The 57,251-nt window shown below is 66.6% G+C and carries 47 protein-coding genes (2 of these 47 running past the window's edge); 15 read left to right on the forward strand and 32 right to left on the reverse strand.

What is annotated here, in order from left to right; all coding sequences use genetic code 11:
* On the reverse strand, nt 1-235 hold the 5' end (the start) of the coding sequence (locus tag ACFSC3_RS01150; protein WP_380937892.1) for a catalase. 1,838 nt of this gene lie to the left of the window's left edge; only the first 235 of its 2,073 coding nucleotides appear in the window; it begins with the start codon at nt 233-235; its stop codon lies beyond the left edge, outside the window.
* A 197-nt stretch (nt 236-432) separates the two neighbouring features.
* Between ACFSC3_RS01150 and ACFSC3_RS01155 the strand changes: the two genes are divergently transcribed.
* From ACFSC3_RS01155 to ACFSC3_RS01170, 4 genes are all read left to right on the forward strand, one after another.
* On the forward strand, nt 433-1,527 hold the full coding sequence (locus tag ACFSC3_RS01155; protein WP_380937894.1) for an extracellular catalytic domain type 1 short-chain-length polyhydroxyalkanoate depolymerase: 1,095 nt from the start codon (nt 433-435) through the stop codon (nt 1,525-1,527).
* Nucleotides 1,528-1,630: 103 nt separating this feature from the next.
* Nucleotides 1,631-1,966, forward strand: a complete 336-nt coding sequence (locus ACFSC3_RS01160) for a DUF6481 family protein (RefSeq protein WP_380937896.1) — start codon at nt 1,631-1,633, stop codon at nt 1,964-1,966.
* Between the two features lie 197 nt (nt 1,967-2,163).
* Nucleotides 2,164-2,901 (forward strand): spermidine synthase, encoded by a 738-nt coding sequence (locus tag ACFSC3_RS01165; RefSeq protein WP_380937898.1) that lies wholly within the window; start codon nt 2,164-2,166, stop codon nt 2,899-2,901.
* 81 nt (nt 2,902-2,982) lie between these two features.
* Entirely contained in the window at nt 2,983-3,258 is a 276-nt protein-coding gene (locus ACFSC3_RS01170) for a hypothetical protein (protein ID WP_380937900.1), read from the forward strand.
* A 26-nt stretch (nt 3,259-3,284) separates the two neighbouring features.
* Here the strand turns inward: ACFSC3_RS01170 and ACFSC3_RS01175 are convergent, their stop codons facing one another.
* The 3 genes from ACFSC3_RS01175 to ACFSC3_RS01185 all read right to left on the reverse strand — a co-directional run bounded on the left by ACFSC3_RS01175 (nt 3,285) and on the right by ACFSC3_RS01185 (nt 7,443).
* Complete coding sequence (locus tag ACFSC3_RS01175; protein ID WP_380937902.1) at nt 3,285-5,270, reverse strand: hybrid sensor histidine kinase/response regulator; 1,986 nt, start codon at nt 5,268-5,270, stop codon at nt 3,285-3,287.
* Nucleotides 5,271-5,349: 79 nt separating this feature from the next.
* The gene (locus tag ACFSC3_RS01180; protein ID WP_380937904.1) at nt 5,350-6,837 is read right to left on the reverse strand and encodes an ATPase domain-containing protein; all 1,488 of its coding nucleotides are present in this window, start codon (nt 6,835-6,837) and stop codon (nt 5,350-5,352) included.
* Between the two features lie 342 nt (nt 6,838-7,179).
* Nucleotides 7,180-7,443, reverse strand: coding sequence for a DksA/TraR family C4-type zinc finger protein (locus ACFSC3_RS01185; protein ID WP_380937906.1), 264 nt, complete (start codon nt 7,441-7,443; stop codon nt 7,180-7,182).
* A 111-nt stretch (nt 7,444-7,554) separates the two neighbouring features.
* Between ACFSC3_RS01185 and ACFSC3_RS01190 the strand changes: the two genes are divergently transcribed.
* On the forward strand, nt 7,555-8,451 hold the full coding sequence (locus ACFSC3_RS01190; protein WP_380937908.1) for an exonuclease domain-containing protein: 897 nt from the start codon (nt 7,555-7,557) through the stop codon (nt 8,449-8,451).
* Nucleotides 8,452-8,563: 112 nt separating this feature from the next.
* Here ACFSC3_RS01190 and ACFSC3_RS01195 read toward each other — a convergent pair whose 3' ends face one another.
* Nucleotides 8,564-9,304, reverse strand: coding sequence for an ABC transporter permease (locus tag ACFSC3_RS01195; RefSeq protein WP_380937910.1), 741 nt, complete (start codon nt 9,302-9,304; stop codon nt 8,564-8,566).
* Complete coding sequence (locus ACFSC3_RS01200; protein WP_380937912.1) at nt 9,301-10,224, reverse strand: ABC transporter ATP-binding protein; 924 nt, start codon at nt 10,222-10,224, stop codon at nt 9,301-9,303. The genes ACFSC3_RS01195 and ACFSC3_RS01200 overlap by 4 nt, the downstream gene beginning before the upstream one ends.
* Before the next feature lie 83 nt (nt 10,225-10,307).
* On the opposite strand from ACFSC3_RS01200, the gene ACFSC3_RS01205 reads away from it, so the two are divergent.
* Together ACFSC3_RS01205 and ACFSC3_RS01210 are read left to right on the forward strand one after the other, a co-directional pair.
* On the forward strand, nt 10,308-10,796 hold the full coding sequence (locus tag ACFSC3_RS01205; RefSeq protein ID WP_380937914.1) for a hypothetical protein: 489 nt from the start codon (nt 10,308-10,310) through the stop codon (nt 10,794-10,796).
* Nucleotides 10,796-11,038 (forward strand): helix-turn-helix domain-containing protein, encoded by a 243-nt coding sequence (locus tag ACFSC3_RS01210; protein ID WP_380937916.1) that lies wholly within the window; start codon nt 10,796-10,798, stop codon nt 11,036-11,038. Before ACFSC3_RS01205 ends, ACFSC3_RS01210 begins: the two co-directional genes overlap by 1 nt.
* A gap of 76 nt (nt 11,039-11,114) precedes the next feature.
* On the opposite strand, the gene asd is transcribed toward ACFSC3_RS01210, so the two are convergent.
* From asd to ACFSC3_RS01280, 14 genes are all read right to left on the reverse strand, one after another.
* Nucleotides 11,115-11,969, reverse strand: coding sequence for an archaetidylserine decarboxylase (gene asd / locus ACFSC3_RS01215; RefSeq protein WP_380937918.1), 855 nt, complete (start codon nt 11,967-11,969; stop codon nt 11,115-11,117).
* Nucleotides 11,970-12,034: 65 nt separating this feature from the next.
* Entirely contained in the window at nt 12,035-13,330 is a 1,296-nt protein-coding gene (locus ACFSC3_RS01220; RefSeq protein WP_380937920.1) for a cation:proton antiporter, read from the reverse strand.
* Nucleotides 13,331-13,465: 135 nt separating this feature from the next.
* On the reverse strand, nt 13,466-14,377 hold the full coding sequence (locus ACFSC3_RS01225; protein WP_380937922.1) for a peptidyl-alpha-hydroxyglycine alpha-amidating lyase family protein: 912 nt from the start codon (nt 14,375-14,377) through the stop codon (nt 13,466-13,468).
* A gap of 15 nt (nt 14,378-14,392) precedes the next feature.
* Nucleotides 14,393-14,602, reverse strand: a complete 210-nt coding sequence (locus tag ACFSC3_RS01230; RefSeq protein ID WP_380937924.1) for a CstA-like transporter-associated (seleno)protein — start codon at nt 14,600-14,602, stop codon at nt 14,393-14,395.
* Nucleotides 14,599-16,653 carry a carbon starvation CstA family protein gene (locus ACFSC3_RS01235; protein ID WP_380937926.1) on the reverse strand — a complete coding sequence of 685 codons (2,055 nt, stop codon included), beginning with the start codon at nt 16,651-16,653 and terminating at the stop codon, nt 14,599-14,601. Before ACFSC3_RS01235 ends, ACFSC3_RS01230 begins: the two co-directional genes overlap by 4 nt.
* Before the next feature lie 46 nt (nt 16,654-16,699).
* Entirely contained in the window at nt 16,700-17,950 is a 1,251-nt protein-coding gene (locus tag ACFSC3_RS01240) for an NHL repeat-containing protein (RefSeq protein ID WP_380937928.1), read from the reverse strand.
* Between the two features lie 35 nt (nt 17,951-17,985).
* Nucleotides 17,986-20,853 (reverse strand): TonB-dependent receptor domain-containing protein, encoded by a 2,868-nt coding sequence (locus ACFSC3_RS01245; RefSeq protein ID WP_380937930.1) that lies wholly within the window; start codon nt 20,851-20,853, stop codon nt 17,986-17,988.
* A 47-nt stretch (nt 20,854-20,900) separates the two neighbouring features.
* Nucleotides 20,901-21,866 (reverse strand): peptidyl-alpha-hydroxyglycine alpha-amidating lyase family protein, encoded by a 966-nt coding sequence (locus tag ACFSC3_RS01250; RefSeq protein ID WP_380937932.1) that lies wholly within the window; start codon nt 21,864-21,866, stop codon nt 20,901-20,903.
* A gap of 412 nt (nt 21,867-22,278) precedes the next feature.
* Nucleotides 22,279-25,446, reverse strand: a complete 3,168-nt coding sequence (locus ACFSC3_RS01255) for a TonB-dependent receptor domain-containing protein (protein WP_380937934.1) — start codon at nt 25,444-25,446, stop codon at nt 22,279-22,281.
* 52 nt (nt 25,447-25,498) lie between these two features.
* Nucleotides 25,499-26,488 (reverse strand): FecR family protein, encoded by a 990-nt coding sequence (locus ACFSC3_RS01260; RefSeq protein ID WP_380937936.1) that lies wholly within the window; start codon nt 26,486-26,488, stop codon nt 25,499-25,501.
* Nucleotides 26,489-26,510: 22 nt separating this feature from the next.
* Nucleotides 26,511-27,041, reverse strand: a complete 531-nt coding sequence (locus ACFSC3_RS01265) for an RNA polymerase sigma factor (protein WP_380937938.1) — start codon at nt 27,039-27,041, stop codon at nt 26,511-26,513.
* A 457-nt stretch (nt 27,042-27,498) separates the two neighbouring features.
* Nucleotides 27,499-28,668 carry a mannonate dehydratase gene (gene uxuA, locus ACFSC3_RS01270; protein WP_380937940.1) on the reverse strand — a complete coding sequence of 390 codons (1,170 nt, stop codon included), beginning with the start codon at nt 28,666-28,668 and terminating at the stop codon, nt 27,499-27,501.
* Nucleotides 28,669-28,774: 106 nt separating this feature from the next.
* Entirely contained in the window at nt 28,775-29,575 is an 801-nt protein-coding gene (locus ACFSC3_RS01275) for a FadR/GntR family transcriptional regulator (protein WP_380937942.1), read from the reverse strand.
* Between the two features lie 77 nt (nt 29,576-29,652).
* Nucleotides 29,653-30,933, reverse strand: a complete 1,281-nt coding sequence (locus tag ACFSC3_RS01280; RefSeq protein WP_380937944.1) for an MFS transporter — start codon at nt 30,931-30,933, stop codon at nt 29,653-29,655.
* 227 nt (nt 30,934-31,160) lie between these two features.
* Between ACFSC3_RS01280 and ACFSC3_RS01285 the strand changes: the two genes are divergently transcribed.
* Nucleotides 31,161-33,851 carry a glycoside hydrolase family 2 TIM barrel-domain containing protein gene (locus ACFSC3_RS01285; protein WP_380937946.1) on the forward strand — a complete coding sequence of 897 codons (2,691 nt, stop codon included), beginning with the start codon at nt 31,161-31,163 and terminating at the stop codon, nt 33,849-33,851.
* Nucleotides 33,848-34,855, forward strand: coding sequence for a Gfo/Idh/MocA family protein (locus ACFSC3_RS01290; protein ID WP_380937948.1), 1,008 nt, complete (start codon nt 33,848-33,850; stop codon nt 34,853-34,855). The genes ACFSC3_RS01285 and ACFSC3_RS01290 overlap by 4 nt, the downstream gene beginning before the upstream one ends.
* On the opposite strand, the gene ACFSC3_RS01295 is transcribed toward ACFSC3_RS01290, so the two are convergent.
* Complete coding sequence (locus ACFSC3_RS01295) at nt 34,852-36,456, reverse strand: carboxylesterase/lipase family protein (RefSeq protein WP_380937950.1); 1,605 nt, start codon at nt 36,454-36,456, stop codon at nt 34,852-34,854. The genes ACFSC3_RS01290 and ACFSC3_RS01295 overlap by 4 nt on opposite strands.
* Before the next feature lie 265 nt (nt 36,457-36,721).
* Here ACFSC3_RS01295 and ACFSC3_RS01300 point away from each other — a divergent pair, with 265 nt between their 5' ends.
* Genes ACFSC3_RS01300 through ACFSC3_RS01315 form a run of 4 tightly spaced genes read left to right on the forward strand, consistent with a single transcriptional unit; the run spans nt 36,722 to nt 43,730 of the window.
* Nucleotides 36,722-39,685, forward strand: a complete 2,964-nt coding sequence (locus ACFSC3_RS01300; RefSeq protein ID WP_380937952.1) for a TonB-dependent receptor plug domain-containing protein — start codon at nt 36,722-36,724, stop codon at nt 39,683-39,685.
* Nucleotides 39,686-39,741: 56 nt separating this feature from the next.
* On the forward strand, nt 39,742-41,268 hold the full coding sequence (locus tag ACFSC3_RS01305; RefSeq protein WP_380937954.1) for a carboxylesterase/lipase family protein: 1,527 nt from the start codon (nt 39,742-39,744) through the stop codon (nt 41,266-41,268).
* Between the two features lie 24 nt (nt 41,269-41,292).
* Nucleotides 41,293-42,309: a creatininase family protein gene (locus ACFSC3_RS01310; protein WP_380937956.1), complete on the forward strand. Its 1,017-nt coding sequence runs from the start codon at nt 41,293-41,295 to the stop codon at nt 42,307-42,309.
* The gene (locus ACFSC3_RS01315; RefSeq protein WP_380937958.1) at nt 42,309-43,730 is read left to right on the forward strand and encodes a neutral/alkaline non-lysosomal ceramidase N-terminal domain-containing protein; all 1,422 of its coding nucleotides are present in this window, start codon (nt 42,309-42,311) and stop codon (nt 43,728-43,730) included. The genes ACFSC3_RS01310 and ACFSC3_RS01315 overlap by 1 nt, the downstream gene beginning before the upstream one ends.
* A 7-nt stretch (nt 43,731-43,737) precedes the next feature.
* On the opposite strand, the gene ACFSC3_RS01320 is transcribed toward ACFSC3_RS01315, so the two are convergent.
* The 8 genes from ACFSC3_RS01320 to ACFSC3_RS01355 form a co-directional block, all read right to left on the reverse strand.
* On the reverse strand, nt 43,738-45,618 hold the full coding sequence (locus ACFSC3_RS01320) for a sulfatase-like hydrolase/transferase (protein WP_380937960.1): 1,881 nt from the start codon (nt 45,616-45,618) through the stop codon (nt 43,738-43,740).
* A gap of 126 nt (nt 45,619-45,744) precedes the next feature.
* Nucleotides 45,745-46,680: a formylglycine-generating enzyme family protein gene (locus ACFSC3_RS01325; protein WP_380938534.1), complete on the reverse strand. Its 936-nt coding sequence runs from the start codon at nt 46,678-46,680 to the stop codon at nt 45,745-45,747.
* A 374-nt stretch (nt 46,681-47,054) separates the two neighbouring features.
* Nucleotides 47,055-49,226: a TonB-dependent receptor domain-containing protein gene (locus ACFSC3_RS01330; protein ID WP_380937962.1), complete on the reverse strand. Its 2,172-nt coding sequence runs from the start codon at nt 49,224-49,226 to the stop codon at nt 47,055-47,057.
* A 166-nt stretch (nt 49,227-49,392) separates the two neighbouring features.
* Entirely contained in the window at nt 49,393-51,153 is a 1,761-nt protein-coding gene (locus tag ACFSC3_RS01335; protein WP_380937964.1) for a hypothetical protein, read from the reverse strand.
* A gap of 11 nt (nt 51,154-51,164) precedes the next feature.
* Nucleotides 51,165-52,073 (reverse strand): ABC transporter ATP-binding protein, encoded by a 909-nt coding sequence (locus tag ACFSC3_RS01340; RefSeq protein WP_380937966.1) that lies wholly within the window; start codon nt 52,071-52,073, stop codon nt 51,165-51,167.
* Nucleotides 52,070-52,480, reverse strand: a complete 411-nt coding sequence (locus ACFSC3_RS01345; RefSeq protein WP_380937968.1) for a GntR family transcriptional regulator — start codon at nt 52,478-52,480, stop codon at nt 52,070-52,072. Before ACFSC3_RS01345 ends, ACFSC3_RS01340 begins: the two co-directional genes overlap by 4 nt.
* 142 nt (nt 52,481-52,622) lie before the next feature.
* Nucleotides 52,623-53,414: a DUF1206 domain-containing protein gene (locus ACFSC3_RS01350; RefSeq protein ID WP_380937970.1), complete on the reverse strand. Its 792-nt coding sequence runs from the start codon at nt 53,412-53,414 to the stop codon at nt 52,623-52,625.
* A 120-nt stretch (nt 53,415-53,534) separates the two neighbouring features.
* Entirely contained in the window at nt 53,535-53,747 is a 213-nt protein-coding gene (locus ACFSC3_RS01355) for a hypothetical protein (protein WP_380937972.1), read from the reverse strand.
* Nucleotides 53,748-53,800: 53 nt separating this feature from the next.
* On the opposite strand from ACFSC3_RS01355, the gene ACFSC3_RS01360 reads away from it, so the two are divergent.
* Complete coding sequence (locus ACFSC3_RS01360) at nt 53,801-54,166, forward strand: c-type cytochrome (RefSeq protein ID WP_380937974.1); 366 nt, start codon at nt 53,801-53,803, stop codon at nt 54,164-54,166.
* 25 nt (nt 54,167-54,191) lie between these two features.
* On the opposite strand, the gene ACFSC3_RS01365 is transcribed toward ACFSC3_RS01360, so the two are convergent.
* The 3 genes from ACFSC3_RS01365 to ACFSC3_RS01375 form a co-directional block, all read right to left on the reverse strand.
* The gene (locus ACFSC3_RS01365) at nt 54,192-55,073 is read right to left on the reverse strand and encodes an NAD(P)H-hydrate dehydratase (protein WP_380937976.1); all 882 of its coding nucleotides are present in this window, start codon (nt 55,071-55,073) and stop codon (nt 54,192-54,194) included.
* On the reverse strand, nt 55,070-55,840 hold the full coding sequence (locus tag ACFSC3_RS01370; RefSeq protein WP_380937978.1) for a histidine phosphatase family protein: 771 nt from the start codon (nt 55,838-55,840) through the stop codon (nt 55,070-55,072). The genes ACFSC3_RS01365 and ACFSC3_RS01370 overlap by 4 nt, the downstream gene beginning before the upstream one ends.
* A gap of 169 nt (nt 55,841-56,009) precedes the next feature.
* The gene (locus ACFSC3_RS01375; RefSeq protein WP_380937980.1) at nt 56,010-56,771 is read right to left on the reverse strand and encodes a CPBP family intramembrane glutamic endopeptidase; all 762 of its coding nucleotides are present in this window, start codon (nt 56,769-56,771) and stop codon (nt 56,010-56,012) included.
* 112 nt (nt 56,772-56,883) lie between these two features.
* On the opposite strand from ACFSC3_RS01375, the gene ACFSC3_RS01380 reads away from it, so the two are divergent.
* Nucleotides 56,884-57,251: the 5' portion of a hypothetical protein gene (locus tag ACFSC3_RS01380; protein WP_380937982.1), read on the forward strand. 85 nt of this gene lie beyond the right edge of the window; 368 of the gene's 453 nt are visible here — the first part of the coding sequence; it begins with the start codon at nt 56,884-56,886; its stop codon lies beyond the right edge, outside the window.

Below are 57,251 nucleotides of genomic sequence, written 5' to 3' on the forward strand. Positions count from 1 at the left end.
CGCCCGATCCGCGGGCGTGGACGATCCGCTCAGGAATACGCTCGTGGTCGAAATGGAAGATCTTCTCGCGAAGGACGAAATCCTCCAGCAACGTCGGCCCGCGCGCACCCGATTTCAGGCTGTTCTGATTGTCGCTGATTGGCATGCCGTGATTGGTGGTCAAGACGGGCGCGTCGCCGGTCGCGCGCTGGTGCGTCTCGCCACCGTTGCCGGTGACTGTGTTGGTATCGCTCATGAAAATCCTTCGGGCGCCATGGTGGACTCACGCGTTGAAACGAAGCACGGCGCGGAAAGCCCCACCTGCGAACGTTTATCGGTGGCATTGATCCCGATCGTCGATGTTGCGGGTTGAAGCTGATCCCGCGAAGCCTGATATGTTGCAGTGCAGCAAAGGTCGGTTTAGACTTCTGCCCTTTAAAGACGGGAGCCGCTATGCGACGGCTAAACGACACGATCACGCGCCTGCGAGCGCATCTGCCTACTGCCGACAGCGCAGGGCCAAACCCGCTATCCCCGCGTCTTCAGCCTTTCGAGACGACGCGACCGAACCCTGGCGATCTGTCCGCCAAGGCGTTCGTGCCGGCCGGTGGGGTGGCCATGCCGTTGGTCGTGGTGCTCCACGGCTGCAAACAGACCGCCGATAGCTATGATGTCGGTTCGGGCTGGTCCGCGGTCGCCGAGCGGAACGGCTTCGCGGTGCTGCTGCCCGAACAGGCGACCGGCAACAATCCCAACCGCTGCTTCAACTGGTTCCAGCCCGGAGACGTGCGGCGGGGAAGCGGGGAAGCGCTGTCGATCCGCAACATGATCGCCGAGATGGTCGAGCGTCATGCGATCGACCCGGCCCGTGTCTACGTGACCGGCCTGTCGGCGGGCGGGGCGATGGCGTCGGTGATGCTTGCCGCCTATCCGGAGGTGTTCGCCGGCGGCGCGATCATCGCCGGCCTGCCGTTCGGGACGGCCGATACCATTCCGCAGGCGTTCGACCGGATGCGGGGGCATGGCTTGCCCGATGCCGCGCAACTGGGTCGGCTGGTCAGCCGGGCGTCCGATCATGCCGGGCTGTGGCCGACCATCGCGGTCTGGCACGGATCGGCCGACGCCACCGTCTCGCAAGCGAATGCGGAGGCGATCCTCGACCAGTGGCGATCGCTGCACGGCGTCGCGGCGGCGGCTGATCGGCGGGACGTCGTCGACGGCGCGGTGCGGCGGCAGTGGATCGACGCCGGTGGCCGGATATGCCTGGAGGATTACCGCATCGCGGGAATGGGGCATGGAACCCCGCTCACATCGAGCGGTACCGGCGCGTGCGGATCGCCGATGCCCTATATGCTTGACGTCGGGATTTCCTCGACATGGCATATCGCGTCCTCCTGGGGCCTGGTCGATGCGGCGTCGGACGACGGCATTATGGTGCCCGAGCCGATCGCGAGCGATCGCGGATCGTCGTCGCCGCCTGGGCTGCACATGGTCGATGTCCAAGCGACGATCGAGCGAGCCTTACGCTCGGCCGGCCTGATGCGATGACGGCGATCACGAATATCGAAACATTGGGTTGGGCGAGCGGACCTGGTCTGATAGGGGGCCTGTCCCAAGGCCGCACTTCGCCGCTTGAAAAAGGGTATGAGTAATGGCGCGGTTCACGGCACCTGACTTCAACGACCGCGCGGCGGCAGCGGCGAAAGCGAAGCAGAAGGCGCTCGAACTTCTGCGCAACAAGCCGCCGCTCGATCCCGCGATCGTCGCAGAGCGCCAGGCGGCACAGGCGGCGCGCGACGCCGCGGCGCAGGAAAAGCGGCAGGCCAAGGCTGCGGCCGCCGAGGCGCTGGCAGCTGAGAAGGCGGCGCGAAAGCTCGCTGAAGCGGCTGCTGCCGAAGCCGAGGCGCAGCGGGCCGTTCCGACCGAAGCGGAGCGGAAGGCCGAACGTGACGCACGCTACGCCGCGCGCAAGGCGCGGAAGCGCTGAGATTCGTCGCCGCGCAGGCTGATCCTGCGGCGGCGCTTTGCTCCATGCATCGACCCGCGTTTCGGCGAACCATCCGCGCTGCGCCTCGATCGCCAAGACCTGGGAATTTCCATGACCGATTTTGAAGCCGCTCCTCTGCGGCGGCGTCACGCGCGCATTGCGCCGACCAGTCTGACACAGTCGTCGGCTGACCGATCATGCTGACATCCGACCTGGCGCCGACAGCGCTCGATACGCCGCTTGTTCCGGTGTCGTCACCAGAGGTCGTCTGCGTCGATACCGCGGCCATCCCGGGCGGTGGCGTGTTGCGCCTGTTGCGCTGCGGCTCGTCCTTCTCGATCCAGTTCGGCGACGACGAATTGATGGGAAGCGATGCCTATGGTTCGGAACAGGCGCTGGCGGACCTGGCGATCGAGCGGTTGGGGGACCGGCACGACCGCATCCTGATCGGTGGTCTCGGCATGGGCTTCACCCTGAAGGCCGCGCTGTCCCGTCTTCCGAACAGCTCGGCCGTCGTCGTCGCCGAACTGGTGCCGACGGTTGTGAGCTGGGCGAAGGCGGAACTCGCGCACCTCTATGGGACCGCGCTCGACGATCCGCGCCTGAGGCTCGACATCCGTGACGTGCACGACGTGATCGCGGAAGCCGACGGCAGCTTCGATGCGATCCTGCTCGACGTCGATAACGGACCCGACGGGTTCATCCGCCCCGCGAACGACCGGCTGTATTGCAACTGGGGCCTCCGCGACGCCCGTTGCGCCCTGCGGCCGGGCGGCGTGCTCGCGGTCTGGTCCGCCTATCGCGACGACGCCTTCCACGCGCGTCTCGAAAGCGCAGGCTTCACGGTCGAGGAAGTGTCGGTCGCCGACGAAGTGAGCGACGATCGGGCGCCCTATACGATCTGGCTGGCGACCCGGCCTGCAAACGCCGACTGATCGCCCCATCTTTGGGATAGCGGGCAGGAAAGCGACAGCTTTGGGTTGTGATCGTCCGGCCGTGCCGCCACCGTGGCGCGCATGACGGGAAAGCTGGCGAAGTCCGAAGACTATGCGCGGGGGCAGCGGGACGGGCTGCGCCTCGCGCTGTCGATCCTGCTTGCGGAAGAAGCCAAGTGGGAGGCGATACTGGGCGAGAGCCCGTCATGGCGCACCAACGCGATCCGATCGGTGCGTCACAAGGCGTATCAAATCGCCCGAAAGCGCGTCCAGACCGCCCTCAACCGCCTGCTCCCCAAGGACGAGGCCGCCTTGCCCAACGATATCGCTGAGATGATCGAGCAGGCGGGGCTGTAGCCGGGCGACGGCTCGGGTTGATCGGCTCACGCGGACCGTGGCGGCTCCAACATCTCGGCGATTTTTCCGGCTAGCGCATCCATCGCGAACGGCTTTGTGATCATCGCCATGTTCGTGCCGAGGAAGCCCGCGCGGATTGCGGCGTTTTCGGCATAGCCGGTCAGGAACAGCACGGGCAGGGCGGGGCGGTTCTGACGGGCGATCTCGGCGAGTTGGCGACCGTTCATGCCGGGGAGCCCGACATCGGACACCATGAGGTCGATCGGGCGATCCGAAGCGAGGATCGGGATCGCGTGATCCGCATCCTCCGCCTCGATGGTGGTATAGGACAGTTCCTCCAGCAGGTCGCGAACCAGCAGGCGGACGGACGGATCGTCCTCGACCAGCAGGACGGTCTGCCCACGCCCCTCCGGCACGACATCGGGCCGGGGCGTATCGTCCGTTTCGATCACCTGACCAGCAGGCAGGTAGATCTTCACGCTCGTGCCGACGCCCGGCTGACTGTGGACGCGTACCTGCCCACCCGATTGCCGGGCGAAGCCATAGACCATCGACAGTCCCAGCCCCGTGCCCTGGCCGATCGGCTTGGTCGTGAAGAACGGGTCGAATATCTTTTCGAGCAGTTCGGGCGCCATACCGACGCCGGTATCGGATACCGCGACGACCACGTAGCGGCCGGGTTTCACATCGGGCGTGGCCGCGGAATAGGCGTCATCGAGTTCGACGACGCTGGTCTCGATCGTCAGCTGGCCGCCGTCCGGCATCGCGTCGCGCGCGTTGATGGCCAGATTGAGGATCGCACTTTCGAGCTGGTTCGCATCAGCCACGGCAAATGGCACATCCGGACCAGGCACGATCCTCAGCGAGATATTCTCGCGGATCGTGCGGCGCATCAGATCTTCCAATTCCCCGATCAGCCGGTTGGCATCGATCGATTTGGAATCCAGCGACTGCCGTCGTGAAAAGGCAAGCAGGCGCGCCGTCAGGCCCGCTGCACGATGCGCCGATTTCGACGCCGCATCCATGAAGCGGTCGAGGTCGTCGATCTGCCCCGCCGCAATGCGACGCCTCATGATGTCGAGCGCACCGATGACACCGGTCAGCATATTGTTGAAATCGTGGGCGATACCCCCAGTCAGCTGACCGACCGCCTCCATCTTCTGGCTTTGGCGCAGCGCCGCTTCGGCTTTGGATCGGCTGTCCATTTCGGTCGTAAGCGCTTCGGTCCGTTCCGCAACCCGGGCTTCCAGTTCCTCTTCGGTCTTGCGCCGCTCCGTTACATCCAGGACGAAGACATGGAATCCATCCACTGCGCCGCTGGCGGTCTTGTGCGGGAGGTAGCGGATTTCGGCCTCGCGACGCCGGCCATCGCGATGTGGCCAGGGTATGAAGAGTTGCACCGGCTCGCCGGCGAGCGCAGCCCGCATTCCGGCCTCGCGAACGGCAAAGCCTTCGTCACCGACCACGTCCCGGACACTGCGGCCGACGACATCCTTTGGCGACAGGTAGAACCAGTCCTCATAGGCACGGTTGGCGAAACGATACCGTAGATCGCTGTCTATGAAGCCGATCAGGACAGGCAGGGAATCCGCGACCAGGCGCAGTTCCGCCTCGCTGGCTGCCAAGGCTTCCCGCCCTCTTTCCAGTTCGCTCAGCCGATCGCGCATCTCAAACTGCTTCTGTCGCGACCGCATGGCCGACGCGATGGCGCTGGTGAGGGACGCCGAACCGATCGGTCGTTCCAGCACGATCGCGTTGCCGACGATGCTCGACAGCTTGGCCCGCACAGCTTCGTCGGCGCGCGTCGAGCCCGTGCGACGCACCGAAAGGATCACGAAGGGAATGTCCGACCAGGCTGGTTGCGCATCGAGTCTGGCACGAAGCGCCGCCATGTCGACGCGAAACGCCTCCTCGGTGACAAGGACGACGCCAACGCTGGCATCGATAGCCGAAGCCAGTTGCGCCAGATCGGCGAAGACCTGCGCATCATATCCCTGTCCGGCCAGCAACATCCTCAGGCTTTCGGCATCGCGTCCGAACGGGGCGCAAATGATGACCCGGTGGCCTTCGGGCGCAGTACGGTGTCCCAAGTCAGCGATCTTCCATCAATGGTCCGCGATCGCCCGTATACTCCGGCGTTCCGGTCAACACGCCACGGAAGGCCGTAAGCGGCTGACCGACACGTACGCCTGCCGAATCGATCCGGAATTCGCGAATGGCATCCTCGTGCTGGCCTGCGCGATTCTTGATCACGGAAATGGCCTTCCGAATGCGACCGTCCGCCTCGAAGAAGCGCAGCATGATCACCGCGTCGGCCACGTAGGAAATGTTCAGATCGCCCGACATCGATCCCATCAGCCCCTGTTGCGGGTTGATCAGGAACGTCACCACGCCCTTTTGACTGAGGTAGGACAGCAACTCGTGCATCTGCAGGATCAACTGCTGCTCCTGCGGCATGGCGGCGAGATAGCCGTTGAGGCTGTCGATCGCGATCATGCGCGCGTTACGACCCTCCACCTCGTTGCGCACACGTGCTGCGAACTCGCCGGGTGACAACTCGGCGGGATCGATCTGCTCGACGACTAGACACCCGCTGTCGATGAACTTCTGAAGATCCAGGCCGAATGCCTGTGCGCGCAGCAGTAACGTCCCGATCCGTTCGTCGAACTCGTAGATCGTCGCACATTCGCCTCGTTCGCACGCCGCGTAAAGATACTGGAGGGCGATGGTCGTCTTGCCGGAGCCTGCCGGCCCGGTGATGAGCGTGCTCGTACCCCGCAATGGGCCGCCGTGGGTCAACGCATCGAGCGCCGGGACGCCGCTGGGAACCGGCTCGCCGACATAGTTGGCATGATGATCCGACGCGATCAGGCGCGGGTAGATCTCAAGCCCGCCGTGCTTGATGTTCAAGTCGTGATAACCGGCGATGAAATCGACTCCGCGCAGCTTCTGCACCTGGAGTCGGCGCCGCGCCGCGCCGAATTCGAGCGTCAACCGCTCAAGCGTGATGACGCCGTGACACAGGCTGTGAAGATGGGCGTCCGCACCATTTTGCGATCCGGTCATGTCGTCCACCAGGATCACGGTCGCATCGCGACCGGCGAAGAATTGCTTGAGGGCCAGGATCTGGCGACGATAGCGCAGCGAATCCTGTGCAAGCAGCCGCATCTCGGACAGGCTGTCAAACACGATCCGGGCCGGGTTGCGCCGTTCGACCTCCGCCTCGATCAGCTTGATCGTTTCCCCAAGCTCCATCTCCCACGGATGCAGCACCGATTGTTCGCGACCATCGCCGAACACATCGGCCATCGACGACAGCTCGAATACGGTGAATTCGTCCAGGTCCCAGCCGTGCGAGGCAGCCACGACCGCCAGTTCTTCCCGCGTCTCGGATAGCGTGATGTACAGCGTCTTTTCACCGGCCTCGATGCCGGCGCGCAGGAACTTCAGCGAAAGCGTCGTTTTGCCGGAGCCGGGCGCGCCCTCGACGAGATACAGGCGGTTCGCAGGCAATCCTCCGCGAAGGATGGTGTCAAGGCCTTCGTTGCCGGTGGTGATCTGCCGCGCCGCGGTCATCATAAGCAGGAAAGTCCGTTCGAAGACGGCCTACCGGATGTATGCCGAGACGGCCCGTATGGCGGAAATCCGTCGCCATTTACAGATGGTTGTAAGCAAATTGCCGCCGCCCGATGCATAGTCAGCCATCCGCCGCGCCGCATATCATTCGGGATACGGCAATCTGCCGGGGAAGCGCTTGGCGACTGGCATGCCGACAGTGCGTTGCTTTTGTCCGCGCGCCGTTCTGATCGGCCCGAAAGTGGGGGCCTGCCGCCAAGTGGATGATCGCCATTTCGGCGAGGATAGTGATGGCGTCCCGGCGTTCGAGGATACGCTGGCGCGGATGACGACGCTCATCACGCTCTAGCGAAGCTGGCTGTCCTTGCTGCCACGCCGGTTGATACCGAAGGCACTCGGCCGCTGGTCACGATCGCCCTGGCAGGCGACGCAGGTGCGTACGCCAGGGACCGCCGCGCGGCGGCGTTCGGGAATCGGCTCTCCGCATTCGACGCATTCCTTCGCGCTCGGTCCGGTCGGCATGCGAGAGCGCGCGAACGTCACCGCATCCTTCACCGTGTCGTCGATCTGGTCATGAACCGCGCCGTCGGGCGCCCAGCCGTTTGCCATCCTCTCAACCCTATCAATCACTTGCGACTGATATGGGGATTGCTCGATCGTCGCCAAGACCGGACATCGCCGATCGCTTTCTATCGCCGTCTGCGGTAGTGAGGGCACGGTATGTTCTCTTCCTCTGACATCGACGCGACGCTTTCGTCGGCCGCCGGGCGCAGCGAACACGAGACGCCTGACTTCGTCGTGGTGGACGTCGAGACGTCGTGTTCAAGCGTAAGCAGTATCTGCCAGGTCGGGATCGTCGGGTTCAAGGACGGTGTCGAGCTTTTCGAGTACGAGACCTTGGTCAATCCGCTCGACCGCTTCTCCCCGTTCAATATCCGCATCCATGGGATCACCGGGGACCATGTCGTCGACGCGCCTACCTTCGCCGACATTCATGCGATCGTCGATGGCCATCTCGGCGGGCGGGTCACGGTCGCGCACTCGTTCTTCGACAAGGGCGCGCTGGGTGCGGCCTGTCGCATTCACGATCGACCGGCGATCGAGACGAGGTGGCTCGACAGCGTGCGGGTGGCGAAGCGCGCGTGGCCGGACCTGCCCAGCCATCGGCTGAACGCGCTGACGAAGTATCTCGGCATCCGACACAGGCACCATGACGCATTGAGCGATGCGCGGGCGGCCGGTCTGGTGGTCGTCCGGGCCAGCGAGCACACCGGCATCGACCTGGCCGGCTGGCTCGCGCCGACACGCATGCCGGGCGGGTCGGCGCCGAAACCCGCGCCCGCCGGTCCGCTGAAGGGAGAGCGCGTCGCGATCCTGGGCGCGGCTCGCGATGGAGCGTTGGCTCGGCATCTGGCGGCGGCTGGCGCCCGCGTCGTCGCATCGGTCGGCACGACCACGACGATGCTGGTCGTCTCGCAAGACCAGCCTTTCGGCCGCTTTTTCACCGCGCACGCCGATTACCGGAAGGCGGAGGAAATGCGCAGAGGCGGCGCGGCGATCAATATCCTGACGGAGGATGAGATCCGCCACCGGCTGGCGCCGCTGCCTGCATCCTGAACCTGCTCCCGGCCTCCGGAATCCGTGGGCATCCCGCGATTCTGCGGTCGCCTCACCACGAGCGCCCCGTAGAAGCGGGCGTCGAGGCGGGGGCGGTCGTGCGAAGGGTGCATCACAGCACCTCCCGCTTCGCCAGATGCAGGATCAGAAACACGCTGGCGATCGCGCCGCCGCCCATGCCCAGCATCAGCGCGGTATTCACGGCCCACGGGTCCTTCGCCATCATATTGATCGGCATCTGCCACGGCAGGAACACGCCCTGCCACGCGCCGCTCGCCACCATCGCGAAGAAGGCGCCGGCGATCCCCGTCGCCATCGCCGGCACGAAGCTGACGAAGCGGATCGCCAGCCACAGCTGGATCGCGGTCATCAGCAACGACGAAAAATACATCTTGAGCAGCGTGGTCGCGACGACCGCGAGTTGCAGCGTGCCGGTCGGTGCGATCGCGGGCTTCACCAAGGCCGCGGCTTCGACGGCGGCGACGCCGAGCATGAGCAGGATGACGCTCATCGCTGCCGTCAGCATCGCGGTACACAGCAGCTTGGCGGCATAGGGCATCCACCGCGGCATCGGCAGCGCGCGGAGATGATCCCAGCTCTTCGGCGCATGTTCCATCTGCGCCATCAGCGCGGTGAGCGCGGTGATGGACAGCGGCAGCATGAATGCGGCCCACAGCCCGGTCATGTTCCCCATCCACACGAACCACGGCACCGCCTTGTTCATCCGGACGACGTTGAAGAACAGGAAGACCGCGATGATCGACGGCGCGGCGACCGCGATCATGGCGGCGAGCGAGCGACGCAGTTTCCGGACTTCCACGGCCAGGACGGTTGTGAAGGACGGCGCGGTCATGCCGCCACCTTCAGGTCGGTCGGAACGCTGTCGGCGTAGAGGTGCTCCAGCGTCGTCGACTGCTCGCCGATGCCGGTGAACGGCAATCCGGCGTCGATCAACAGGCGGCTGATCGCGGCTACGCGGTCGGCGACGTCGGTCGCGGGCGTCATCGGCACGACGATGTCGACCCCGTCCAGCGCGGCGGCGAAGGTCGGTGCCAGTCGCGCGACCAGCCGGACGGGCTCGGGCGTTCGTATCCGGATCCGCCGCGCGGCGAGCGCCCGCAGGTCGTCGAGGCGGCCTTCGCGGACCAGTCGGCCGCGATGCATGATGCCGACGTGGCTGGCGCTGTGTTCGATCTCGCTCAGCAAATGGCTGGAAACGAGGACGGTGGCGCCGCTGCGCTCGGGCAGGTCGCGCAGGAAGCTGCGCATCTGGGCGATACCGTCGGGGTCGAGGCCGTTGGTCGGCTCGTCGAGGATCAGCAGCCGCGGCGATCCCAGCATCGCGCGCGCGATCCCCAGCCGCTGGCGCATCCCCAGCGAATAGCCCGCGACCCGCCGATTCCGCGCGTGGTTCATGTCGACGAGCGCAAGCGTGCGGTCGATCTCGCTGACCGGCAGCCCAAGCAGGCGTCGTGTCAGGTCGAGGTTCTCCGCCCCCGTCAGGTTGACGTAAAACCCCTGCGCCTCCAGCAGCGCACCGACCTGCCGCGCGATCGTCTCGCGGTGCGTTGCCACGTCCAGCCCGTCGATCAGCACGCGTCCAGCGGTGGGCGCGATCAGGCCCAGCAGCATCTTCAGCGTCGTGGTCTTCCCCGACCCGTTCGGGCCGACGAAGGCGTAGACCGCACGATCCGGTACCGTCATCGCGACATCCTCCACCGCCAGCGTCTCGCCGAACCGCCGCGTCAGGCCTTCCGTTCGAACCAGCGCCATGTCCACCCCCGAATCTTTAAGTCTTATATAAACTGATCAGAATCGATCTTTAAGTCAAACATAAATTCGCTAAGAGGGGAGCCATGAGATACGCGACCGCCGCCCGCTTCCGGACCGACTGCGCCCGCCTCCGGTTGATCGCGATGGTGACGGCCGGGGGCATCGTCTTCGCGATCGCTCTGTCGTGGCTGGTGCCGCTGCTGCGCGGCAGCCTGACTTTATCGCACCCCATGCTCGCCGCGGACATCGTCCGGCGCATTCCCGATTTCTGCTATGTGTCGGGCATCGTCTTTATGGGGCAGGCGCTGGGGCGACTGGCGAAGGGGCGGCCTTTGCAGGCGACACTCGCGCAGGCGCTGCGGCGGATCGGGTGGATGATCGGCATCGGCAGCGTGCTCGACGTATTCGTGGTGACCAATGTGATCCGCTGGATATTGGGGACGCGCGGCGGCTACGGCATGTTCGACGTCGGCAGCATGACGCTGGCGATCCTAAGCGGCGCGCTGATCATGCTCGGCTACGTGATCGATCAGGCCGTCCGCGTGCAAGGTGAGATGGACGAGATGTTCTGATGCCGGTGCGCATCACCCTCAACGACCTGATCGTCGCTCGCGGCATCAAGGCGCGCGACCTGGCGGCGGAGGTGGGGCTAAGCGAGACGCAACTCTCGCTGTTCCGCTCGGGCAAGGTTCGCGGCATCCGTTTCAGCAGCCTCAACCGCCTGTGCGCGGTACTCGGCTGCAAGCCCGGCGATCTCCTCGACTATGATTTCGACCCCGCCGACCTGATCGGCGAGACCCAGGAGCTTGACTGATCCGATCCTGCGGAGGTTTCGTCGTGCATCGGCCGCTCCGCAAGCGAAGCCTCGAGCCCGGCCTTGGAGGTCAAGGCTATCGGTTCACACTGTAGCCCATTGGCTCGCTCAGCCTTACCTTTCGTTCGGGCGTCCATGTGTCGTTGAATGCGATAACGGCTTGCCCGAACAGCATCACGACCGTCGAGCCGAGCAGGAACCGTCCCATCTCCTCACCCTTGCGCAGCACTATGGTCTGGTCGGCGTAGGTCCATTCCGACGGTCGGTTGGTCCGCTTCGGATTGACCACGCCATGCCATACCGTCGCCATGCTGCCGACGATGGTCGCGCCGACCAGGACCATGACGAACGGGCCGTGCTCAGCCGACTCGAATACGCAGACGACGCGCTCGTTACGCGCAAACAGGTTGGGGACACCGCGTGCCGTGACCGGGTTCACCGAGAAGAGCGTGCCCGGCACGTAGATCATGCGCGTCAGCGTGCCATCGCAGGGCATGTGCAGGCGGTGGTAGTCGCTGGGGGACAGATACAGGTTGGCGAAGCTGCCGTGACGGAACCGCGCGGCCAGGGCGGCATCACCGCCGACGAGCTCCGTCGTCGTGAACCGATGGCCCTTCGCCTGCAGGATATGGTGGTCATCGATCGCGCCGAACTGGCTGATCGCGCCATCGACCGGGCAGACGAAATCGGCATTCGCGATCGGTCGCAGGCCTGGTTTCAGCGGTCGGGTGAAGAAGTCGTTGAAGCTCTTGTAGCTGCGGATGTCGGGATCGGCCGCTTCGCTCATGTCGACGGCATATTTGCCGACGAACCAACGGATCAGCCGTGTCGTCATCGCGCCGCCGCGCGCTCCGGCGATGCGACCGGCGAAGCTGGTCAGGCCCTGCTTGGGCAGCGCATATTGGAGCATCACCTTCAACCGGTCGGACATCGCAAATTCCTGAACCCTCAATGCGGACCCTGTAGTCGATACTTCACGCGCCAGCATTCCTGAAATCAGGACGCTCGTCCGCGAAGTCCCGGCGGCGGTACGCCTTTCGCCTCAGGATCGACGCCGCGGCGTTTGTCGAGCGAGCGCATGATTGGGGTGACGGTCAACCCGTGCAGCAGGATCGACAGCAGCACGATGAGACCGACGATCGCCCACAGGTGCTCCGCATCGTCAACCGGCATATGGTTGATGCCATAGGCGAGGTAATAGATCGTGCCGACGCCGCGGATGCCGAAGAAGGACAGGGTGAGCTTTTCCCCCCGGTCACCCGTCCAGCCGATCAGCCCGACCCAGCCGGCCAGGGGCCGGACGACAAGCAAGACGACGACGGCGACGATTGCGTCCGTCCATGTGATCGGCGCCAGCAGGCCGCTGACCAACGCGCCGCCGAACAGGATCAGCAGCACCATCATGGCCAGCCGCTCGATCTGCTCGGTGATCGCGTGCATCTCGTCCTGGAAATCATGGTCGCGGTGGGCGCTACGGAAGGTGAGGGTGGTTACGAACACCGCGAGAAAGCCATAGACGTGTACGATCTCGGTCAGTCCGTAGGACACGAGCGTCGCTGACAGGGCGATCAGTCCGTCACCCGTGCGCGACAATTTCGTCTCGGCGGGCACGTGGAAGGTCAGCCAGCCGAATAAGCGCCCGACCAGCCAGCCGCCGAGGATGCCGCCGGCGATCTCCCACAGCACCCGGTAGGTCAGCCATTCGGTCAACCACGGCTCGCCCGCGGGCAATGTGGCCGCCAGCAGGATCGCGAGATGCACGAAGGGGAAGGCTGCGCCGTCGTTCAGTCCGGCTTCGGAGGTCAGCCCGAAGCGCACCTCATCCTCGTCGCCTGTCTTGGGCGGCCCGACCTGCACGTCGGCTGCCAGAACCGGATCGGTGGGCGCAAGGCTGGCGCCGAGCAGCAGCGCGACCGCAAGCGGTAGCCCGAGCGCGCCCATGCCCAGTGCCATGATCGCGATGATGCTGAGCGGCATCGTGACCAGCAACAACCGCCACGTGATCGACCAGCGGTGCCACCCGAAGATGCGATCGATTTTCAACCCCGCGCCCATCAGCGCGATGATGACGACGAATTCCGCGAAGCGCTCGGTCACCTCGGGATAGCGATAGGGCAGGGGGCGAAGCGTGACCTGCGGCAGGAGGAAGATCGCAGCCCCGATCCCGATACAGACGATCGGCAGCGACAGCGGCAGGCGCTTGAGAGCGAGCGGCAGCCAGGCGACCAGGGCGATGAGCAACCCGGCGCCCGTCAGTATCAGGATGTAAGGATCGGGGGACAGGCTATCCATCGACGACCAACGTCGGCCGCCCACTTAAGATGCCGATCCCGACCTGACTGTTCGGATCTGCAAAGCGGTTCCGATCGACGCCGCCGCAGCGGGCAGTTTCTCAGCGAGACGCTTCGAAATACAGTGTGACAGACTTCATTTGGGAACGAACTTGTCCACTGCCCGTCCCCGCACTTCGGCTACGTAGATGGCATTTTTGGCATCGACGGCGACCATATGGGCACCGGTAATGCCGGTGAAATGGGCAAGCACGGCGCCGGTTCGTGTATCTAGGACGGTCATTCCTTCAGACCCGGCGGTGCCGTCGGCGACGTAGAGCGTGCCATTGGGGGCGATGGCGAGGCCGTAAGGGGTCGCCGCGTTGGTGATCTGTCCCAGGAAGCGACCTGTCTGGTCGAAGATTTCGACGCGCTTGTTGCCGCGATTGGCGACGTAAAGCCGTCCGCGTCGGTCCATCACGATGCTGTGCGGTGTCATCAACTGTCCGTCACCGCTGCCCTTGGTGCCCCATTTGGCGAGGAAGTGCCCCTTGCGGTCGTAACGGACCACTCGCGTGTTCGTGCTCTCTCCATCCGCAACGAAGATGTCGCCGTTGGGCGCAAAGGCGAGATCGGCAGGACCGTTCAGCGACGTGGTCGAATCATTGTCACCGGCTACTCCGCGCGTGCCGAGCGCCATCAGCGGCTTGCCCTCGGGCGTGAACTTCATCGCCTGGTGCAGCTCACGATCGGTGATCCAGACATCCCCCATGCGGTCGATGCGGATCGCATGCGCTTTGGCGAACGCGCCTTCACCCCAGGTACGCAGCAACTGTCCATTAGGACTGAACACCATCACCTTGGACGGCGTACGTTGCAGTGTATAGATATTGCCCTTCGCGTCGATCGCGACGCCGGTCATTTCTGCCCAGGCCACGCCGGGCGGGAGGCGCGCCCAGTCCGTGACCTTCGTATAGGTTCGTGCGGGATCGGCTTGTGCGACCGGTACCGGCGAAGCGGCCAGCAGCGCGATTGCAGCGATCGCGCGCGTTCCCATCCAAGACATCATCTTTTTCCTCTCCTGTCAGCAACATCGGAACCCGCCGCGACCGCCTTCGCCGAAGCGGGCCGACTGACGATTTCGGACGAATTCGGCTTCACTCATCGGCGTCGCGTCGGCATGCGTCGCACGCATATGCTCGAGATAGGCCGCGTAGTTCGGCACGCCGACCATCAGTCGGCCGCACTCGCCGATGCGGTCCAAGGCTCGGGCGAGCAGACGGTCGCGGGTCATGCCTGTGCCACCGCGGGCCGTCCCGTCGCTTCGCGCGCGGTCCATCCGTCCGCACGCCAAGCGCGCAGGCAGGCGCGGGCGCCATAGGCGGTCATCGCCAGCGTCACCAGGATGAAGAAGATGCACAGCGCAGCGTCGATGCGATCGTTGAACACGATCTTGCGCATCTCTGCCAAGCTCTTCGCCGGAGCGATGATGCGGCCGTCGCCCAGCGCGTCGCCGAAGCGGCGCGCATGCGCGAGAAAGCCGATCGCGGGATCGGGGGAGAGCAGTTTCATCCACGCCGCGGTCAGCGTGCAGACGAACAGCCAAGCCGCCGGACCCGCCGTCACCCAGGCGAAGCGATGGCGCTTCATCTTGAACAACACGACCGTGGCGAAGGTGAGCGCGATGCACGCGAGCATCTGGTTCGACAGAGCGAACAACGGCCACAATGTGTTGACGCCGCCCAGAGGGTCGGTCGCCCCCTGGTAGAGAAAAAATCCCCAGGCTGCCACGCACAGTGCCGTCGCGACGAGGTTGGGACCGAGCGCCGATGTCTTGCGGAAGGCAGGGATGGCGATGCCGATCAGGTCCTGGAGCATGAAGCGGCCGGCGCGCGTGCCGGCATCGACCGCTGTCAGGATGAACAGCGCCTCGAACAGGATGCCGAAATGGTACCAGAAGGACATCATCGCCCGGCCACCGAGGAATTCGGAGAAGATGTGCGCCATCCCGACTGCCAGTGTCGGTGCGCCGCCGGTGCGCGATATGATCGTGACCTCGCCAATGTCCCGCGCGGTGCCGTTCAACAGATCGGGCGTGGCAGGAAACCCCATGGAAGAGACGGCGGCCGCCGCGCTTTGCGCCGTAGTGCCGACGACCGCACCGGGGCTGTTCATCGCGAAGTAGATCGCGGGGTCGAGGATTGAGGCGGCCAGGATGGCCATCAGCGCGACGAACGATTCCATCAGCATCGCGCCGTATCCGACAATCCGCGTATCCTCCTCGTTCGCAATCAGTTTCGGCGTGGTTCCCGAAGAGATCAGCGCGTGGAAGCCGGATACGGCGCCGCAGGCTATGGTGATGAAGAGGAACGGGAAGACCGGTCCGGCCCATACGGGGCCGCCGCCGTGCACGAAGTCGGTGAAGGCGGGCATGCGCAGCTCAGGCTGGACGATGACCACGCCCAGCGCGAGCAGGACGATCGCGCCGATCTTCATGAAGGTGGACAGATAATCGCGGGGCGCCAGCAGCAGCCAGACCGGCAGCACCGACGCGATCGCGCCATAGCCGATCAGCACCCAGCACAGCGTGACCGCGTCGAGGGTGAACACCGAGGCGAGAAACGGACTGGTCGAGACGTAGCGCCCGCCGACGACCGACAGGATCAGCAGGACGAAGCCGAGGATCGAAACCTCGCCGATCCGGCCGGGGCGGAGGAAGCGCATGTAGACGCCCATGACGAGCGCGATGGGGATCGTCGCCGCCACCGTGCTGGCGCCCCACGGACTGTCCGCCAGCGCCTTGACGACGATGAGCGCCAGGACGGCGAGGATGATGATCATGATGACGAAGGTGCCGACCTGCGCGATCAGGCCGGGCACCAGCCCCATTTCCTCACGCACCATCTCGCCCAGCGATCGGCCGCCGCGGCGCATCGACAGCACCAGGATGACGAAATCCTGCACCGCACCCGCGACCACCGCGCCGACGACGATCCACAGGATGCCGGGCAGATAGCCGAGCTGTGCCGCAAGGATCGGCCCGACCAGCGGCCCCGCCCCGGCGATCGCGGCGAAATGGTGCCCGAACAGCACATATCGGTTGGTCGGAACGTAATCGAGCCCGTCGTTCATCGCGACCGCCGGGGTGGGGCGGGCGCCGTCGAGGCCAAGGACGCGGCGTCCGATGAACAGGCTGTAGAAGCGGAAGGCGAGCAGATAGACGCACACCGCCGCGGTCATCAGCCACAGCGCGTTGACACGCTCCCCCTGCGCCTGCGCCAGCATCGCCAGCGATCCGGCACCGGCGACCGCCACCATTGCCCATCCGATCCGCAAGTTTCTCATCTGCAACGCCTCATATCTTCATCGTTCGCGCGAGCCCCGGGAGGAGCTATGGCCGCTTCGGCCAGACGACGCCTTGCACCGCCGGTACCCGGCCGATCCCCTTGAAGACGAAGCGCTGGACACGCTTGCCCTCCCAAGTTTCGGTCGTGAACAGATTACCTTTCGAGTCGGTCGCCATGCTGTGGACGCCGTAGAACTGGCCGGGCTGGCGCCCGCCGTCGCCGAAGCTGGTCAGCAGCTTCAGCGACTGTCGGTCGACCACCTTGATCTGGTTGTTCGTCCCGTCGGCGATGTAGAGAAACCGCTGTGCCGGATCGCGGGAGAAGACGATGTCCCAGACCGATCCCGACCCCTTGGTATTGGTGTCGAAAAAGGCTTCCCGGACGAACGTGCCATCGGGCTTGAAGACCTGCAGGCGATCGTTGCGGCGATCGCAGACATAAACCAGCCGGTCGACCGACATCTGAACGCAGTGCACCGGATTGCGGAAGATCTTCGACGGCGATGCGGCCGGGTCATAGTCGGGTAGCGGCGTATCCACCGGCTTGCTGCCATAGGCGCCCCAGGCGCGCTTCATCTGGCCGGTGGCGGCGTCGAGCACGGCCACCCGCTTGTTGAGGTAGCCATCCGCTACATAGGCCTCGCCCGCCTTGCGATCGATGAAGACCTGCGCGGGCTTGCCGAAGCTCTCGGGATCGTTGCTGTTGCCGGCATAGTCGGCGGTGGCGCCATATTGGCCTTCCCCCTTGGGAGCGCCCGGCTTCTTGCGCGCGCCCTTCTTTCCGACCTGCATCAGAAACTTGCCGTCGCGGGTGAATTTCAGGATCTGCGAATCGTCGATGCCGTTACCGCCCAGCCAGACATTGCCATCGGCGTCGATGCTGATCTGGTGCATCGCCGTCGGCCATTCATACCCCGCACCCGGTCCGCCCCAGTGGCGCAGCAGATTGCCCTCCTGATCGAATTCCAGCACCGGGGGCGCGACGGCGCAGCAGTTCGCGGTCTTCGAATCGAGCCGGTTCTCGTTCTCGTCGATCGTGGATTTGCCGCGATGGGTGATCCAGACATGATCGTCGGCATCGACCGCGACGCCCACCACCGACCCGAGGATCCAGTGGTTGGGCAACGGTTTGGGCCACATCGGATCGACCTCGAACCGGGGCGCGACGGCCGTGCCGGTCGGTGCCGCGGGCGCGGCCTGCTGGGCGCCGATCGTGGCGGGGATGGCGCCGGTCAGCAGGGCGGCCAACCCCGCACCGAGCGCGAGCCGCGTGTGGCGTAGCGTGCGTGTCGTCATGAAAACTCTCCTGTTCCTGCGGGATGAGGGTGGCGTCAGAAGGACACGCGGACGCCGGCGGTGATGTAGCGGCCGATGACGTCGTAGGCCGCGTTGTAGCTGGAGGCGAAGGACGACGAGACGCCGAACGCGCCGAACGGAATGCGGCGGTCGAACAGGTTCTGCACCGACACGAACAGCTGTTGCTTGCCCGACGTCAGGCCGAGGTCGTAGTTCACGTTCAGGTTCGTGTAGAACACGTGCGGAATACGACCATCGGCGATGTCGACCCCGTCGATCCACGGTGTGTCGACCCCCTGTCGCGCCGGCCCGAGATAGCGTTCCTGGACGAAGACGCCGAGCGGCCCCTTCTTCCAGTCGACCTGAAGCAGCCCGCCCCATTTCGGTGCGCTGGACAGGCCCAGCGCGATCGTCGGTGCCGACCCCGGCGTCACCGATTCGTTCTTCAGCGCATGGTTGGCGACGATGCGATAGCCGAAGACGCCGCCGGCCAGGTCGGTACGGTAGCTCATTTCGAAATCGAGGCCGGCGACCGCCTGCTGGCTGAGGTTCACATAGCCGCGGTTGACGGTCAGCGTGCCGCCGGTGACGGTCAGTTGCGCGCATTGCGCCTGGTTGCCGTCGAAACATTCGCGGATGATGCGTTCTTCGCTGAAGAAGCCGATCGCGTCCTTCACCCGGATCGAATAATAATCGAGCGACGCTTGCAGGCCCGGTACGAACGGCGGCTTGTACACGACGCCGCCGGTCAGCGTCCGCGCCTTTTCGGGGGCGAGGCCGAGGTTGCCACGCAGGAACGTCGTCGTCGGCAGCGTGCCCTGGCCGGGATAGGACACGTTGCCGCTGGTCTTGAGACCGGGGTTGAACAGTTCCTGGAGGTTGGGCGCACGCACGTCGCGCGACAGCGTACCGCGCAGGCGCAAGGCGTCGGTCAGCGCCCAGCTGCCGCCGGCCTTCCACGTCGTGACGCCGCCTGACGTGCTGTAGCGTGCATGGCGGATCGCGCCGTTGAGATCGAGCGAACCGATCGCGCTGTCCTTCAGGACCGGCAGGCCGACCTCGAGATAGGCTTCCTTGATGTCGTAGCGGCCGGAGAAGGGCAGGGGATTGAAGAAGCGGAACGGCCCCTGAACCCCGTTGATCGCGGCCGGCGCACCACGCACCCCGGCGAAATTGTTCGCGGTGGGCGAGATCGCGTCGACGGTCTGGAATGCGCTTTCCTTGCGATATTCGAAGCCTGCCGCGACCGCGATCGGTCCGGCGATCTGGAAGTTGTCGCCGAGATTGCCGCGGATGTTGGCGCTGAAGACCTGCTGGCGAAGCCGGAGGTTCAGGAAGCTGTCGTCGGTGACATAGTCGCTGATCGCCTGGTCGACCGGCTGGACGCCGAACAGGTTGCGCGGCGTGCAGCCCGGATCGAGCCCGGCGAGCGTCGAGCGGCAGACGATCTGGCCGGCGGTGTTGCGCACGGCATCCGCGGCGGCATAGGCGTTGCGCGTCACCGACAGATTGGTGTTCGCCATATACTGGTTGGTCTGGCCGAAGGTGTAGGCGGCGTCGTACTTCCACGTATCGTCGATCGCGCCGCGCAATCCGACTGATGTCCGGTACACGTTGGTGGTCGCGACGTTGTGGACGAGCGGCAATTCGCTTTCCGCGCGACCCAGTTTGAATTCGGTGATGCCGGCCGCGTCCATCCGCGCCGCGATCGCGGCGGGCAGATAGGCGTTGTCGCGGTAGATCGTATATTGCGCGACCGCGGTCGTCGCATAGTTGTAGAATGCCTCCTGATCGGTGTGGCTGCGCGCGTACAGGCCGTCGGCGAAGACCGTCAGCGTGTCGGTGACGTCGAATTCCGCGCGGGCATAGCCGCTCAGGCGCTGCTGGGCGGGAAGCAGGCCGAGGTTCCCCTTCGCGCCGTTCCCGCCGTTGACCCACGCATAGTTGGACGCGCCCGGGCTGCCATAGTCATGGACCGCCGTGCCGCCGCCGGTCAGGAATTCGGTGCCGACCAGCGGCCCGCTGACGATCAGGCCGCCATAGGTCGCCTGGCCGCTGCGCACCTGGCGTGCGTTGAACTGGCGCGGACGGCCGTTGGGGATGACGATGGTCCCCTCGCCATTGTCGAAGAAGTCCCGCCCGGTTTCCTTCAGCGGCCCGATCCCCTTCTGGTCGAAGGCATCGAACCCCAGGACGATGCGGCCTCGGTCACTCGCGAAGGACCGGCCGTAGGCGAAGGATCCGTAGAATTGCCGCGCATCGCCATAGGTCGAAATGCCGCCCTGAAGCTCGGCCTTGAACCCGTCGAGCGTGGTGTCGAGCACGAAATTGACCACCCCGGCCACGGCGTCCGATCCATAGGCTGCCGAAGCGCCGCCGGTGACCACGTCGACCCGGCTGACCAGCCCCTGGGGGATGACGTTGATGTCGACCGAGCCCAGGACGTTGTTGGCGACCATGCGTTGGCCGTTGAGCAACACCAGAGTCCGCGTCGGTCCCAAAGCGCGCAGGTTCAGCAGGTTCTGGCCGATGTTGCGGTTGGCGGCGGTCGGCAGCGAATTCGACGACTTGATGCTGCCGGCGAAGACCGGGAGCTGGTTCAACCCGTCCGCCAGATTGCCCGGTGCTGCCTCGCGCAGCTTTTCCGAACTCGCGACGGTCACCGGGGTGGGGGCGTTGAACCCCGATGCGCCGATCCGGCTGCCCGTGACCACGATGTCGGCGGCCTCGGCATCGCTGACCGCCGGAGTCTGGGGCGCAGCGGGAGCGGGATCGTCCTGCGCGGCGGCCGCCGTCGCCGTGGACGGCGCCTGTTGTGCCTGCGCCGGGAAGGCGCCGGCGACGACCAGAGTGAAAAGCGCGGTGCCCTGCGCGAGGCTCCGGCGGACGCGATCGTGGTACATGATTCCCCTCCTGATGATGTCTTTTGCGTGTGGGTTTGCGTGCGCGGTCATTTGGCGCGCACGAATTTGCGCAGCGATTTGCCGCTGACCTCTGCGACGTACACCGCGCCCGTGCGGTCGACGGTCAGCGCGTGCGAGCCGGTCAGGCCGGGCACATGCGCCAGCATCCGCCCGCTGCGCAGGTCGAGCACCGATATGCTGCCGACCGGCTTGATCCCGTCCGCCACGTAGAGCGTGCCGTCGCGCGTCACGAACAGGCCATAGGGCGTGACGCCGGTGGCGATCTGGCCGCGATATCCGCCGTCACGGTCGAAGATTTCGATGCGCTTGTTCCCGCGGTTCCCGACCAGCAGCCGACCCTGCGTGTCGAAGGTGATGCTGTGCGGCGTCATCAGCTGGCCCGGGCCGTCACCCTTGGTTCCCCAGGATTTCACGAAGGTGCCATCCTTCGAAAACTTGACGATCCGCGTATTGGCGCTCTCGCCATCGGCGACGAATATGTCGCCGTTCGGTGCGACCGCGACGTCGGCCGGGCCGTTGAGCGCGGTGCGCGAGGCGTTGTCGCCGGCCACGCCCCTGGTCCCGAGCGTCATCAGCAGCTTGCCGTCGCGCGTGTATTTGAAGACCTGATGCAGCGCGCGCGACGTGATCCAGACATAGCCGAACCGGTCGATGCGCAGGCCGTGCGATCCCGGCAGGTTGCCGGTGGTCCACTGGCGAAGGAAGCGCCCCTTGGCGTCGAGGACCAGCACGGCGAACGGGGTGCGTTGCAGCGCGTAGATGTCGCCGTTCGCGTCGATGTCGACCGCCATCATGTCCTGCCAGCCGGTGCCCGGCGGCAGCGTCGCCCAGTCGGCGACCTGGGTGTAGGTTCGGGGGAGATTTGCGGGCACGGCCCGCGCCGCGCTGGCAACGGGTGTCGCCGCCTGGTCGGCGTCCTGTGCGTCGAGCGGCGCGGTCAGCGCCATGCCGAGCGCGGCGAGCGGTGCGATCCTGCCCCAAGTCATTCTCATCCAAACCTCCCCTGAATCTTGTCTTTGCTTTCCTGCGTGACCGGGCGCGGCCATCCTTGCAGGTCGAGCGGGGTCGACCGGCGAAGCACCCGTCGCGGGCGACCGAGACCGGCGGTCGCGCCGCCGTCGGTTGATCGCTGCATCCCGCCGGGCAAAGTCATCCCGTGACCGCCGATCCGGGTCGGGATCGACAGCGTGCCGTCTGCGCTGATCAGCGTGTCTGAAAAATCGTCGCCGATTGCTCCGGTGCCATGGTCTGGCGCGGTGGCGACGTCGTGTTGCTAGATGCTGCCCATTCCGGATCCTGCCCCTGTGCTCACCCCTTCATGCGAGGGGCTTCACCAGACAAGACGCAGCGATCCGAGGAATGCGAACATGGCGGCGAGATTTTTTTCGCGTCGTCGAAACGCGCCTACCACTGCTGGCGCCAACCGGCGCTGAAGCGGCGGCCGAGAACGTCGTACAGGGTGAAATTGGTGATCGGCGCGCTGGTGAAGAGCGCGACCGCGGTGCTCGGCGGGGCACGGTCGAACAGGTTGCGCACGCCCAGGAAGACTTCGCCGCGGCCGCCTGACCGCGCCGCCATGCGGTAGCGCAGGGTCACGTCGGTGTAGCCGATCATCGGCACCCTGTTGCTGGCGATGTCGACCCCTTCGACGAAATTGGCGTTGCGCTTGCCGGCGGAGATCAGGCGCTGCTGGACGAAGAGGCCGAGCGTATCGCTGTCATATTGCGCCGACAGCTGGCCGGTCCAGCGCGGCCACGACTGGTTTTGCTCCAGCGCGCCGACCAATCGGGCGTTGCCGGGCGGAAGGCTGGAGTTGGTCGCGGTCAGCAGGTAATTGCCCATCAGCCGCACCGTCAGCTGCCCGCTGCCGACCGCGCGGGCATAGGCGACGTCGGCGTCGACCCCTGACGTGCCGAGCGACGCGATGTTCGATGGCGTGGCGCGGATCGTGAACCCGACCGCGCCCGGCGTGATCTGGCCGATTGCCGTGACCGGCGTGCGCCCGTTGTCGAGGGCGAGCAGGCCGCAATAGTCGCGGTCGCCGGCATAGCAGCCGTCGATGATCTGGTTGTTGGACGGCGTATCGATCGCGCGCGTGATGCGGATCCGGTAATAGTCGATCGCGACCTGCAGGCCGGACGCCCAGGACGGCGCATAGACCCCGCCGACCGTCTCGGTCCGTCCCCGTTCCGGCCGGAGGTCGGGATTGCCGAGGCCGGAGAAGCGGCGGTTGACCACGGTGTAGGTCGGCCCGGAATAGACCGCCGACGTGGCGGGCAGGACCGACAGGCTGGTACTTGTCGCGCCGCCGCCGAACAACTCGAGGGGGTTGGGCGCGCGGATGTCCTGCGAGCTCGTCAGCCGCAGCCGCAAATCGCTATCGACGCGCCAGCTGGCCCCGACCTTCCACGAATAGGTGTCGCCGCTCAGATTGTAGCGCGTCGCACGGCCTGCCAGCGTGACGCTCAGCGCCCTGGCGAACCGCTGGTCCCTCAGCAGCGGGATACCCGCCTCGACATAGGCCTCGGTCGCGATGACGCGACCGGCGAGCGGGGAGGGGTTGTACGACAGGTAACCGCCATAGAAGCCCGGTGTGTTCATCGCCGCCGGGCAGCCGCGCACCGTCGAGCAGTCGACGATCGACGCCGACAGCGCATCGACGTCGCGCCGGACCCGTTCGCTGCGATAGCCGAGCCCGAGCGCGACCGCGATCGGACCGGCCGGCAGTGCCAATTTGGTCCCCAGGTCGCCGCGAAGATTGAGCGCGAGCGCGGTCTGGCCGAACGTCGTATGGCCCTCGTTGCGGCCGGTGACATAGTCGCCCGCCAGGGCACTGACCGCTCCGGGGCCGAAGATGTTCATCGGCACGCAGGACGGATCTCCGCCGGCCAGGTTGGAGCGGCACACGATCCGGCCGGTCGCATCGACGACGGCATCGGCAGCGGCATAGAGGTTGCGGTTGATCGTCGCGATCCGGTCTAGGTTCTGCTGCACGCGGCTCCAGGTCGCGCTGGCATCATAAGCCCAATGCGCGGACAGCCGCCCTTTCGCACCCGCGCCGATCGTCGCGTAACGCGTGTCCCCGATGTTGGTGAGCGGCGGCATGTCCTCCGAAAAGCGGCCGACCGTGAAGCTGTCGAGCGCCGGATTGGCCGCAAACATCGCCACGACCGGCGCCGGCAGGAAGGCATTGTCCCGAAAGATCGTGAACTGGCCGGAGGCAAGATACTGATATTGCGGGAAGGACACATTGTACGAATAGGACCGTCCGTAGGCGGCCTCGGCATAGAGGGTCTGGCCCGTGGCGACGTCGTATTCGCCATGCGCGAACAGGCTGGTCCGCGACGACCGCGGCGTCGTCTGCGCCGTAACGCGACCGCCGTCGCCCCCGCTGGTGCCCTGACCCATCGGCGTCGTCCCGCTGTCGAACGGTATCAGCGTGCCGCCCGGACCGAACTGCAGACCCCGGAGCGACCCGGACGTGATCAGCCCGCCGACGCTGGCATCGGGGTGACGCAGATCGGGCACGACGCGCAATCGCGGCGGCCCGGCGTCCGGATTGACGTAGGCGCCAGTCGCGCGGTCGAACCAGGCCCGACCGTTGGGACGATTGGAATAGCCGACCGGCCCCTCGCCGACATGTTCCGCGCTGGCGATCAATCGCGCGCGCCCGTCGGCGAAATGTCGGCCTGCCGCGATGCTTGCATGGATGCTGCCGTTATCGCCGTAACTCGTGACGCCGCTGTTCAGGTTCGCCCGCAGGCCGGTAAAGCCGGTGTCGAGGATCAGGTTGACGACGCCTGCGACCGCCTCCGATCCGTAACTCGCCGACGCGCCGCCGGTGACGACGTCGATCCGCTTGACCAGCACCTGCGGCAGGATGTTGAGGTCGGTCGAGCCAAGGATGTTGGTTTTGGGCAGGCGGCGCCCGTCGAGCAGGACGAGTGTCCGCGTGGCGCCGAGGTTGCGCATGTTGACCAGATTCTGACCGTTGGTGCCGAGGTCCGCCGACGTGCTGGGTATAGCGTTGCTGACGACCGACCCCCGCACCTGCGGCAGCTGGAAGATCGCGTCGGCGATGTTGTCCGGCGCGCGGTTGCGCAGCTGGCCCTGATCCAGCGACGTGACGGGGGTCGGAGCGTCGAAGCTGCCGCTGCCGAGGCGGGAGCCGGTCACGACGATGTCGGGCGCCGGCACTGGCGCGGGCTTCGGCGATGGCTCTGCGACCGGGCGCGGCGGTGGCAAGGCCGGAGAACGCGCCACGAGGGCATAGGCGCCCGCGGACGTGCGCCGGTAGCCGATGCCCGTGCCGTCGAGCAGCAGGGACAGGGCTTCATCCGCCGAGAAGGTTCCGCGCACCCCGCGCGAGCGCTTTCCGGCGACGAGCGCAGACGGGTAGAGGACCGAGCGCCCGGTCTGTGCGATGAAGCGGGTCACCGCCTCGCCAAGCGGGGATGGGGCGATCCGAACCGTCACCTCGCGGGCTTGCGCAGCTGCCGGGGCCGGCGTCAGGGCAACCAGTGCCGTCGCCGACAGGCCGCGCGCGGCAGCAGAGAGGCAAATGTTCATCATCCTCCCCGACGCACGGCCTGTGTCGCCGCGTCGTCAATCCAACCCTCGCGCCTTATCGGGGCGCGCTCAGCACCATATTGCCAGCGGCGTCCCTGCGCCCCTTCACGCCGAACCCGACCGTCAGCGCCTCGACGAAGGCATCGGTCGCGCCTGCGGCAAAGCCGCCGCTGACCACGATCCGACCGGTCGCCGCGTCGGCGACGGAAAGCTTGGTATCGCTGTAACGGTTCATCTCCGCGACGGCCTGGGACAACGGAACGCGATCGAACGTCACGACGCCGCTTCGCCAGCTGGTGTAGCGTTCCGGATCGGTGACCCTGCTGACCAATGTGCCGTTGGCGGCGGCGACCAGCAGTTGGTTGGGTTGCATCGCGACACCCGCGTCGCCGGCACGTCCGGAATCGACGGTTACCCGGCCCTCGGCCAGCATGACTTCGGTCCGCCCCGGCATCACCCGGATATCGAAGGCGGTCCCGTGCGCCACGACGCGCTGTCCGCCGGCACGAACGACAAAGGGCCTGGTTCGGTCCTTTGCCACCTCGAACCAGGCCTGCCCTTCGTCGAGTGCGAGCAGGCGTTCCGGACCGGCGTAATTCACCCGCACCCGACTTGCGGTGTCGAGCATGACCCGCGATCCGTCGCCCAGCGTCAGGGCGAGCCGCTGGCCGACCGCGGTACGGAACGTCTGTTCGCCCCGCGCCGCGACGGACGGGGCAGCTGCTACATCGCGTGTCGGCTCGAACCATCCCGCCCGGAAGGCGACGAACGGAGTCGCCAGCAGCGCGATCGCCAAGGCGACGCCGGTGGCGGCCTTCATCCGCCGGTCGGCCTGTCGCTTCATCGCCAGCCGGGCGAGGGTCTGATGGCGCAGCGACAGGATTTCGGGCGCATCGGCGAGCGCGCGGATGCCGTCATGGCGCGCCGACACGCGAGCGAAGGCATCGCCGTTGGCTGCATTCGCCTGCTGCCACCGTGCGAACGCGGGATCGTCGTCCACGTCGCCGCCGCCGGACAGGCGGGCGTGCCAGTAAGCGGCCTGCACCGCGGGGTCGGTGTGCTGGTCGTCAGGAATGGCGCCAATCCTCCAACGCCTGCACGATATGCGCGAGCGCCCGCACATAATGTTTTTCCGCCGCGCGCCGCGAGATGCCGATGGCGGCTGCAATGTCGGTCATCCGGCACTCCTCGAAAACGCGAAGGACGAACACGTCGCGCGTCCGCTCGGGCAGTTCCATCAGCGCCGCGCGAAGCCGAACGATTCCTTCCTTACCCTCCAAGACGCGCTGCGGCGTGATATCCGAACCTTCGAGCGAAGTTTCCTGAAATTCGTCGTGCTGATCCGCATGCCGCACCGTGTCCCGCCGCGCCTTGTCACGCAGCACGTTGGACGCGGTGATGAACAGATAATTTTCCGGCAGGGCGATCGTCGTCGGGTCGGGAAGCGCGCTGAGCCGGAGGAACACGTCCTGCACCAGATCGGGAACATCGTGACGGTTGCGGACCCGCCGCTCGAAGAAGCGCGCGAGGGGGGCGGCATACCGCCACGCCAGATCGTCGAGCAAGCGCTCCCGCCGGCCGCCGGTCGCGTTTCGCATCTGTCCGCTCATTGCAGGATCACCGCGCTGAACCTCGCCTCCCCAACCGGTTCGGCCGACCTCTCCAAAGCGACGTCGACGCCACGTTTCCGCGCATGCCTAACCGCTTAGCGTCGGGAATGCAAAAATGGGCCGAAAGCTGTGACTTTGGTGAAACTGCTTTCGAGGATCTACCGTCTGATCGACCCCGCGCCACAGCTAGAGCGGTCGGAAACCGCTCTAAGAGTCTGTTTCAAAGGGATGGATACATAGCCGTGCTCCGGCCTGCGTGGGAGCATGGGTTGATCCAACTTGGCCAAGACCTCGCTGGGCGATCTCGCCATTCGACCGCACGTACATCTTGCTGTGATGCCATCGCCAGTGACGAAATCGCGCATCCGGCTCGTCTGTCGTCGACAGGTGTCACGGCGAACCGCGCCTGCCGCGCTGGACGGAGAAACCCGCGGTGAGTTCGGGGTCACATGCCTGCGGAGACAATGCCGATCTCGAGGCCGCGCAACTCCGCCAGTCCCCGCATCCGGCCGATCAGGGAGTATCCCGGGTTGGTCGACTTCGCGAGATCGTCCATCATCTGGTGACCGTGGTCCGGCCGCATCGGGATGGATCGGCCGGTCGCGGCTTGCAGCGTGCAAATCTCCTTCATCAGTGCGGGCATGTCGGCGTCGCCCGCCAGATGGGCGGCCTCGTGAACGGCGCCGCCGTCCTCGCGTTGCACGGAGCGGAGATGCAGGAAGCCGATGCGTTCTCCGAAGCGGCGGAGGATGGCCGGCAGGTCGTTGTCGCCGCGCGCGCCGAGCGATCCGCTGCAAAAGCACAGGCCGTTGGACTTTGCCGGGACGGCGTCGAACAGGGCCGCCAGATCCGCTTCGGTGCTGACGACGCGCGGGAGGTCGAAGATCGAGAACGGCGGGTCGTCGGGATGGACGACGAGCGTGATCCCGAGGGCGTCGGCATGCGGACAGACCGCGCGCAGGAAATCATGATGGTTTGCGCGCAGGCGATCGGCGTCGATCGTCGAATAGCCCTCGATCTTCTTCAGAAACTGCGGGGAATCGAAACTTTCCTCGCTGCCCGGCAGGCCGGCGATGATGGTGGCCTCAAGCGTCGCGCGCGCATCTGGCCCCATCTCCTCGAAGCGGCGGGTGGCCCGGGCCGCAATCTCGTCCGGATAGCTGTCGGCCGCACCCGGCCGTCGCAGGATATGGATGTCATAGGCCGCCAGGTCGGCCGGATCGAACCGCAAGGCGCGCGCGCCGTCCGGCAGTTCCCACGCCAGATCGGTGCGGGTCCAGTCGAGCAGCGGCATGAAGTTGTAGGTGACGACGTCGATCCCGTGCGCCGCCAGATTGGTCAGGCTGGTACGGTAATTCTCGATCAGCCGGTCCCAGTCCGGTCCGCGGGTCTTGATCCCCTCGGCGACCGGCAGGCTTTCCACGACCGTCCAGTCGAGGCCTGCCGCCGCGATCATGGCCTTGCGCTCGGCGATGCGGTCGGCGGGCCAGATCTCGCCGTTCGGAATGTCGTGGAGCGCGGTGACGATGCCGGTCGCCCCGGCTTGCCGAATCCCCGCCAGCGATACCGGATCGTTCGGGCCGAACCACCGCATCGTCTGCGTCATCATCGTCATGTGCCTGATCCCCGCCCGGTTTCGCAGGCAACTACCGGTCGCCTCTCCGGATCTGACTAGCATCGCTTTAATTGGTCTGACAACACGCTATGACAGGTAAGGACGGTTATCGCGTCGCGTTCATCGCATAGCGCTGTCGCTTGGAGGCGACCGATCGACGGGCCTCCTCGACCGCCAGTTCCTCGGTTGCGAAGAGGAGGTGGTTCATAACCGCGGTCAGATGCGCATGCATCGCGGCACGCGCCGCTGCCGGATCGCGCCGCCGCAGCGCGTCGACGATCGCGGCATGCTCCTCCACGACCGGGCGCACGTTCGCATCACGCGCCTTCTGATGCAGCAGGGCGCATTCCGACGACGTCGAGCGCAGACGCCAGAAATCCTCGATCGTCCGGACGACCCCGGCGTTGCGCGTCGCGACCGCGATCGTCAGGTGGAAATCGCGGTCGGCGTTCTCGGTGACTTCGGGGCGCAGATTCTCGCTGGCGATAGCGGCGACCAGCTCGTCCAGCCTGTCCAACTCGCTCTCTTCGATGTTGACGGCGGCGAGCGCGGCGGCCTCGCCTTCGAACATCAGGCGCGCCTCGGTGAGTTCGAAGGCGGTGATCGCGAACCCCGTGCCTGGCTCGTCGGTGGACAGCGCGACGACATAGGCCCCGGACCCGACCCGCACGTCGATCAATCCCCGGACTTCCAGCGCGATGAGCGCCTCGCGGACCGCGGGGCGGCTTGCACCATATTCGAGCGCCAGTTCCCGCTCGGCCGGCAGGCGGTCGCCGACACGCCAGCGCCCGGCGGCAAGCTCGTCGAGGATGCGCCCGGCAAGTCGCTGATACAGCCGCGTGTCGGACGCCACGGGCGAAACCGCACGTTTTCTGGTGCCGGCCTTGGCGGTGACGGTCTTGATCATGGGACTTACCAATAGGAACGGACGTGTCAGCCTACACGGTCGATATTGCCGGCGAAAGCAGTTCGTCGACGATGGCCTCAGGCAGGCGTGTCTTTCGCCCCCGCGGTCGCCCGGACGCGCGGCTCGCCGTCTTTCAACAGCGAGAAGATGATGATCGTGCCCAGCAGGTCGAACAGCGCCAGACAGACGAACAGCGGATTATAGCCAATGGTGTCGGCCAGCGATCCGATCACCAGCGAGAAGCTGAGCCCGCCGATCCACGCTGCCGATCCCGCCATGCCGGTGACCTTTCCGACCACTTCGGGCTGGAATAGGTCGGCCGACAGGGTGATCAGCGCGCCCGAGAGCATCTGGTGCGCGAAGCCGCCGACGCAGAACAGCGCGATCGCCATGCCCGGGCTGACCGTAAGCCCGATGAGCGCCGGGCCGATCATCAACAGCGAGCCGCTGGCGACGACGATCTTGCGCGACGTGACCAGCGGCACGTCGAAGCGCTTCATCAGCCACGGCGCATAATAGCCCCCGACGATCGAACCAAGGTCGGCCGCAAGGAACGGCAGCCAGGCGAAGGCGGCGACGCCCTTCAGGTCCATGCCCTTCACTTCGACCAGATAAAGCGGGATGAAGAAGTTGAAGGTCTGCCACGCCGGATCGGCGAGGAAGCGGGGGAGGGCGATCGCCCAGAATTGCCGCGTGCGCAGGATCGCGCGGCTGGTCATGCCGGCGGTGGTGTCGACGACCGGGCGGCTGTCGAGGATCAGCGCGCGTTCCTCGTCGGAGATGCGCGGATGCTCCTCCGGCTTGCGGTAGAAGATGTACCAGACCGCGGCGAACAGGAAGCCGACGCCGCCGGTGACCATGAAGGCCGACTGCCAGCCCCACACCGCGATACAGAACACGACGATCGGCGGTGCGATCATCGCGCCGACCGACGATCCGACGTTGAACCAGCCGGTCGCGACCGTGCGTTCGCGCGGCGGGAACCAGTCCGATACCGCCTTCATCCCAGCCGGAATCGCGGCGGCTTCGGTCAGGCCGAGCAGGCCGCGGAACATCGCCAGCGACGGCCAGCCGCCGGCAAAGGCATGCAGGCAGTTTGCGGTGGACCAGCCGATGGCGAACAGCGCGAAGCCGAGCCGGAGCCCCAGGCTGTCGAGCACATAGCCCGCGATCGGCTGCATTACGGTATAGGCCGCCTGGAACGACGCGACGACCCAGCTGTACTGCTGCGTCGACATCGCGAAATTCTGCTTGAGCGTGGGCGCCGCGACCGACAGCGACGAGCGGGCGAGATAGTTGAGGACGGTGCCGATCGTCACGAGGCTGATGATCCACCAGCGAACTCCGAGCCGATTCATGCGTCTTCCTCTCGCCTAATTGGTCAGTCCGATATTCGGTACCCGCCAATCGAGCAAGCGACTTTCGCACAGCCGGCAGAATACAGATGATTAGCCGTCAACGGGTTTCGTGCCCGATACCCTCTGACGAATGCGATCTATCGGTCTGACGCATAGAGGTCATACCAGAAATCCGATCTGGTCAATCCGGCCGCCGCTGGCTACCATCCGGGTCAGAGGAGAGAGACATGACCCGATTCACCCTGTGCCTGCTGGCAGGCGTCAGCCTGTCGATGCCGGCCGTCGCGCAAGGTGTCCGGCCCGCCACCACCTTGGAGAGCGGCTGGACCTTCCATCGCGGTGACGTCCCGCTGGCCGATGCCGAGCGTGGGGCGGGGGGCGAATGGGCGCCGGTCACCGTGCCCCACACCTGGAACCGGGTCGGCTATTATCTTCCAGACCCCGCGAGCCATCTGAACACGGCGGAGACGATCGACAAATATCAGGGCGTCGGCTGGTATCGCTTGCAATTGACCGCGCCGGCGACCGCGCAGGGCAAGCGGATCTGGTTGCAGTTCGATGCCGCGAGCCGGACCGCGGAGGTCTGGCTGAACGGCAAGCGGCTGGGCGCGCACGCCGGCGGTTTCTCGCGCTTCCGCTTCGATGCGACCGCCGCGATGCGGCCGGGGCAGGCGAACACGCTGCTGGTGAAGGTCGACAATACCCAGCCAGCCGTCGCCGCATCGACCGCCGACGTGCTGCCGATCGCCGGCGACTTCTTCGTACATGGCGGGCTCTATCGGCCGGTCAGCATGATCGTCACCGACGCCGTCCACCTCGACATGCTCGATAGCGGCGGAGCGGGCGTTTATGCCGCGACGACGACGCTCGATACCGATCGCGCGACCGTGTCGGTCCGCCTGCGCCCGCGCAACGACGGCACGCGCCGGGCACGGGTGGGCGCGGTCGTCCGGCTGGTCGACGCCGCCGGCGCGACCGTCGCCAGCACGCGCCGCGCGCTGACCCTCGCCCCCGGTGCGGGCAGCGAGGAGCAGGTGACGCTCGACGTCGCTAAGCCGCGACTGTGGAACGGCACCGCCGACCCCTATCTCCATCGGCTGGTCGTCGATCTGGCGACGCCGGCGGGCGTCGTCCTCGACAGCGTGGACCAGGCGTTCGGCATCCGCGAGATGCGCGTTGATCCCGATCGCGGCTTCCTGTTGAACGGCAAGCCGCTGCGGCTGCACGGCGTCGGCTATCACCAGGATCGCGAAGGCAAGGGGTGGGCGATCAGCGCGAAGGATGTCGAGGACGACGTCGCGACGATCCGCGAAATGGGCGCGAACACGATCCGCCTGACGCATTACCAGCATGGCCAGCCGATCCACGATGCCGCCGACCGCGCGGGGCTGATCCTGTGGGACGAAGTGCCCTTGGTGTCGATGTGGACCCTGGGCGAAAGCCTGAGCGCGACGCCGGGCCTGCGCGCCAATGCCCTGCAGCAGATGCGCGAGTTGATCCGCCAGAACTACAACCACGCATCGGTCGCGACCTGGGGCATCGCCAACGAAGTCGACTTCGGCAAGTCGATCCCGTTCTTCATCACCAACCGCGCCGGGATCGCGCCCGATCCCTTCCCGTTGCTGCGCGATTTGCAGGCGCTGGCGAAGGCGGAGGACCCGACGCGGCCGACGGCGCTGGCGACCTGTTGCGAACGCGACATCGGCCCGACGTCGGACGTGCCGATCACCGCGCCGGCCGCCGATCTGGGTGGGGCGAACCGCTATTTCGGCTGGTATTACGGCTCGCCCGACGATCTCGGCCCGCACCTGGACGAGCTGCATGCCAAGCGGCCGCGCCAGCCGCTGTCGCTGACCGAATATGGCGCGGGCGGTGCGACGACGATCCATAGCGACGATGCGCTGGGCGGCGACGTCGACCAGCGCGGGCGCAACCAGCCCGAGGAATATCAGAGCTATGTCCACGAACGCGCCTGGGCGACCCTGGCGACCAAGCCCTATCTGTGGGCGACCTGGCTGTGGAACTCGTTCGATTTCGCGACGACCGTCCGGCGCGAAGGCGATGCGCTGGATATCAACACCAAGGGGCTGGTCAGCTACGACCGCAAGATCCGCAAGGACGCCTATTATTTCTACAAGGCGAACTGGAGCGACGCGCCGACCGTCCACGTCACCGGCCGGCGCTATGTCGATCGCGCCTATCCGGCGGCCGACGTCCGCGTCTACAGCAACGCCGCGGTCACCCGCCTGTTGGTCAACGGCAAGGAGGTCGCCAGCGCGAACGACTGTCCCCAGCGGGTATGCGTGTTCCCGGCCGTCCGCCTGGCTGCCGGCACCAACGTGGTGACCGCGCGTGGCGATGTCGGCGGGCAGGCGGTCGAGGACCGGGTCGAATGGCGGCTCGACCCGGCGCAGGTCGGCGTCTTCCGCATCGACAGCGGCGCATTGGTCGCGCCCGCGGCGAAGGGCGGGCGGTTCGGATCGGACGCCTTCTTCGATGGCGGGACGGACGGCGATATCAACGCCTCCTCGGGCTATGGCAAGCCGCCCGAGCCGAAAGTCGTTGCCGGCACCGCCGACTCCGCGGTGGCGCAGACGTATCGCGAGGGTGCCTTTTCCTATCGCATCCCGACGACGCCGGGCCGCTATGCGGTGACGCTGACGTTCATGGAGCCGTCGCTGGCGGCCGGAGCGCGGCGGTTCGACGTGCTCGCGAACGGCAAGCCGGTCGTCACCAATCTCGATATTGCGGCCGAAACGGGCAAGCCGCTGACCGCACTCGTCAAGCGGGTGGAGGTCGATGTGACGGGTGACATGCTCGACCTGCGCTTCGCCGCGAAGACGGGCAAGCCGATCGTGTCGGCGGTGGAACTGGTGCCACTGCCTGCCACCGCCCGATTGCGCGCCCGGCGCAAGTGACGGGCACGCATAGCGGCCCGCTTGCCGTCTCCGTCATCGGGCTGGGGATGGCGGCGGAGCCGCATGCGCTGGCGCTGCGCGATCTGGTGGAGCGCGTCCGCGTCGTCCATGCCGCGACCCGCAGTGTCGGGCGCGGGCAGGCGTTTGCGGCGCGACACGGCTTTCCGGTGACCGCCGATATCGATGCGGCGATCACCGATCCCGTGGTCGATGCGGTGATCGTACTGACGCCGCCGAACACGCATGCGGTGATTGCCGAGGCGGCGCTGCACGCAGGCAAGCATGTGCTGATCGAAAAGCCGCTCGACGCGTCACTCCCCGCGGCCGAGGGGATCGTGGCGACGGCGGGTCGGTTGGGCCTGCGCGCGGGCGTCGTGCTGCAACATCGCTTCCGCCCCGCAGCGCAGCGGTTGCGCGCGATGATCGACGACGGCGCACTGGGCGCCATCCAGGCGGCGCACCTCCATGTCGCGTGGTGGCGGCCGCAATCCTATTATGACGAGCCCGGCCGCGGCACGCTGGCGCGGGACGGCGGCGGCGTGCTGATGACGCAGGCGATCCACGCGATCGACCTGATGCGTTCGCTGGTCGGACCGATGACCGTCGCACATGCCATGGCCCGGACGACCGCGCTGCACCGGATGGAGGTGGAGGATCATGTCGTCGCCCTGCTGCGGCTGCCGAACGGGGCGCCTGCCAGCATCGTTGCGACGACTGCGGCAGCGCCCGGCTTTCCCGAGACGCTTGACCTGATCGGCACGCGTGCGACCGCGCGGTTGACTGCGGGGCAGCTCGACGTCGCCTATGTCGACGGCCGGCGCGAGCAGGTCGTGGCCGACACGCGCTCCGGCGCCGGTGCCGGGCCGATGGACTTCACGCACGATGCTCACCGCGCGCTGATCGCCGACTTCGCCGATGCGATCCGCGACGACCGCTCGCCACTATGTTCCGCGCACGACGCGCTGGAAACGCAGCGGCTGATAGCGGCGATGCTTGCCGGTTAATCCCTAAGCGCGCCGCCCGCGGGACGGGTTGGCGCGGGCGTGTCGCGGAAGAAGGCGAGGCGTCGTTCGTCCGGCCAGTCGCCGGTCCGCATCGTCTGGCCCAGCTCGACCAGCTTGGGCGCTGCCGGGTCGAAGCGCGGCCAGGCGGTGCCGGGCGTACCGCTCCGGGCGAAGGCGATCAGCGCGTCGGTCATCGTGGCACTGAACGCGCGATCGGCCGGCGTCCACGCCCGCGTCTTCCGATAGAGGTTGAAGCTGTCGAGCGTACCGAGCCAATAGGGGACTTCGGACGTGTGATAGGCGCCCGCCGTCGCCGGATCGAGATCGGGAAAGGTTACTCCGGGGACATAGCTGTGCGGCCGCGCGAACATATAGCTGTAGACGGGGGCCGTCCCGTAGCGCGTCTGGAGGGTCGCCCAGCTCTTCATCGCGCCCACCATCGTCGCGTCGCGGTCGGCCAGGCGCGCCTGCTCGCGTGCCTCCGCATCGGTCGCGGCCGGATAGAGCGTCAGGAACTGCTCCGCGCGCGTGCCGAAGCGTTCGGCGACACGGGCGCGATAGTCGGCCAGATCCTTGACCGGTCCCATCCCGCCCAGGCTCTCGTCGCGGGCAAAGCCCAGCAGCAGCGGCACGTCGTTCTGGCGACGGTCCGCGAACGCCTGTTCGACCGGTGTGGGCAGGACATAGCCGTCCTGGATCGGTCCGACCGATGGGCTGCCGGGCACGCGCGGCACGACCAGCCGGTCGGCGGGCATCAGCCTGAGCGCGGCAAGTGATTTCGCCTTCATCAGATCGAGGAACCGAGCGCCCTCGCGCTCGCCATCGGCCAGCGGCCGCATCGCGCCGGGACCGCCCGATCCGAGCAAGGCGCCGCTCATGCCGACTGCCCGCTGGAACAGTCCGCGGGTGAGCGGGCTCGCCTGCAGCGCGAGTACCGACATGGACCCCGCCGACTGGCCTGCGATGGTGACGTTGTCGGGATCGCCGCCGAAGCGCGCGATATTCGCCTTCACCCATTTCAGCGCGGCGATCTGGTCAAGGAAGGCGTAGTTGCCCGACGTCTTGTGCGGTGACTCGGCCGACAATGCCGGGTGGGCGAGGAAGCCCAGGACGCCGAGCCGGTAGTTCAGGTTGACGAACACCGCCCCGCGCTGCGCGACCTGCTCGCCGGCATAGAGCGGCATCCGCGACGAGCCGATGAAGAAGCCGCCGCCGTGGATGAAGACGACGACCGGCGCCTTGCGCAGTCCCGGTTTCGTCCAGACGTTCAGGTACAGGCAGTCCTCGCTGGTCACGTCGGCGCCGGGATATTGATTGGTCTCACCAGCGCGCAGCGGCTGGATGCATTGCGGCGGCAGGCGGTCGGCGTGATACGTGCCCGTCCAGCGTACGGCGGGCTGGGGATCGCGCCAGCGCAATTCGCGGACCGGCGGCGCCGCATAGGGGATGCCGAGGAAGGCGCTGACCCCGCCCGGCGCCCCGATCCCCTCGATGCGTCCGGCGGCGGTCGTCACGGTCGGTGATCCGGGGTCGGGCGCTGCACTGGCTGCTGCCGCGTAAGCCAGGCCGAGCGTGGCGAGAACGATCGTGATCGCGCGCATGTCTATCCTCTCAAGGTCGGCCGATCATGCATTGGCCTGACCGAAATCACAACGACAACCGACTGGAGTGACAAAACTTTCATGCGCAGCTACCGTTTTCTGCGCGCAGCAAGTCTATAACGCGTTGCAAACAGGGCGATATTTTTAGATATTTGTGCCATTTGTACATACTGATAAAAAATATCTGTTGGACGAATGCGAGGTGATACGGTCTGGTCAAACCAATAATCAACGTCCACGAGGTCGTGGCGCCCGGGAGGGGATCATGATGCGCTTTTCGATGACCCATATGTGCGGCCTGCTGGCAAGCAGCGCGCTCACGATCATGGCCGCGCCGGCCGTCGCGCAGGATACGCCGCGTCAGGCCACTCCGGCCGATGCCGTGACCGCACCGCAGGCCGCGACGGCCGATACCGTAACGGATGGAACGGCCGCCACCGAGCAGGACATCGTCGTCACCGGATCGCGCATCGAGCGCACCGGCTTCGTCGCCCCGACCCCGACCGTCGTCGTGGGGGAAGAGGTCTTTCGCCAGCGTGCGGCCGTCAACGTCGCCGACGTTCTGAACGAAATCCCGTCCTTCCGCCGCACGCAGGCGCCCGAGAGCGGTGGTATCGGTAATGCCGGTGCGAACAATGTCGACCTGCGCGGCCTCGGCCCGACGCGTACGCTGGTCCTGCTCGATCGCATGCGCCTGCCCGCCGTCAACCTGCCGGGTGCCACGATCGCCGGCGCGACCGACCTGAACCTCATCCCCTCCGCGCTGATCGCCCGCGCCGACGTCGTGACCGGGGGTGCGTCGGCGGCCTATGGTTCCGACGCGATCGCCGGCGTCATCAACCTTCAGCTGAACACCGACCTGACCGGCGTTCGCGCCACCGCGCAGTCGGGGATCACCGAGTATAACGACGCCCGCGACATCTTTCTCTCGCTGGCCGGCGGGACGTCGTTCGGCGGCGGACGCGGGCATATCGTGGTCGGCGGCGAATTCAACGACAACGCCGGCACCGGACTGTTCAACACCGATCGCCCGTGGGGGCGCCGCAACGTCAGCACTGTGTCGCTGCCGACCAACCGCGCGGCCGGCCTGCCGGCGAACCTGGTCACCGACAATGTGATCTTCGGCGTGCTCACCACCGGCGGGCTGATCACCCCGACGGCGAGTAGCAACCCGGCGGCGCTGCGCAACCTGCAGTTCGTGGTGGGCAGCAACGGCGCCGTCACCACCGCGCCGTTCGCCGCGGGGCTGTATCAGGGGCAGATCGGCACCAACATGGTCGGGGGCAGCAACGTGTTCCCGTACCAGGTGCTGCGCGGCAAGACGCGGCGCTATAACTTCCTGGGCCACGTCAAATACGATCTGAGCGACACGGTCGTGCTGTGGGCGCGCGGTCTGTATTCCAATGTCGAGACGCAGAACATCTCCGCCCAGATCCGCGCGGCGACCGGTGGTACGACCTCGTTCCTGACCATCGGGCGCGACAACCCCTATCTTCAGGCCGCCCTCACCCCGGCGCAGTTCGCGCTGGTGCCGGCCTCGGGGCTGACGATCGGCTATCTGGGCAACGACTTCGGCCCGCCCGTCCTGAACACGACCAGCAAGACGTATAGCGTCTCGGGCGGCTTGAAGGGCGAATTCGGCGAAGGCTGGCACTGGGACATCACCGGCCAGTATGGCGAGAACGAAAGCCGTCAGGTCACGTCCAACGTTCCGATCACCGCGAACTTCCTGAACGCGATCGCGGCGACCACGCTCAACGGCCAGGTGGTCTGCGCGAACGCCACGGCGCGGGCGGCGGGATGTCAGCCGATCAACATCCTCGGCCGCGCCAGCTACTCGCCGGAGGCCTATGCCTATGCCTTCGGCACCTCGAACGCGCTGGCCAACACCTCGCTGACGGAAATCGCCGCGAATTTGAACGGCGAGCCCTTCGCGCTGTGGGCCGGGCCGGTGTCGGTCGGTATCGGCGGCGAATATCGTCGCGAGACGTTCGTGACGACCGTCGACGCGTTAAGCCAGGCGGGGTCGTTCATGGCGCGCGCGCCGCGCAACTTCGCGCCGGCGGCTCAGTCGGTGAAGGAAGCCTATCTCGAGACGATCATCCCGCTGATGGCGAAGGACTGGGCGCTCGGTCCGCTCGATTTCAACGGCGCGATCCGTCTTACCGACTACAGCGTCTCGGGCAGCGTGACGACGTGGAAGACCGGCCTGACGTGGAAGCCGATCCCCGACATCATGCTGCGCGGCACGCTGTCGCGCGACATTCGCGCGCCCAGCCTGACCGAGCTGTTCACCGCATCGGTCGCGACCGTTCCCCGGCCGATCTTCTCGGATCGCCGCCCGGCCTTCGCGAACTCGGCCGCCTATGCCTATGACGTGGTCACGGGCGGCAACGTCAACCTGACGCCGGAAATCGCGCGGACGACCAGCTTCGGCGCCGTGTTCAACCCGCGGTTCATGAACCGGCTGCAGGCATCGGTCGACTATTACAAGATCAGCATCCGACAGGCGATCGGCGCGACGGCAGCGGGTACGGCACTGACCAACTGCATCGGGACGGGTGTGGCCGACCTGAGCAGCCCGTTCTGTTCGCTGATCACCTTCGCCAACAACGATCCGACGAACGGCGCGGTGCTGAGCGTCGTGTCCAACAACGCCAACTTCGCGGAATTCCGGACCAAGGGCCTCGATTTCGGTCTGTCCTACGCCCAGCCGCTCGACGAGATTTTCGAAGGCGCGGACGGCCGCCTCTCGCTGTCGGCACAGGCGACCCACGTCATGGAATATCGCTCGACCTTCGACATCTCCGCGCTGTTCCCGAACGGCGTGAACCGGGCCGGACAGACCGGCGCGCTGTTCGGCGGTACGGCCGGCCTGCCCAAGTGGCTGGTCAATTCGACGATCGCCTATCGCGGCAGTCGCTTCGAGACGTCGGTCCAGTTCCGCTGGATCAGCCGCAGCCGCCAGAACAATGCACAGATCGGCCCGGATCAGGACGGCTACAGTCCGACACTGGTCAACAGCATCAACAACAACATCATTCCGGCGATCGGCTACGCCAATTTCAACATGAGCTACAATTTCGGCACGCAGCAGAAGCGGAACGAATTCTACCTGACGGTCAACAACCTGACCAACCAGGAACCGCCGCTGCCGGCCATCAACAACAACGCCTATTACGACCTGCTGGGTCGATCCTACCGGGTTGGCGTCCGACTGAGCTTCTGATCGAAGGCCGCCGGCGACCCTGTTGCCGGCGGCCTTTTCCTTGAAGGAAAAAGGCCATGGCGTCGGGGTATCGCACTCTGGCGGCGGGGATCGCGTGTCTGCTGTCGTCGACGGCAGCGACGGGTCAGACGCCGCCACAGGTTCGCACCGCAGGTGGGATCGTCCAAGGTGTCGCGGGCGCCGATGGCACGGTGTTCAAGGGGATTCCCTATGCCGCTCCGCCGATCGGCGCGAAACGATGGCGTTCGCCCGAGCCGGCCCCGGGCTGGAGCGGTGTACGGTCGGCCGACAGCTATGGCCCGCCCTGTGCGCAAGCCGCGCTGCGCGGGATGACCGCGGTGTCGGGCATCAGCCGCGAGGATTGCCTGTACCTCAATGTCTGGACCCCCGGCGCCGGCCGGTCGTCGTCGAATATGCGGCGCCCGGTGATGCTGTGGATCCATGGCGGCGGCTTCGTGAACGGCTCCGGCACCAGCCCGACCTTCGACGGGTCACGCTTTGCCGCGCAGGGGATCGTGCTGGTCACGATCAACTATCGGCTGGGCGTCTTCGGCTTCCTGGCGCATCCGGACCTGACCAAAAGGTCGCCGCACGGCTCGTCCGGTAATTTCGGGCTGGAAGACCAGATTGCGGCGCTGCGCTGGGTTCGCGCGAACATTGCGGCATTCGGCGGTGACCCGTCGAACATCACGATCTTCGGTCAATCGGCGGGCGGCGCGAGCGTGCTCGACCTCGTAGCATCGCCACGCGCCCACGGCCTGTTCGCGCGCGCCATCATCCAGAGCGGTGCCGCGCGCGAAGCGATCGCACCTGTGCCGCTGGCGCAGGCGGAGCGCACCGGCGCGGCGCTGGCCGGCGAGGGGGGCATCGCGGCGCTCGCCGCACTCGACACTGCCGCGGTCGGAGCACTCGTCGACGCCGCTCCGCGCGGGGCGGTGCGGTTCGGGCCTGTGATCGACGGCTATGTCCTGCCTCGCGCGCCGATGACCGTCCTGGCCGACCCGGCCGCTCCCAAAGTGCCACTGCTGATCGGCAGCAACGCGCGCGAAGCGCTGGGCGTCGTCGCCGAGCCGGACTTCGACGCGGCCGTCCGGCAAGCCTTTGGCCACAACGCCGATGCCGCGCTTGCCCGTTACCGAGCGAACGGTGACGATCCGGTACTGGGTACCGCCGCCCAGCAGTTTGCGACCGACGTGACGTTTCGCTGCGGCGCGGTCGCTGCGGTTTCGCGCGCGGCGGGGCGGGGTCTCCCGACATGGCAATATCAGTTCGAACAGTCGGTCCCCGGCCGCGAGGCGCAAGGCGCGGCGCATTCGGTCGAGGCGCCCTATGTCTTCGGCACGCTGTCGCCGACCGGGTTTTCCGGCGCGCCCTACACCGACGCCGATCGCCGTCTGTCGGCACTGATGACCCGCTATTGGGCGAATTTCGCCAGGACCGGCGATCCCAACGGACCAGGCTTGCCGCGCTGGCCGCGCTTTACCTCGTCCGAGCCGCGCTACGTCCGCTTCTCAACCGCGCTGCCCGGCGACGTGCAGACCGCGCGCGATCTTCGCGGCGAGGTGTGCCGCCTGTTCCCGTAACTCCTCCAAATGAAGGCGATGGCGATGATCTCTGCCCGAACGATGTACCGGCGTGCTCTGACAGCGATGCTTGTGACCGGGATCGCCGGTGCCGCCCATGCGCAGACGCCGGCGGAGGCGACCGTGACGGCTGCCCCGGCGATGCGCTCGCGGCTGCTGACCAGCCTGACGGGTTATGAGGTCAGCGAGTATCTGAAACGCAACGACACGATCTTCGTGCCGGTCGGCCCGACGGAGGTGAATGGCGGCAACCCGACCGACGTCGAATATGTCATCCCGCTGGCCTATGCCATGAAACTTGCGGAAAAGGCCGATGGCCTGGTCTTTCCCTATCTCGCCTATTTCTATCCCGGCGGAACGACGACCAGCCCGGCCACCGTCTATATCTCGACATCGGAAAGCCTGCCGTATCTCAAGGCGCTGACGCGCTCGCTGATCCGGCAGGGGTTTCGTCGGATCGTCTTCCTGACCGCGCACGGCCCCTCGGGCAATACGATGTTGCCGCTGGTGCGCGAAACCTATGACGAGCTGCACGTGCCGGTGCTGTGGATGTCGACCAGCCTCGTCGGACCGCCCGGGTCGGGGGCGCGCGGTCCGGCTTCGGCCCCGCCACCGGCAACGGGTCAGAAGCCGCCGGCGGCCGCCGGGCAGCCTCCGGCCGACGGAATGGGCGGCAACTTCCGTCAGTTGGCGTACGGCGCCTATCAGATCGTCGGTCGACTGAACGACATGCCGGTTGGCCTAAGCCAGCCCAGGCACGACTTCCCCAAGGACCCCGGCAATCTGTCGCGGTTCGTGCCGCCATACAACGGCACGCCGGCCGGCAGCTTCTACGCCGATCCGTCGGAGCACGGCGGCTGGGTCATGCCCGTGAGCGCGGCGCAGCGTGCGGAGTGGGGCCAGAAGGGCGCCGACTATATCAGCGCGCAGGTCGCTGCCTTCGACGTCAACGGCGCGCTCGATGCGCTGCGCAAGCGCGACCAGTTCACGCGCGAACTGGAAAAGAAATACGGGACGCTGCTCCCGGGTAGTCCGCGCTGATGCGCGGGCGGCTTGTCGGGTGGCTGTGTCTCGTTGCGATCGGCTGGACGCCGCCGGCGCTTGCCCGACAGGCCGCGCCGTCGTCCCTGAAGGCCGGCGCGGCGCGGGTAGAGATCACGCCGCCCGCGTCCTCACTCGGCCCGACCGACAGCATTCGCGACCCGCTGTTCGTGCGTGCGATGGTCATCGGCAATGCGACCGACTGCGCGGTGCTGATTGGGGCGGATGTCATCGGTCTGGGCGATGCCCTAGTACGAACGGCGATCGATCGTGCATCTGCCGCTACCGGCTGTGCGGCCGAGAATTTCGTCGTGTCCGCAACCCACACGCACAGCAGCGCAGCCACGCTGCGGCGCGGCCCGCCGGCCGATGCGGCCGCGATCGAACAGGCATTGGTGAAGGCTGCCATCGACGCGCGCGCGGCGATGCGGCCGGCCCGGATCGGTTTCGCCACACGCTCGCTCGACCTCAACATCAACCGCGATCTGCTGCTCGACGGGCGCTGGGTGCAGGGGCCGAATCCGGGCGGTCCGTCCGACAAGTCTCTGGCTGTGCTGGAGGTGCTCGACACGGACGGCCTGCCGATCGGCGTGTACGTCAATTACGCGATGCACCCGATCAACTTCTACATGTCCGGCGTCGTCAGCGCAGACTTCGCAGGAGAAGCGTCGCGCTATATCGAGCGGCGCTACGGCGCGGACAGCGTCGCGATCTTTGCGCAAGGCGCCTCGGGCGATCAGAATCCGGCGTTCGTCGGGCCGATGAACCGGCTGTCGCGTGCCCGGGCAGGAGTGGCCGGCACGATGGCCGTTACCGCGCCGCCGCCGTGGCGACCGGGTGTCGAAAGCACCACGGACGTCCGCAATCGCTTCGAGGCACTGGCGAAACCCGTTCCGGCCGACCGGCTGCCGGCCTATCGCGCCGCCATCGCGGACGTGAGTGACATCGTCACCGCGACAGGCACGATCATTGGCGAAGCGGTGATCGATACGATGCGCTTTCGCACACCGGCGCCCGTCGCCCGTGCGACGATCCGCGGTGTATCGACGACCGTGTCCTGCCCTGGCCGCGACCGGCTCGATGCCGACGATCCCGTGCGCGAAGGCGCGTTGCCACCCTATGCCGACGGTCGTCTGGTAACGATCCGGGTGGGCGTCGTGCGGCTGGGCGACGCCCATATCGTGACCGTCGACGGCGAGGTTTACAGTGAGATCGGCCTGCGTCTTCGACGGGAAACGCCCGGTACGCAGCTGATGATGACGACGCTGGCGAATGGCGCTGCCAATTCCGGCTATATCTATTCCGACGCTGCGCGAGACAATCTGACGTTTCAAGTCATCGGATCGCGCCTGAAACCGGGATGCGCGGAAACCGCGATCGTCGAGGCCGCGAAGGCGCTGATCGCGCGGCTTGCGTCCTGACGTGGCGCTATCCCTCCCGGCCCTGCACGAAGACGGTGGCGGGGGTATAGGTGCCCTTCAGGACTGCGACCTGGTAGGAGGCGGCGCGCGCAAGGTACGGGTCCTTGTCGACCGCGGCGATCTCGATCGCGGGGAGGGCAGGTCGCGCCGCTTCTCCCAGCGCATCGAGCGCGTTCAGCGCCATCAGCCGCGGCGGCATGGCCAGGCGCGTATCCGCCGCGATCGCCGCGAGATGCGGCAGGCCGGTCGCGATCCCGCCGGACATGCTCAGGGCTTCGGCCGCAGCGACACGGACCGCGGGGGAGGGATCGTTCGCCGCCACCGCTGCCAGGGCGGCCTGTGCCGGGGCTGCCGACAGTTTCAGGATCGCCAGCCCGGTCGCCGCCCAATAGCGCATAACGGGGTTGGTATGGGTAAGCCCGCTGCGGAACAGGCCCAGCTTGCGGCCGTCTCCGCGCGCCGCCGCCTGGGCGAGCGCCATCACCGACTTCAGCGGATACAGCCGATCGTCGCGGCTCGCGCGATAGCCCTCGCCCACTTCGCCTTCGGGAATGAAGCCGTTGTCGCGGATCGCGAGCATATGCACGTCGAGCTGTCGGCGGAACGTCGCGATCCGCGCCGCATGCGACCGGTCGCCGATCAGGTTGGTCACCTGATCGCGGTCGTGCGTCAGATCGTAGAATTCCTCATAGGGCTTGGTCTGGAAGAACCGCGCCTGGACCGCGTCGAGCCGCCCGGCCAGACGCTCTTCATCCCAGGACTGATAGCTTTTCAGCATCCATTCGAACGCGCCGTGAGTGCCCCAGATGCGGTTGGGCGAATAGTTGCGGATGTAGCGGTAGCGTCCGTCGGTCACGGTGCGGACGAAGTCGTAGCGTTCGTCCATCCGGTTGCGCATGCCGAAGGCGACGGTCGGCGGCGTGCCGATGTGATGGCCGAGGAACGCGGTGCCGCGCATCTGCGCCGGGCGCTCCAGCCCCGCGATCGACAACAACGTCGGCGCCAGGTCGATGAAGCTGACCGGCGCGGTCACTTCGCTGCCCATCGGCACCGGCGACAGGTGACGCCATTTCGGCGGGACATAGACGATCAGCGAACAGCGCAGCCCCTCGTCGTAGCAATATCGCTTGCTGCGCGGCAGGACGCCGCCGTTGTCCGAATAATAGAAGACGATCGTATCGTCGGCGAGGCCGTCCGCCGCCAGCTCGGCCAGCCGCTCTCCGATCTGAGCGTCCATTTTGGCCATCAGGTTGTAATAGCTGGCATAGTCGCCGCGGATCGCCGGCGTGTCGGGCAGATAGGCGGGCACGCGGACCCGATCGGGCGTCACCGCGCCCGGGGTGGCGCCGAACAGCCGCGATTCATGCGTCGTCATATAGTTGAAGACAGCCATGAACGGCATGCCCGCCGGCCGGTCGCGCCAGTGCGCGGTCTTGCTCGATGCGTTCCAGACGCGTTCGGGCGCGATGTCGCAATTATAGTCGGTCTTGTCGTTGTTGGTGCAATAATAGCCGGCCGAGCGCAGATATTCGGGATAGCTGCGCAGGTCCGCCGAGGCCTTGGCGACGGCGCGCATGTGATGCGCCGGACCGCAGCTTTCGGGATAGACGCCGGTCAGGATGCCGAAGCGCGACGGCGCGCAGACGGGGGCGTTCGAATAGACGTTGCGGTACAGCACGCCGCGCTTCGCCAGCGCGTCGAGCACGGGCGTCCGGGCGACCCTGTCGCCATAGGCGCCGATGAAGGGGTTGTTGTCCTCGCTGACCAGCCACAGGATGTTGGGGAGGCCACCCTGTGCCCGCGCCGTGGTTGAGGCGGCATCCGGCAAGGCCAGGGTAGCGATCGTGCCGCCGGCAAGCGACCTGAGTGCGTCCCGCCTGCTGACCATGTCGTTTCCCAATGCTGCGGTGATAGCCCAGTCCGCTTGTAGGCGAAGGCGGATCGGCCTGGACAATCTATTGATCGGATCGTTGGCGATCAGAAATGCCGATTGCGCCGTCGTCGGGCGGCGTTTTCATCGCGGTTTCGGCGATACGCGAACGACGCACCGGAAGCCGATGTGGGTGGTCGATGTGTCGACCGCTTCGGGATGCCGCGCGGCCGGTCGATAGCGCTGGCAATAGTTTTCGGCGCACAGGTGCGACCCACCCTTGATGACCTTGCGACCGATCCGGGCGCCCGGATGTGCGGGATCATAGCTCTGGAATTGCTTCGCACCGCGCGGGTTGCTGACCGCGCAGCAGCTCTTGCGGCCCTTCGCCGGCGCCTGAGCTGCGGCGTCGGCGTACCAGTCCTGCGTCCATTCCCAGACGTTGCCGATCAGGTCGTACACGCCGTAAGGGTTGGCCGGGAAGCTGGCGACGGGGGACGTGCCCTCCCACCCGTCGAGGCACTGATTGGCGAAGGGGAACAGCCCCTGCCAATAGTTGGCGAGCATCCGACCGCCGGGCGCAAGGCTGTCGCCCCACGCATAGTCGGCGTCGTCCAAGCCGCCGCGCGCAGCGAATTCGAACTCCGCCTCGGTCGGGAGCGCCTTTCCCGCCCAGCGCGCATAGGCCTCCGCATCGGCATAGGCGATATGCACGACGGGGTGGTCGTCCAGGCCATCAAGGTCGCTATCCGGCCCCTGCGGATGCTGCCAGTCGGCGCCGGAGATGAAGTGCCACCAGCCGTTGGGGTCGCCGATGTCGACCAGTGCGGACGGCTTCACGAACACCAGTGATCCGGCCCGCGCCATCTCTGGCGTCATGCCGGGATAGTCGCGCGGATCGGGTGCGACCTCTGCCATCGTGACATGGCCGGTCTCGGCGACGAAGCGCGCGAAATCGCGATTGGTGACCGGCGTCTCGTCGATCCAGAAGTCGTCGACCGCGACGCGACGGCAGGGCGCTTCCTCCGGGTAGAAACGCTGTGACCCCATAAGGAATGTGCCGCCCGAAATCAGACGCATGCCGAGGACGGGGCTCATAATCATGTCAAATTCAGAGATATTTAGTGATAACTGGATGTGCGGAGAACGTATAATCTATGATTTGGCAGAAGGGAACGATCATTACCTTCATATGAATTAGTCATAGTTGGTAGGCTGTGCTACAAATACGGGGACAAGAGTAGAAATTCATTCGATCCCAACATAAGCATGATCGAGCTGATTTTGCCGGAATCAGTTGCCGGCAATAGCGACAGCCGTGGCCATCGCCAGGTCCGGCGAGTTGCCCTGCTCCTTTCTTACGCGACAGGCCATGGCCCTTCACGATCCCGATTGTCTGATTATGGGTCTACGTCTCCGCGATTTTCGCATGCGCCTTGCCTAGAGTTTGGACCCTAGTTGGCACCAGCTCCCTGATCGAAGTCGAACGCCGGCTCGGGCCGCTTGCGTGCGTTCGTTCCGCCGATGGTCCAATTGATCCCCGCCAGCACGATTGCGCCAGGCCCCTTCTGGCGGATGCGGTCTCGGATGAGCGGCGTGTCGAGGACGGTGATCGTCCGCTGGGTATCGAGGATGTTCTGGCCGGTCAGGGTCAGGCTGATCTTGTCGTTGAGCTTGCGGCGATAGCCGGCGTTCAGCAGGCCGCCCGGCGCGCGATAGCCCTGCGGGATCAACTGTTCGCCGGTGAAGTTGCCGCTCAGCTGGAAGAAGTCCTTGGCCGATGGCTGCCACGTCAGGCTGCCGCGCACGGAGCCCGTCGCGCCCGACCGCGAGGTCGATATGCCCGCCTGCCGCGGGTCGATCCGGTTCCACAAGTAAGAGCCCGACGCGTTGTAGGTCAGCGTCTTTGACAGCCGCCCGCTTGCCACCAGTTCGACGCCGACGCGCTCGGCGGTCGCCAGATTGGCGCGGGTGTTCAGGAACACGCCGTTGCCCAGATCCTGCACGACATCGGTCACGCCGCCGCGCGACGTGCGGTAGAAGCCGGTGACCGAATAGAAGGTGCCGCCCTTGCGTTTCTGCCACCCGGCCTCGAACGAGTCGGTCACTTCAGGCATCAGGTTCGGGTTGCCGCGGCGCAGGTTCAGCGGGTCGAGGTAGATGGTGTAGGGGTTCAGATCCTGCCCGTTCGGCCGCTGGATACGCCGGCTGTAGCTGCCGCGCAGCTGCTCGGTCGCGCTTAGCTCGTACCCGAAATGCGCGGTCGGATAGAGGCGGAAATAGTCGCGTTCGAAGGTGATGCGGTCGGTGCGCTGGTCGAGGTCGATCTCCGCCTGTTCGGCGCGCAGGCCCAGCTGCGCCTCGAACTTGCCTGGATCGACTTGGTAGGTCGCGTAGAAGGCATGGACCGCCTGGTCCCAGTCGAATTGATTGGTCAGCGACGGCACTGGCGCCAGCGCGTCGAGGCTCGCGCCGCGTACCCCGCGGAAATCGAACTGCGCGCCGTTGAAATCGCCTTCATAGCCGAGGTTGAGCGACCCGTCCTTGCCGAGCGGACGCTTGTAATCGACCTGCGCATCGACGGCGCTGCGGTCGAGGTCGGTGGAGATCAGCTCGCGGCTGGGCGCGGCGGTGGCGAAGACGGTCTGCGCGTCGATGCTGCGGCGCTGGCGGATCGCCTCGACGTTCACGTCCGCGGTCAGCTCATGCCCGCGGCCCGGGAGCGTGCGGCGCCAGGACGTGCGCCCGCCCAGGCTGCGCATGCGCATGGCCTGAAAGGCATCGCGGTCGAAGCTGTTCGACGCCAGCTGGCTGTTCGAATCGGTGAAGGAGGAAATGTCCTGCCGGCCCTCGCGGTACGACAGTTCGCCCGACAGCTTGCTCTTCGCGCTGATGCTGTAGTCGGCCCCGATGCGCGCCGACTGCATTTGCGCGCGGGCGGTGACGTCGGACACCTGCGTCGTAGTCGTGGTGGTGCCGTTCGCCGGGTTCACCCGGACACGGTCGAGCGTGCTGTCGGCCGATCCGCGGAAGCGGCGATAGGCGGCGTCGCCGGTCAGCGTCAGCGTCTTGCCCGACAGCGCGCCGTTCGCGGTCAGCTGTGCGCGGCCGAGCGGGCCGGCGGCGGCCTTGAGGGTCGCGCTGCGGGTGTTCGGGCGCACGCGCTTCGTCACGAGGTTGATGACGCCGCCCGATCCTTCGGGGCTCATCGCAGCGGAGGGGTTGGTGATGATCTCGACCCGGTCGATCTGACCGGCCGGCATCGACTGGAGGGCGTCGCCGCGTGATTCCCCACGCAGCATCGCCGAGGGGCGGCCGTCGATCAGGATGGTCACGCCGGGGTCGCCGCGCAGGCTGACGTTGCCTTGCAAGTCCACGTCGACGCCGGGAACCGCGCGCAGGGCGTCGGCCAGAGTGCCGTTCTGTACGGCCAGATCGTTGGCGACGCTGAAGCTGGTGCGATCGGTCGATCCGATGACGTCGGACCGCGTGCCGGTGACGACGACGTCGTTCGACCGCTGCGGCGCGGGCTTGGCCTGCGGTGGCACCTGGGTCGTCGCGGGTGCGGCTTGGGCGGCGAGCGCCAGACCTGAAGCGCAGGTGAGCAGATGTGCGGCAATCATCATGAATTTCCCCTTTATGGTCGATGGGAAGATGACGCGCGCCAGGGTGAGCGGCATGAGGTGCCGCTGAGCAATCGCTGAAATCGCGGCTCATATCAGGCGTTTGCCTGCCCCGGCGCGACGCTGCCCCGCGTCGACCCGTGTTACTAGTGTATTAGTACAGCAATACTCAATAGTCAACCGGCCGGCGGCGTTCGATCAGGGCGAAGGCGAGGACCATCGGCAGGCTGAAGATCAGGCTGGCGAGCGACCACAATCCCGTCGCCATCGCGCTCAGGCGTCGGCGGCGAGCCAGGATCGCGGTACCGATCGCCGCGACCAGCGCGAGCAGGGCGGCGCGAACCCAGACACCCGAGGGAACGACGACATCCGCCTGTCGCTCGTTCGCCGCCTCGACCGCGCCAATGCGCTCGGCACCTTCGGCAAGCGTGTAGATGACGGGTGAGATCCACGTCGCGCGGAAGCGCATCGTATCGTCGAACTCGGGGGCGAAACTGCGTGCGGCCAGCGGCGTGATTCGCCCGTCCGGCGCGACGGAGACGACGCGCTGCGATGCAGGGAGCGGGCCTTCGATGCTGTTCTGCCCGAAGAAGATCGATACGATCGTCCGGTCGGGAAGGGGGGCGGCGTCGATCCGGCGGATGTCGCCAACCGCCCCGCCGAGGGGGATGGCCGCCGGAGCGATCGTCGCCTGCCCCGTCATGACGCTGCGATCATACAGATACAGCGCGCGGTCGCCGAGGACAGCGACCTGCCGACCGACCGGCCGCGGCCTGGCGACGATCGTCTCCCCCGCCGGCAGCTGCAACAGTCGAACGATCCGGCCTGTCGCGGGGTCGAGACGATATAGGGCGCCGCCCGACGAGACCATGTCGTCGCCAACGCTGATCGGCGGCGCTGGGAAATCGCCGTCGGGACGAAGCTCGCCGACCGGACGACGATCCTTCAGCCGCAGTCCGACATAGGGGTTGGCGTCGTGGCTGTACGTATAAGCGATCCCGCGGCGGGTGTCGGTCAGCTGGGACGCGACGCTGCGGGTCATCTCGCCGCGGCGGGGCAGCCAATCGAAGCTGTTGGGCAGACGAACGACCTCGACGCCGCGCAGGTCGGGCGCGGCGCGGCCCAGCGCGCTGGCGATCAGCTCGTCACTGTTCGCGCGCGACGACTGCACCAGCCCGCCGGGCGTCGCCGCGCCTGCATTCACCAGCGCGTTGCGGCCGAGCGCGGCGAGCGACAGGTGATAGACCAGCCCGCCGCCCATCAGCAGCATGAAGAAGATGGTGAAGGCCGCCGCGAGCGCGCTCAGTCCCAGCAGGACCGGCTGGGTCGCCGCCCGCGTCCGGTCCGGGCGAAAGGCGCCCGCTGTCAGCAGCGCGAGCAGGACGACGGTCAGTGCAGGCAGCAGCAGCGCCGCCGCGCCATACGCCAGATTGCCGATCATCAGCACGGCCGCCGCCGCCAGCCCGGTCCAGCCATAGCGGCGCGGGGCCACCGCCGCATAGCTGCCGCCCAGGAACCCGATCAGCGCGAACAGCGTCGCGGCCGAGGGCATCAGCCAGTGGCGCGCATCGACAACGCGGTCGACGCCCAGCGTCTGGCTGGCGATCAGCAGCAGTAGCGGCGGCAGCATCACGCCGACGACGGTAGTCGCGCCTGCGCCGACGACGCCCGCCATGATCCGCCACGGCGCGACGGGGCGGTGGAGCAGCGCGATCCAGTGGTTGAGCCGCGCATAGCTCGCCGCCTGATAGACGCCGAATACCGCGCCGCAAGCCGCGTAGACCGTGGCGGCCAGATTGCAGATCTCGTCATCGTCGCTGATGCCGGGAAACAGGTAATCGAGCATCAGCAGGGCGAGGATGTGGAGCACAGCCAGCCCCGCGGCCCAGCGCGCGAAACGGCGCAGCTCGGCGACATAGAGTTCGCTCATGATGGATGCTTTCAGTGCGCCGGGCCGGCGTGGTTTCGCGTGAGGAAGGCATCGACCGCGCGGTCGAGCGGCACGGGCATCGCCTGGACGCTTTTCGCCCCGAAGCCGCGCAGGTCGGCGCCGAAGTCGTCGCCGCGGTCGATGACGGTGAAGTGATGAATGCCGTCGATGCGGCTGTGGCGCAGCACACCGGGGATGCCGCCCGCAGGCGGGGCGGCAAAGGGCACGTCGGCGACCCAGTGGCGGAGCCGTTCGCAGAATTCGTCGGGCGCCGAGAAACTCGCGACGCGCCCGCGCTCCAGGATCAGCAGCGTGTCGGCCAGCCGCTCGACCTCATCGATCTGGTGCGAGCAATAAAGGATCGTTCGGCGCTCGTCGCCGGTCGCGGCGATCAGCGCGTCGAGCAACCGCCGCCGCGCGACGACGTCGAGACCCAGCGTCGGTTCGTCGAGGATCAGCAGCTCCGGCGACTGTCCCAGCGCCAGCGCGAGGTTGAGGCCGGACCGCTCGCCACGCGACAGCTGGCCGATGCGCTGGCTGTCGGACAGGTCGAAGCTCGCGATGACGCTATCGAACGCCGCTGCGTCCCAGCGATCGGCATAGTGGCTGCGCTGGACCTTCAATACGGTGTCGACCCGCGCCCAGCCGGGCAGCGTATGCTCCTCGTTCACGAAGCCGATCCGCCCGCGGTCGGCCGGGCTCAGCCGGTCCGTGCGCCGGCCGAGGACGTAGCATTCCCCCGACGTCGGCAGCTGAAACCCGAGCAGTTGGCGAAACAGCGTCGATTTGCCCGCCCCGTTCGCGCCGACGATGGCGTGGATACCGCCACGCGGCAGCGTCAGGTCGAGCGCATCGAGCGCCCGCTTGCGCCCGTGATCGCGCGTCAGCTTGCGCGTTTCGATGGCATAGTCGCTCGTCATGCCGACTGTCGCACGCCGATCGCGCCCAGCGCCTCGCCGACCCGCTCGACCGCGTCGTCGGGGTTGGCCCGGATCGCTACGACTTCGTTGACGAAACGGTCGACCGCGGCATCGAGCCGGCGGTCGCGTTCATCAGGACTCAGTAAGTCGCGCTGCGCCGCGACGTAGAGCCCCAGCCCCGCGCGCGAGACGAGCCAGCCGCCCGACGTCAGCTCGGCATAGGCCTTGACCACCGTGTTCGGATTGACCGCGAGTTGCTGGGCAAGGCCCCGGACGCTCGGCAACTGGTCGCCGACGGCAAGCTCCGACGCGGCGATCTTGCGCCGGATCGCATCGACGATCTGTCCGGCGATCGATCGGCTGTCACCGGGTGCGACCGCAATGGCGAGGGGGACGATTCTGGACACTTCACTGCTCCATCTGTTCTATACGATATAGAACAGTGCATCAGAGAGTGTCAAGAGCGGGCTGAGCGCCGACCGACAGGCAGTGAAGGGGCGACGGAATGCGATCGCGCGCGGCGATGTGCCGGCTCTGTGTCTCTGTTGCTTATCGTCGCCAGTTGATGACGCGTTCTACGCCTTCGTCCACCGGCACATCGTGCAATCGCCGATAGCGGGCCTCGACGAGGCTGAAGAGCCCGAACGCCAACAGTCCGATGCCCACGACGATGTCGAACGGGCTCGTCAGCCACGCGAGCGCTTTCGCCATGCCACCTGCCTCGTTCGCCTGTTCCTCGATCCCGGCTTTCAGCAGGAAGTAGCCGCTGATGAGGAACACCAGGCCACGCGCCGCATAGCCCGCGCGACCGCTCCACTGGACCCAGGCCCGACCCGCCACAGCCGGGTCGAGATAGCGCAGGAACTTTCCTTTCGCCGCTTTCAGCAGCTGAACCGCGCCGAGGATCAGCAGCACTGCCGCGCCGATCAGGATCAAGGCCCACCCGCCGGGCAGTTGCAGAGCGGTCCGTGCGCCTTCCCGAGTCCCGTCCCCCGACAGGGCCGCACCGCGCAGCAGTTGGATCGATTGCCACGCGAGCAGGAGATGAATTGCCCCGCTGAAGCCCGCGCCGACGCGCTCCGCGATCGCCTTGCGATCGGACCCGTGCCGTTCGATGTCGAGTGCAGCGTCGGCCAGGCGCCAGATGCCGTAGGCGATCAGTCCCACGGCGATGCCCCCAAGGAGCACCTGTCCTCCGCCGCGGCCCAGATACTCGATCGCGCCACTGGGGTCCTCCGCCCGTCCGGTGCGAAGGATAAGCACGGCGATGACGATGTAGAGAAGGCCACGCGTCGCAAAGCCGATCCGGGTCAACGCCGTCAGGCGCGGGTTGGTACTCATGCGATCTCCCCTTTCCCGGCACAACCAGAGCCGGGCGATCTCGTTCCGGCGCGCGTTCGCTGGCCGCCGCTCGTCCCGCCGGCAATCGCGCCGCGCTGGCGGGCCGTCCGCCGCGGCGGATCAGTCGGGCGCCTCCCCATGCATTGTGCGCCGACGCCAGCGCAGTCGCAGCCGGGCGTCGCGAAGCAGGGACGCGGGGATCGACGTTGCGGCGCGCAGACCGGCTACGCCGGAGATGTTGCGGATGGTTCCGCGGGTTTCGCTGAACGCGGCGCCCACCAGTTCGCGCGGTTCGACCTGGCCGGCCTCGGTAACGAGCGACAGGCGGTGCATCGCGTAAGCGCGCGCCCTCGAGTCTCATTTGGCTGGCGCTGCTGGTCGCGGCGATGATCGTCGTCGCGGCAGCATCGGGAGCGATCCTCTACCTCCAGACCCGCCACGCTGCCCGCACCCAGGCCGACGCGATGACCGCCGGCAGTTGGCGGCGCGGCGAATTGGCGATCGCACGTTACCAGTGCGGCAGCTGCCACATCATTCCCGGCATCTCCGGCGCGACCGGCGCGGTCGGTCCCGACCTGACCGGCGTCGGCACGCGTGCGATCATCGCCGGTGATCAGTCGAACGACCCTGTCGCACTCGCCCGCTTCATCGCGCATCCGCAGCGCGTCCGTCCCGGCGGGGCGATGCCCGAGATGGGCGTGTCGGACGGCGAAGCCCGTGACATCGCCGCTTATCTTTACGCACAGGAGTGAGGCAGCCAGCCAGGACCGGCTGCTGTCACTGCGGCAGAAGGTGCGGAAATTCGTCGGGCAGCTGGCGCGCGAGGAAGCCGATCGGGCCGCTGACCGTCGCCATTCTGCGGGCGCTCTGGCCGTGGAGCCAGACGCCCCAGCCGGTCGCGACGAGGGGCGTGGCGCCGCGTGACAACAGCCCGGCGATCGCTCCCGCTAATACGTCGCCCGATCCCCCGGTCGCGAGGCCGGTGCCGCCGCCGCCATAGTGGAGGCTGGTGCCGTCGGACGCGGCGATGACCGTATCGCTGCCCTTCAGCGCCACGACCGCGCGATAGGTTCGGGCGGCGTCGTGGGCGAAGCTTCGGGGATCGGCGGCGATCTCGTCTTCCTCCGCGCCACAGAGCACGGCCATCTCGCCATAATGCGGCGTCAGGACGATCCGCCCGCCGAACGCTGCGACCTTGTCCCCCACGTCCCTCATACATCCGATCGCCATCGCATCGACGACCAGCGTCAGGTCGTCGCGCGCAGTGTCCAGCACGATGTCGAGCAGCCGTGCAGCGCCGTCCGGCGTGCCGACGCCAGGACCGATCACCACCGTATCGCATGCCTCGAGGGCGGAGCGCAGGGCGGTGTCCGCGGGGCCGATCTCACCCTGCTCGTCCTCGGGGAGCGCGATCGTCGCGGCTTCGGGCACCATCAGGCCGAGGGGCACCGCCGCCGTCTCCACGGTCGCGAGCTGGACCTTGCCCGCACCGACGCGCAGAGCCGCCTCGCCGGTCAGCCGCGTCGCACCTGGCACCTTGCGCGAACCACCGATGACGAGCACGCGGCCGCGGCTGTTCTTGGTCGTGCCGCGACCGTGGACGGGCAACGGGTTGGCCGCGATCCAGGTGCTGTCGATGGGAGTATCCGCCTCGCTCATCCCCGCACTCCGGCAATGCGATCGGGTTCGGCCGTCACGGCGGGCGTGCCGGCGGCGGCCAGATGCGGCACGCTGTTGTAGCGGACGAGGGCCAGGCCGCCGACCTCCCCCGCACCGGGATCGCAGCGATATTCGGTCACCGCGCAATTCGCGACGTCGCCGGCGGCATCGATCGCCAGGATTTCGCGCTCGGACAGGCCTTCGATCACGTAGCGCAGGCACAGCACGACGACCTGATGCGCGACGATCATCACCCGCCGCCCGGCGTGGTGCAGCGCGATCGTGTCCATTACGGCCCGCAGCCGGAAGACGACGTCGCACCAACTCTCCCCGCCGGGCGGGCGGTGGTAGAATTTGCCGAGCAAACGACGGAATTCGGCCTGATCGGGATAGATCGCGGCGACACCGCTGGTCGTCAGGCCGTCGAGGATACCGAACTCCTTCTCGCGTAGCCGCTCGTCAACGCAGACCGACACGTCGCCATCGCCGCCGCCCGCATCGCGGAACAATGCTGCCGTCGCGCAGGCGCGGACATAGGGTGAGGCGAGGATCACGTCGGGGCGGTCGGCGACCGGGCAGCGTGCGAACCAGCGGCCCAGCGCTCGCGCCTGATCTTGTCCCCGCGGCGACAGGGCGATGTCGACGTCGCGCGCGGGGAGCACGATACGGTCGTCCCCGCGTGCCAGCGCAGCATCGCGGGCGACGTTGCCGGCGCTCTCGCCGTGCCGGACGATCCAGAGCCGCTCGGGCCAGCGGGCCGAACTCATGCCGGCAACCGATGATCTTGCGGACACGCATCCGTCATTCCACGCTCCTCCTTGCCGGAAAAGAGCGCGCGGTGCGGGGCGCGGTTCCAGAGGAGATGGTGACGCTTTACCTAGGTTGCTATGGAGGCACGATCCGCCCTGCTCGCGGGACTTGGCAACGCCAGTCTCCTCACGACGCCGCAAGTGCCCATCGCGGGGCTTTACGCGAGAGAATCAAGTCCGCGATCGCGGGACGGACGAAGAAGGCGGTTATGTTGATGACCGCATGTGCTGTCATGACCCGTAGCAGCGATCCGTGATGCAGGTAGTATAGTGTCAACAGCGCACCCGCGGCTGTGGTGGCAAGCACTCCCTTCCAACCGTAATGCGCGTGCGCCAGGCCGAACGCCAATATCGACAGAACTAGCGCGAGCGTGAGCGAGCCCGTGACCTGCAGAAGCAGCAGCGGAAGCGCCAGTCGGAAGAACAACTCCTCGCTGAATCCGGCATTCAGGCTGAGCAACAGCGCCAGCGTGGCTTCCCGACGGTTGCGGGGGATCAGCGCCTGGTCCGGACCGGCCCCTGGCGCTAGGCTCTTCTTGATTTGCCGCCACTTGATGGCGACCGATATAACCATACCGAAGAACAGTCCGATCGCTATCGGCAGCCATTGATCGCCGGAGATCGACCCATCGGACTGTAGCAACCGGCTTGCCGGGGCAAATGCCGACGGGAATCCGGTAAAGGGCCATAACGCGTCGGCCAGCCAAAGGCTGAACACGCTTGCACCTCCGAGAACGGCGAAGCTCTCGATCAGCCATCGCCGGTACAGCCGCTGCCGGTCGATCGTGTCAGACTGCGTCTGGAAGCGTGCGTACGCCGCGATATCCCTCCGCACCCACAATGTCCCCGCGATGAGCATGACGGCAATCCAAGCCAATGAGAGCACCATTTCCGATCCCTTGTGTCAGTTTCCGAATTGGAAAGTGACCGTTGCTTTCCATTTGGTCAAGTCGTAAGTTGCGGAGGTGGAAAATGGGTGGGCGGCTGGCGGAGGAGTTTGCATGGACGAAGAGGAAGCGGCTCATTCGCTGGACATGATGCGGGTTACACGCGGGGCGTTGGCTGAGCGGGCGAAATGGTCCTTGGCGCGCCACGCCGCGGTGGGACTGCTATTGGGCGGCTTGATCGCCGGCTTTGCGCTGCCTGGACCATGGCCGTTGATCGTCGCGGCCGCTTGCATGGCCGCCACCGCGATGGTCGTTGCCCGCGATCGGCAGCGCGACGGGTTCTTCGTCAGCGGGTATCGGTCAGGGCACACTCTCTGGGTGACAGTCGTGATGTTGGTGGTCGGGTTCGCTGCGCTTATGGCCGCCATCGGTCTGCAGACACGCTATGGCCTGACGTGGGCGCCGTTCGCGGTTGGAGGCGG

Origin of the sequence: Sphingomonas floccifaciens (assembly GCF_042681125.1) — a bacterium.
In the GTDB taxonomy this organism is placed as follows: Bacteria; Pseudomonadota; Alphaproteobacteria; order Sphingomonadales; family Sphingomonadaceae; genus Sphingomonas; species Sphingomonas floccifaciens.

Excerpts from the sequence above, each read along its gene's own strand:
- ACFSC3_RS01155 (WP_380937894.1), top strand. The coding sequence starts at position 433 with ATGCGACGGCTAAACGACACGATCACGCGCCTGCGAGCGCATCTGCCT.
- ACFSC3_RS01160 (WP_380937896.1), top strand. The coding sequence starts at position 1,631 with ATGGCGCGGTTCACGGCACCTGACTTCAACGACCGCGCGGCGGCAGCG.
- ACFSC3_RS01165 (WP_380937898.1), top strand. The coding sequence starts at position 2,164 with ATGCTGACATCCGACCTGGCGCCGACAGCGCTCGATACGCCGCTTGTT.
- ACFSC3_RS01170 (WP_380937900.1), top strand. The coding sequence starts at position 2,983 with ATGACGGGAAAGCTGGCGAAGTCCGAAGACTATGCGCGGGGGCAGCGG.
- ACFSC3_RS01175 (WP_380937902.1), bottom strand. The coding sequence starts at position 5,270 with ATGTTGCTGGCCGGACAGGGATATGATGCGCAGGTCTTCGCCGATCTG.
- ACFSC3_RS01180 (WP_380937904.1), bottom strand. The coding sequence starts at position 6,837 with ATGATGACCGCGGCGCGGCAGATCACCACCGGCAACGAAGGCCTTGAC.
- ACFSC3_RS01185 (WP_380937906.1), bottom strand. The coding sequence starts at position 7,443 with ATGGCAAACGGCTGGGCGCCCGACGGCGCGGTTCATGACCAGATCGAC.
- ACFSC3_RS01190 (WP_380937908.1), top strand. The coding sequence starts at position 7,555 with ATGTTCTCTTCCTCTGACATCGACGCGACGCTTTCGTCGGCCGCCGGG.
- ACFSC3_RS01195 (WP_380937910.1), bottom strand. The coding sequence starts at position 9,304 with ATGACCGCGCCGTCCTTCACAACCGTCCTGGCCGTGGAAGTCCGGAAA.
- ACFSC3_RS01200 (WP_380937912.1), bottom strand. The coding sequence starts at position 10,224 with ATGGCGCTGGTTCGAACGGAAGGCCTGACGCGGCGGTTCGGCGAGACG.
- ACFSC3_RS01205 (WP_380937914.1), top strand. The coding sequence starts at position 10,308 with ATGAGATACGCGACCGCCGCCCGCTTCCGGACCGACTGCGCCCGCCTC.
- ACFSC3_RS01210 (WP_380937916.1), top strand. The coding sequence starts at position 10,796 with ATGCCGGTGCGCATCACCCTCAACGACCTGATCGTCGCTCGCGGCATC.
- asd (WP_380937918.1), bottom strand. The coding sequence starts at position 11,969 with ATGTCCGACCGGTTGAAGGTGATGCTCCAATATGCGCTGCCCAAGCAG.
- ACFSC3_RS01220 (WP_380937920.1), bottom strand. The coding sequence starts at position 13,330 with ATGGATAGCCTGTCCCCCGATCCTTACATCCTGATACTGACGGGCGCC.
- ACFSC3_RS01225 (WP_380937922.1), bottom strand. The coding sequence starts at position 14,377 with ATGATGTCTTGGATGGGAACGCGCGCGATCGCTGCAATCGCGCTGCTG.
- ACFSC3_RS01230 (WP_380937924.1), bottom strand. The coding sequence starts at position 14,602 with ATGACCCGCGACCGTCTGCTCGCCCGAGCCTTGGACCGCATCGGCGAG.
- ACFSC3_RS01235 (WP_380937926.1), bottom strand. The coding sequence starts at position 16,653 with ATGAGAAACTTGCGGATCGGATGGGCAATGGTGGCGGTCGCCGGTGCC.
- ACFSC3_RS01240 (WP_380937928.1), bottom strand. The coding sequence starts at position 17,950 with ATGACGACACGCACGCTACGCCACACGCGGCTCGCGCTCGGTGCGGGG.
- ACFSC3_RS01245 (WP_380937930.1), bottom strand. The coding sequence starts at position 20,853 with ATGTACCACGATCGCGTCCGCCGGAGCCTCGCGCAGGGCACCGCGCTT.
- ACFSC3_RS01250 (WP_380937932.1), bottom strand. The coding sequence starts at position 21,866 with ATGAGAATGACTTGGGGCAGGATCGCACCGCTCGCCGCGCTCGGCATG.
- ACFSC3_RS01255 (WP_380937934.1), bottom strand. The coding sequence starts at position 25,446 with ATGATGAACATTTGCCTCTCTGCTGCCGCGCGCGGCCTGTCGGCGACG.
- ACFSC3_RS01265 (WP_380937938.1), bottom strand. The coding sequence starts at position 27,041 with ATGCGAAACGCGACCGGCGGCCGGCGGGAGCGCTTGCTCGACGATCTG.
- uxuA (WP_380937940.1), bottom strand. The coding sequence starts at position 28,668 with ATGACGATGATGACGCAGACGATGCGGTGGTTCGGCCCGAACGATCCG.
- ACFSC3_RS01275 (WP_380937942.1), bottom strand. The coding sequence starts at position 29,575 with ATGATCAAGACCGTCACCGCCAAGGCCGGCACCAGAAAACGTGCGGTT.
- ACFSC3_RS01280 (WP_380937944.1), bottom strand. The coding sequence starts at position 30,933 with ATGAATCGGCTCGGAGTTCGCTGGTGGATCATCAGCCTCGTGACGATC.
- ACFSC3_RS01285 (WP_380937946.1), top strand. The coding sequence starts at position 31,161 with ATGACCCGATTCACCCTGTGCCTGCTGGCAGGCGTCAGCCTGTCGATG.
- ACFSC3_RS01295 (WP_380937950.1), bottom strand. The coding sequence starts at position 36,456 with ATGCGCGCGATCACGATCGTTCTCGCCACGCTCGGCCTGGCTTACGCG.
- ACFSC3_RS01300 (WP_380937952.1), top strand. The coding sequence starts at position 36,722 with ATGATGCGCTTTTCGATGACCCATATGTGCGGCCTGCTGGCAAGCAGC.
- ACFSC3_RS01305 (WP_380937954.1), top strand. The coding sequence starts at position 39,742 with ATGGCGTCGGGGTATCGCACTCTGGCGGCGGGGATCGCGTGTCTGCTG.
- ACFSC3_RS01310 (WP_380937956.1), top strand. The coding sequence starts at position 41,293 with ATGATCTCTGCCCGAACGATGTACCGGCGTGCTCTGACAGCGATGCTT.
- ACFSC3_RS01315 (WP_380937958.1), top strand. The coding sequence starts at position 42,309 with ATGCGCGGGCGGCTTGTCGGGTGGCTGTGTCTCGTTGCGATCGGCTGG.
- ACFSC3_RS01320 (WP_380937960.1), bottom strand. The coding sequence starts at position 45,618 with ATGGTCAGCAGGCGGGACGCACTCAGGTCGCTTGCCGGCGGCACGATC.
- ACFSC3_RS01325 (WP_380938534.1), bottom strand. The coding sequence starts at position 46,680 with ATGCGTCTGATTTCGGGCGGCACATTCCTTATGGGGTCACAGCGTTTC.
- ACFSC3_RS01330 (WP_380937962.1), bottom strand. The coding sequence starts at position 49,226 with ATGATGATTGCCGCACATCTGCTCACCTGCGCTTCAGGTCTGGCGCTC.
- ACFSC3_RS01335 (WP_380937964.1), bottom strand. The coding sequence starts at position 51,153 with ATGAGCGAACTCTATGTCGCCGAGCTGCGCCGTTTCGCGCGCTGGGCC.
- ACFSC3_RS01340 (WP_380937966.1), bottom strand. The coding sequence starts at position 52,073 with ATGACGAGCGACTATGCCATCGAAACGCGCAAGCTGACGCGCGATCAC.
- ACFSC3_RS01350 (WP_380937970.1), bottom strand. The coding sequence starts at position 53,414 with ATGAGTACCAACCCGCGCCTGACGGCGTTGACCCGGATCGGCTTTGCG.
- ACFSC3_RS01355 (WP_380937972.1), bottom strand. The coding sequence starts at position 53,747 with ATGCACCGCCTGTCGCTCGTTACCGAGGCCGGCCAGGTCGAACCGCGC.
- ACFSC3_RS01360 (WP_380937974.1), top strand. The coding sequence starts at position 53,801 with ATGATCGTCGTCGCGGCAGCATCGGGAGCGATCCTCTACCTCCAGACC.
- ACFSC3_RS01365 (WP_380937976.1), bottom strand. The coding sequence starts at position 55,073 with ATGAGCGAGGCGGATACTCCCATCGACAGCACCTGGATCGCGGCCAAC.
- ACFSC3_RS01370 (WP_380937978.1), bottom strand. The coding sequence starts at position 55,840 with ATGAGTTCGGCCCGCTGGCCCGAGCGGCTCTGGATCGTCCGGCACGGC.
- ACFSC3_RS01375 (WP_380937980.1), bottom strand. The coding sequence starts at position 56,771 with ATGGTGCTCTCATTGGCTTGGATTGCCGTCATGCTCATCGCGGGGACA.